Raw genomic sequence first — 53,607 nt, 5'->3', positions numbered from 1 at the left:
GGTGCCGACGCCGACCTGGGGAAGGACGTACAGCGGCGTCTCAGAAGCCATCGTTGAGCCTCCTGCGGGCCAGGACCGCCTCCGCGAGGACCAGGTCCAGCGGGCGGGTGACCTTGAACGCCTCCTCGTGGCCGGGGACCACCACGACCGTCAGACCGAGCTGCTCGACCATGCTCGCGTCGTCGGTGACGTCCTCGGTGACCGTCTCGTGGGCGCGGACGAGGGTGGCCCGGTCGAAGCCCTGCGGGGTCTGGACGGCGCGCAGGCGGGAGCGCACCGGGGTGGCGACGACCGGTTCGGGGTCACCGGGGGTGTCGGCCGGCTCGACCTCCTTGACGGTGTCGGCGAGGGGCAGCGCCGGGACGACGGCCGGGGCACCGTCCCGGACGGCCTCGATGACGGCGTCCACGGTGTCCACCGGGACGAGCGGCCGTGCGGCGTCGTGGACCAGGACGATGTCGTAGTCGGGCGGCAGCGCGTCCAGGCCGAGCCGCACGGAGTCCTGGCGGGTGTCGCCGCCGGGCACGACGAGGAAGTCGGTGCGCTCGGGCAGCGCGTGCACGTCGAGCAGCGACTTGACCTCGGCGGCGCCGTCCGGCGGGGCCACGACGACCACCAGGGAGACGGCACGGGAGGCGGCGAGCGCCCGCACGGCGTGGATCAGCATGGGCGTGCCGCTCAGCGTGCGGAGCGCCTTGGGGGCGCCCGGACCGAGGCGTACGCCACGGCCGGCGGCCGGAATCACCGCGGCCGTGCGGGCGGGCGCGGGCGAGGGACGCGAATCGTCAGACATCGGTTCCTGTCAGGTTTGTGTGCTCGGCCTAGTTGGGTACGGAGACAGCGTGCCGGGCGCGACGCCTTGACCGGACCCTTCCGTGACGCGCCGGTCGAGCGCTGCCCGGGCTCGGCACGAAAAGTACCGGGGGATCCCTCCCCCGAGATGCCGGCCACGGCGACGACGACGACGGGGTCGGCGGCAGTGGGCTCGGCGTCCAGCGATGGGCCCCGGCGTCAGCGGGCTCGGCGGAGCGTCCCTTCCGGACGCGAACATGCCGCAGCGCCCGGCGACGGGAAATACGTCATCGGGCACCGCGGCATTTTCGGTGTTCTTCTCAGTGCACTGAGGCTGGCTTGCGCCGGCGTCAGGACGCGAGAACCTCGTCGAGCAGGGCTTCCGCCTTGTCCTCGTTGGTGTTCTCCGCAAGAGCGAGCTCGCTCACCAGGATCTGGCGGGCCTTGGCGAGCATGCGCTTCTCGCCGGCGGAGAGTCCGCGCTCGCGCTCACGACGCCACAGGTCACGCACGACTTCCGCGACCTTGATGACGTCGCCGGACGCCAGCTTCTCCAGATTTGCCTTGTAGCGACGCGACCAGTTCGTGGGCTCCTCGGCGTACGGCGCGCGCAGCACCTCGAAGACCCGGTCCAGCCCGTCCTGACCGACCACATCACGCACGCCGACGAACTCCGCATTGTCCGCTGGCACACGTACCGTCAGGTCACCCTGGGCGACCTTCAGCACCAAGTAGGTCTTGTCCACGCCTTTGATCTGGCGAGTTTCGATGGCCTCGATCAGCGCGGCCCCGTGATGGGGATAGACCACGGTGTCGCCAACCTTGAACGTCATGTGACAGGTACCCCTTCCGTGGCTATCCAGGGTAACACGGAAACTGCGGTTCCTGAATGGCGTTTTCGCAGGTCAGGGCATATCTCGGGGCTTGACAACAGCGACAGGAACGTGCTTCGGACGGCTCGCGGAAGCAGGTATTCGCAGGTGGGAGCCGCTCTCCGAGGGGGGTGAAACGCGTACGTTACACGCATCCGGAGCCCGCCCCGGACGGCCGAACGTCCACATATGTCCGCTTCCATGTGTGCGACTTCCGCTACTCCGTTCGGCGTCGGCGACCGGATACGCGCCGTTTCCGGAATTGATCACCGGCGGTTCGAGCGGACCCGTGATCAATTTCCGGGACCGCCGCGCATTCCTTCACGGAAAATCCGCGTGCGGAGCGCGACGGCGCTTAAGCGGAGCCCGGACATGGTTATGTGAATGACGGACGAGCAGGAAGAGCAAGGATGAAGTCCGAGTGACCGCCGGGTCGCTCGTGAGTGCCGTGACAGGTGTGATGTCCACGGGCGACGGGGGCCGGGGAGCCGCCGGAACACGTTAGAGGCGGGTCGGGTGCGGCGGCGCGGGAACGGCTCGGTAACCTAAGGCCGCTGACAGACCCTTAGGGCGGCTTTATCACCAGGTGAGCTGCCCGTGTGCGTTCAAGGAGTTGCCGCCGCCGTGAGCAGCAGCCTTCGACGCGGCGCCCTCGCCGCTTCCGCCATCGCGTTCTCGATCGCCTCGCTCGCCGCCTGCGGTGCCGGCAACGACTCCCAGACCCTGGGGATCAAGCCGGACAACGCCGCCACCAGCGTCGGTGACATCAAGATCCAGAACGCCGTCGTCATCACCCAGCCGGACCCCGCCGGGGGAGGACCGGTCGCCGTCTCCGCGACCATCTTCAACAGCGGCGGCAAGGCCCAGACCCTGGACTCGATCGACGTCGAGGGCCTCGGCGCCGCGAAGCTCTCCCCCGCCGAGGGCCAGGACAAGCTGACCGTCCCGGCCGGCGGCTCCGTCGTCATCGGCGGCGAGGGCAACGCCTCCGCCGTCCTGGAGCACCCCGCCGAGGACTCCATCGACGGCAACGCCCAGAAGACCACCTTCACCCTCAGCGAGACCGGCGCGGTGAGCCTGCGGGCCTTCGTCGTCCCGGCCGAGAGCTACTTCTCCAGCTGGGGCCCCAGCGACATCCCGAGCGCCCCGGCGGAGTCCCCCTCCGAGGCCGCCACGGCCTCCGAGTCCCCCGCGGGCGGCACCGAGTCGCCGTCCCCCACCGACTCGGCCTCCGCGAGCGCGACGGCCACCGGCTGAGCCCCGTACCCACGCCGGAAGGGCGGCACCCCCACCGGGGTGCCGCCCTTCGCGTACGGACCGGGCGGTCTACGGCTCGAACTTGTACCCCAGACCCCGGACCGTCACCAGGTACCTGGGCGCGCCCGGGTCGGGCTCGATCTTGGCGCGCAGGCGCTTGACGTGGACGTCGAGGGTCTTGGTGTCGCCGACGTAGTCGGCGCCCCAGACCCGGTCGATGAGCTGCATACGGGTGAGGACGCGACCGGCGTTGCGCAGCAGCATCTCCAGGAGGTCGAACTCCTTGAGCGGGAGGTCGACCTTGGAACCGGACACCGTGACGACGTGACGGTCCACGTCCATCCGGACCGGGCCCGCCTCCAGCGCGGCCGGCGTCACCTCCTCCGGCTCGCCGCGGCGGCGCAGGACGGCGCGGATGCGGGCGACCAGCTCGCGCGAGGAGAAGGGCTTGGTGACGTAGTCGTCGGCTCCTATCTCCAGCCCGACGACCTTGTCGATCTCGCTGTCCTTGGCGGTCACCATGATCACGGGGACGTTGGAGCGGCCGCGCAGCTGACGGCACACCTCCGTACCGGGCAGACCCGGCAGCATCAGGTCGAGGAGGACGAGGTCGGCGCCGTTGCGCTCGAACTCGTCGAGTCCGTCGGGCCCGGTGGTCGCGACAGCGACCTCGAAGCCCTCCTTGCGGAGCATGTACGACAGGGCGTCGGAGAAGGACTCCTCGTCCTCGACGACGAGCACTCGGGTCACGGAAGGACCTCCGGGGCGGAAAGCGTCTGGTACGCGGTCGAATCGGGGGATGAGGCGCGGGACGGGGTGGGGGAAGAGGTGGTGTGGGGGACTTGGCCGCCGCCCTGTCCGTCCTCGTCTTCGAGGTCGTCCAGGTCGTCGAAATCGTCGAGGCCGTCGGGGTCGTCGGGATCCGGGTGCTGCTGCGCCCGGTCGCGGTCCCGGGCGGCGGTCGCCGCCTCCGGCAGCCGCAGCGTGAACGTGGAGCCCTGTCCCTCGGCGCTCCACACCGTGACCTCCCCGCCGTGCGAGGCGGCCACGTGCTTGACGATCGCGAGACCGAGGCCCGTACCGCCCGTCTGGCGGGACCGGGCCGGGTCGACGCGGTAGAAGCGCTCGAAGATGCGCTCCTTGTCCTTGTCGGAGATCCCGATGCCCTGGTCGGTCACCGCGATCTCGATCAGGTCGCCGCCGGGCGCGTTCACCCGGCGGGCGGCTATGCCGACGCGGGTGCGGGCGGGCGAGTAGTTGACGGCGTTCTCGACCAGGTTGCCGAGGGCGGCGGCCAGCTGGCCGCGGTTGCCCCAGACGCGCAGGTCGGCGGTGCCCGCCCGGCGGCCGCCCTCCTGGTCGGGCCCTTCGGGCCCTCCCACGCTCCAGGCCATGGTGATCTGCTTGGTGCCGGCCTGGTGACGGCACCGGTCGACGGCCTCGGCGACCAGTTCGTCGACGCCGACCGGTTCGGCGTCCTCCAGCGGGTCGTCGTTCTGCACCCTCGACAGATCGATGAGCTCCTGGACCAGGTTGGTGAGGCGAGTGGCCTCGATCTGCATCCGGCCGGCGAAACGCTCGACGGCCTCGGGATCCTCGGAGGCGTCCATGACGGCCTCGGAGAGCAGGGAGAGCGCACCGACCGGGGTCTTCAGCTCATGGCTGACGTTCGCCACGAAGTCCCGGCGGACCGCCTCGATCCGGCGGGCCTCGGTGAGGTCCTCGACCAGGAGGAGGACGAGCCGCGAGCCGAGCGGGGCCACCCGCGCGGAGACCGCGAGAGCCTCTCCCCGCCCGGTGCCGCGCCTCGGCAGATCCAGCTCGACCTGGCGTATCTCCCCGTCGCGCCGGGTGTCCCGGGCCATCTTGAGCATCGGTTCCACGGCCAGCTTGCCGCCCCGGACCAGCCCGAGGGCGTACGCCGCCGAACTGGCCTTGACGACGGCGTCCGCCTCGTCGAGCACGACGGCCGAGGAGCGCAGCACCGACAGGACGGTGTCCACGCCCGGCGGAAGCACGGGGTCGGTGTGCAGGGAGGTACGGGTGGGGCGGGCATGGTCGCGTTCGCTCCAGCGGAACGCCAGCATGGCGATGACACCGGTGAGCACCCCGGCGATCGCTGCCGCTGCGGCGACCGCCGCGTTCACGTCCATGCGTCCAGGTTAGGCACGGGATCGGGCCTGACCACAGCCATCGAGGTGCGAGCTCGAACACTCGTCGCCCAGAGTTCACCTTGGAGCCAGTGGTGGTTCATTTGGGGTGACGGAAACCGACGCGTAGCGGGCGGACCGTGGCACCGTGGGGTTCGCAGCGCCGGTTGCATGGCCGGTTCCGGCCCCCGGAACCCCAAGAATGACGTACGAGAGGGAATCCTGATGCGGGACGCGTACCACGAGGAACTGGACTCGATCGGCGACAGCCTGGTGGAGATGGCCCGGCTGGTCGGGTCGGCGATCGGGCGCGCCACGACCGCCATCCTCGACTCCGACCTGAAGCTGGCCGAGAGCGTCATCGAGAACGACCAGAAGGTCGACGAGCTCCAGCACGACCTGGAGGCGAAGGCCATCGCGCTGCTCGCCCGGCAGCAGCCCGTCGCCACCGACCTGCGCATAGTCGTCACGTCGCTGCGCATGTCGGCCGACCTGGAGCGCTCCGGCGACCTCGCCCAGCACGTGGCGAAGCTCGCGCGCCTGCGCTTCCCGGGCCGCGCCGTGCCGCAGGACCTGCACGCCACGATCCTGGAGATGGGCCAGCTCGCGCAGCGCCTGATGGCGAAGGCGGCGGAGTGCATCGTCACCAAGGACGTCGACCTGGCGCTCCAGCTGGAGTCGGACGACGACGCGATGGACCTGCTGCACCGCACGCTGTTCCAGCACCTGATCGACGAGCGCTGGAAGCACGGCATCGAGACGGCGGTCGACGTCACCCTGCTCGGCCGCTACTACGAGCGGTTCGCCGACCACGCGGTGGCCGTGGCCAAGCGCGTGGTGTTCCTGGTGACCGGCGAGCACGCGGACGAGCTGCAGCCGGACATCCAGCCGGAGATCACGCCGGCCGAGGGCGCGTAACTCCTCGGACCGGCGTCGGGGCCGGTGTCGGGGCTGGCGTCCGGGCCGGCACACGGGCTGGAGTCCGGGTCGGCATCCGGGCCGGTGTCCGTGCTGGAGTCCGGGCCGGCACACGGGTCGGAGTCCGGGTCGGCATCCGGGCCGGTGTCCGGGCTGGAGTCCGGGCCGGCACACGGGTCGGAGTCCGGGCTGGCATCCGGGCCGGCATCCGGGCCGGAGTCCGGAGTGCGACCCCGGCCGGATTCGCTCCCCGGGGGTGCGGGCGCCTCCGTGCGCCGTTGATGCGCCCGACACGGCGGGCATGCAATGGGCACAGGCCCTACGCCTCCGGGAGGAACCCATGGCCGAGTCCCCCAGCACTCCCCAGCCCGACCCGACGCAGGAACGCCCGACCGAGCAGCCCGCCGAGATCAGGAACCTGATGCTGATCGGCGCGTGCGGCTGCGGTTCCGGGTGCGGCTGCGGGTGCCAGTCGGGCAGCCCGTGCCAGTGCGGCTGAGCACGCTCGTACGACAGGGGGGCTCCGGTGCCTTCACCGGGGCCCCTCCGTCGTCGTCCGCCCGGTGAGGGGCGGGCCTCGGCTTGCGGGCGGGCCTCGGTAGCGGAGGGGCTGTGCCGGGCGCAGCATGGAGAGGACGGACATCGCAGGGGCGGGCACGAGCACGAAAGGGGGTGGACCCCATGCCCAGGTTCATGGACGTCCACCACGGCATGGAAGGCATCACCCACGAGCAGCTCCAGCAGGCGCACCAGGCCGACCTCGCGATAGAGGCGGACGAGGGCGTGCACTTCGAGGCCGCCTGGGCAGACCCCGAGGCCGGCATCGTCTACTGCCTCTCCGAGGCCCCCTCGCCGGACGCGGTCCAGCGCATCCACGAACGCACCGGCCACCGGGCGGACGAGGTCCATCCGGTCCCGCTGTCGGTCTGAACCGCCCGGCCGGGAGCGGAAACCGGCATCATGGAGGTGGTTTCGGGGAGGGGAACACACCATGGACAGGCCGGCTTCTGATGCTGCGGCGATGATCGCGGAGGCGCGGAAGGCGTTCTTCGCGATGTTCGGATTCCTGGCGCTCGTCTGGCTGGTGCAGCTCGTCAACTTCGCGGACGACTACACGCCGGCCCGCGAGTACGGCGTCGTCTCCGGCGACCTCGGCACCCTGCCCCACATCCTCACCGCGCCCTTCCTGCACTGGAGTTGGGCCCACATCGAGAGCAACTCCGGCCCCCTGTTCATCTTCGGCTTCCTGGCCGCGTACCGCGGGGTGCTCCGCTTCCTCGGGCTCAGCCTGCTGGTGGCGGTGACCAGCGGCCTGGCGGTCTGGTTCTTCGAGGGCGGGAACGTCGAGACGGTCGGCGCGAGCGGCCTGATCTTCGGCTACTTCGGGTACGTCGTCGTCCGCGGCCTCTTCGACCGCCACCTCGTCGACACCCTGATCGGCGTGGTGATGGCGGCGTCCTTCGCCTACATGCTGACGGTGGCCGTGCCCGGCACCCCGGGGGTGAGCTGGCTGGCCCACCTCGGCGGACTGGTGGGCGGGGTGGTGGGCGCCTGGCTGTTCCGGGACCGCCGCAAGCGCCCCGCGGGCACTGAGCCCGCCACCGGGCGCGGCTCCCTCCCGGCCACGACCGCCGACAACCCCCGGGCCGATCTGCACAAGGAACTCGGGGATCTGGGGCTCCTCTAGCGGGCGCCGTCGGAGGTCCGCAAGGACAAGGGCCGCCGCCGGACGTCCGCGAGGACAAGGGGGTCAGCCACACCCTTGTTGCGGGGGCCGGTCGTAGTGATCTCGCGCCGGACTGCTGGCAGTGTCCTGGGCAAGCGAACCGACCGACGCCCAGGGGGAATTCATGTACCGCCGTACCCGCCTCGCCGCCGCCGTCCTGCTCGCCGCGACACTCACCGGGGCGCTGGCCCCCGTCGCCGCGGCGAGCGGCCAACGTGACCCCGTCCAGCGACAGCTGGACCAGCTCGTCGAGCGGGACGAGGTCCCGGGCGCGCTCGCCTACGACGGCCGCCAGACCCGTACCGCCGGCGTCGCGGACCTCGCCTCGGGCCGGCCGATGGTCGACGCGGCGGCCCGGTTCCGGCTGGCCAGTGACACCAAGGCGTTCACCGCGGTGGCCGTGATGCGCCTGGTGGCGGACGGCCGGATACGGCTCGACGACCGCGCGGGCAGGTACGTACCCCAGCTCGCCGGCCGCCCCGTCACCCTCCGCCAGTTGCTCAAGCAGACCAGCGGGCTGCCCGAGTACGCGACGCTCGTCGACTGGAGCAGCCCCGGCACCTCGGAGGACTACCTGGCCCTGGCGCTGGCGCAGCCGCCGGTCTTCACACCCGGCACCGACTGGGGCTACTCCAACACCAACTACCTGGTCCTCGGCATGGTGATCGACAAGGTGTCGGGCGTCGACTTCCGCACCTACGTCGAACGCGTCATCCTGCGTCCCCTGCACCTGGACGACACCTACTGGCCCGCACCCGGCGAACTGACCCTGCGCGGCCCGCACGCCCGCAACTACGGCATCAACCCGGCGCACCCCGAGGCGGGCCGGGTGGACGTGACGGAACTGCCCGGCCACGAGTTCGGTGCGTCGGGCGGCCTCGTCTCCACCCCGCCAGACCTCAACACCTTCTGGAACGCCCTCTTCGAAGGCCGGCTCCTCCCCCACTGGGCCCTGCGCCTCATGACCCGGGACACCACCGACGTCGGCGGCCGCGACACCTACCCACCCGGCAGCCGTTACGGCTACGGCCTCGCCTCCATCCCCCTCACCTGCGGCGGCGTCTACTGGGGCCACGGCGGCGACCTCCCCGGCGACTCGGTCGCGGGCGGCCGGGCGACCGGCGGCCGCGGCACGGTGACCGTCTACACGACGACCTGGGCGGCGGAGGGAAGCAGCCTGCGCCACCTCCAGGGAGCGGTGGACGCGGCGCTCTGCGCGAAGCACCGCTGACACGGACAGCGACAGTCCGCGAGCCCGCCGCGCCGGTCCCTGCGGCGGGAGAGGCGGACCGGGCCGCGGGCGCGCGGATGACAGCCCTGCCCCGGGAGGCGTACGCCGGGACGCGGACGTCGACCGCGTCCGGGGAAGCACGCCGGGACTGCGGATGCCGACCGCGTCCGGGGAAGCACGCCGGGACGCGGATGCCGACCGCGTCCGGGCAAGCACGCGCCGGAACACGGACGACAGCCGCGTCCGGGCAAGCACGCGCCGGAACACGGACGCCGGCCGCGTCCGGGCAAGCCTGCGCCGGGACACGGTGGTCAGGGGCGCCGCCGGCGGGCGTTGAGCCGGGCGGCCTGGCGTGTCAGGTGGTCGCGTTCGGCGAGGTCGGGGGCCTTCCGGGCTGCCTCGGCGTACAGACGTGCCGCCGTCGCCAGATCGCCGTCGCGCTCGTGCAGGTACGCGGCCACCGCGGTGTGGCGGGGCAGCGAGTCGTCCAGCTCCGCGAGCGCCGCCAGGCCGGCGCGCGGCCCGTCGGCCTCGCCGACGGCCACCGCGCGGTTGAGCCGGACGACCGGACTGTCGGTCAGGCGGGCGAGCTCGTCGTACCACTCGACGATCTGCACCCAGTCGGTCTCCTCGGCGGTGGGCGCGTCGGCGTGGAGCGCCGCGATGGCGGCCTGGGCCTGGAACTCGCCCAGCCGGTCGCGGGCGAGGGCCGCCTGCAGGATCCCGACGCCCTCGGCGATCGACTCCGTGTCCCACCGGCCGCGGTCCTGCTCGGCGAGCGGCACCAGGCTGCCGTCGGGCGCGGTCCGGGCGGCGCGCCGGGCGTGGTGGAGCAGCATGAGGGCGAGCAGCCCCGCCACCTCGGGGTGGTCGATCGCCTCCGCGAGCCGCCGGGTGAGCCGGATGGCCTCGACGGCGAGGTCGACATCGCCGGAGTAGCCCTCGTTGAAGACGAGGTAGAGGACGCGGAGCACGGTGGCGACGTCACCGGGCTGGTCGAACCGCACGCCCGAGACGGTGCGCTTGGCCCGGCTGATCCGCTGTGCCATGGTCGCCTCGGGCACCAGGTAGGCCTGGGCGATCTGGCGGGTGGTGAGCCCGCCCACGGCGCGCAGCGTGAGCGCGACCGCGGACGACGGCGTCAGCGACGGGTGGGCGCACAGGAAGTACAGCTGGAGCGTGTCGTCCACGGCGGGGGCCGGCCCGGGCGCCGGTTCCTCCTCGACGAGGTCCTCACGCCGGCGGCGGGCGGCGTCCGCCCGGGTCGCGTCGAGGAACCGGCGCCAGGCCACGGTGATCAGCCAGCCCTTCGGATCGCGCGGCGGGTCGGCGGGCCAGACGCGGACCGCCTCGACCAGCGCGTCCTGCACGGCGTCCTCGGCCGCCGCGAAGTCGGCTCCGCGGCGGACGAGGATGGCGAGCACGCTCGGCGTGAGGCTCCTCAGCAGGGCCTCGTCCATCCCGGAGGTCACTCCGTGATGGTGGGCGGCGCGGTCAGGAACGGGCGCAGCTCGAGCCACTCGTGGATCGGCTTCCCGCCCGCCCCGGGGGCGGCCGACAGTTCCCCGGCCAGCTCGACAGCGCGCTCATGGCTGTCGACGTCGATCACCATCCAGCCGGCGATGAGGTCCTTGGTCTCGGCGAACGGCCCGTCGGTGACCGGCGGCCGCCCCTCGCCGTCGTAGCGGACGAACGTCCCCTCCGGCGCGAGCGCCTGACCGTCGACGAACTCCCCGGTCTTCTCCAGCCGGTCCGCGAAGTCCCGCATGTACTGGACGTGGGCGGAGATCTCCTCCGGCGTCCACTGGTCCATCGGCACGTCGTTCACCGGAGCCGGCGCGCCGCGGTAGTGCTTGAGCAGCAGGTACTTGGCCATGGTGTCTCTCCTCGGTGCTGACACGACCCATTCTGGTCGCGCTCACCCCGGGGACGGAGCAGGCCACGGTTTCTCGACATCGCCGCACGAAGTCCTTTCGACCGGCCTGCGAGCCTTCTCCACCCGAACCGCCCCCACAGGACACACCGTCGTCGCCGTACCAGCCCCCTCGGACGGCTGGTACGGCTGCGGCACGGGCGAGGGTGCCTCCGGCACCACGAGCGCTTGCGTCAGCGCACGTCGACGAAGTCTCCCGCGGACTTCAGCGCCGCCGTCGTGCTGGTGCCGGCGAAGTTCCAGCGCCAGTAGCCGTCGGAGGTGGCCGTGACACTCGCCTTCAGCTTCCCCGTTCCGTCGCTCGTCACGGTCTTGACGGTGGTGTAGGTGGTGCCGGCCTTGGGGCGGAACTGGAGCCGTACGGGCTGCGCGGTGTAGCCCGCGTACGTGTACTTGTCCCAGTTGGCGCGGGCCAGCTTGCCCGTGACGGTGATCGTTTTGCCCTTGGCGACCGGCTCGGGCGTCGCGTCGACGCTGAGCGTCGAGCGCCGCTTCACGGGATGGGTTCCGTAGACGTCGCCGTAGTGGTCACCGTCCTTGGAGTTGAGCTCGACATACACGTCCCAGGGACCCGCGAGCGTGTTGCGGGGGAGGTCGATGCCGCGGTCGAGCTTGACGGAGAGCTTGCAGGTGGACGTCGTGGCGCTGACGGCGGTGCAGTCGGGGACGCCGTGGTAGGACCAGTACTCGCCGTCCTTCTCCCGCTCGATCTGCAGGAACCCGCCGTTCTTGATCCCCGAGTCGTCGGAGGCGGTCACGGAGATGGTGAACGACTCCGTCCGGGACGTGCCGAAGACGATGGACTTGCCGCCGTTCACGGACACCTTTTTGATCACTACATCGGTCTCCGTCGCGTGAGCGGCCGGGACGGCGAGTACGGAGCCGCACAGGGCGAGGGTGCCGGTCAGAACGGCGCTTACGGATGCTGAACGCATGAGATCCCCACATGGTCGGGCCCACCGGCGACCATGGAACCCCCCAGGTCACCGGCGTGGCGGGTGGCGTGAGAATACGACACGACGGCAGCCGGCCCCGCAGCAGCCTGTCCAGGTCTGCCCGCTTGCCCGGAGCCACCGACCGAAGGACAACCCTGGCGGCGTGGCTTTCCCCGTGATTGCCCGCTGGCCACACGAACCGACATCGAGCAGATCCTGAGCAACCAGATCATCCGGGGTCTCAAGACCCTCCGTGATCACCTGGGCTGCTCTCTCCATGAGGCCCTGGATGTCTTTGCCGCCAGGTACGAGGTACTGAGGACGGAGCGTCCAGGCGACTTCGCATGCGGTCATGACGAGTACTGGGCCGGCTTCTGCTCGTGAGGGTGTGCCTGCCGCTGACAGGGTGGCGTCAAGAGCACTCAGCTTGGGAAGCCGCGGAACTATGGGGCTTGTCGAGGCGCCGACCTGGGCGTACGACTGGGCTGCGAGCTGTGGGGGCTGGGCACTGGTGCGGTCACGATCACGGCCTGAGGGCGAAGTGAGGCCCGGCCCAACCGGTGGCAGCCACTACCTCCCGCGCGATGTCCACGACGAGCCGTCCGTCCGTCGCCACTCGCACGGTCTCTTCGGGGGCCCGCTGGTCCAGGAGCCGTGCCTTGCGGACACTCCCCGCCAGCTCCTGTTCCAGCTCCGAGCCGAGTTCTCGTCCCACCAGCCGCTCGCGAGCGGTGGCATCGGAGGCGGTGAGCAGGACTCGTATGATCCCCACCCCGGCCCCCATGGCACGCTCGAACATGCCCGTCGTCTCCGGCAGCACACTCATGGTGTTCGTGTAGATCAGGCGTCGGTAGCCGCGCTGGGCGAAGTTCGCCCACACGGCAGTCAGATTCCTCTCGGTGATCTCCGAACGGTGAGGGTCTCCCTCTGGTGCAGGATGCACCTGCCCCATGAAGTCACCATCAATGATCGCGTGAGCGACCGCCTTGGTGCGCAGCAGCGCCGAAACCTCCCACCCCACCGTCGTCTTACCGACACCGGCTCGTCCTCCGATGAGCAGTACTTCCGCGTGACCCATGGAGGCAGCGTGCCAGCGGGCGACCACCTCACGCGATGCGATATCGATCCGGCCGCCCGGCTCCAGCCCCGCCCACAAGATCACGACCTACGGCTGGAGTACTGGCCAGGAGCACCCGCAAAGCAATGACCGCAGTCTTCGGGGAGTACATCTTCAGGTTCCGCAACCTAGCTTCAGCAAACCAAATCACAGTAACGTCTCCAAAATACAGTGCGCGATTACCGTTCACCCTCCAAGCGCCACCCCCCATCACATGACAGCTTGACCGCCCGACGCAAAGCTAAGTTCAGCGATTCGCGATCCGTGAACTCAAAACTGAACTTTAGATCCGGCATCGTTCCACGCGACGACATTGCTCGGCGGAGTGGAGTCACCGCCCAACAATCAATGGCCAACCAAACCGCCAGCGCAGGCATCCTCCCACGCATCAGGGCAGCGTCTACGCAGATCCGCATCGACGCTTCGGCGGATACGAGGTTCAGCGGTTCGACGGAGACGCGGTTCAACGGTTCAACGGTTCAATGGAAATCCGTTTTTTTCTGCCCGCGAGGCAAGGTAACCCTCACCCCGCGACGCCGGACCGTCACGTAGTCATCGAAGGAAAGCGAGAGGGTGGATAAGAGCGGGCACCCTCCATAGGCTGCGGATTTGTGAATTCCCGCGAGCGGCAAGTAGGGTCCTGGCACCGATATAGCGGAGAGGCCGCCCGGGCGTGGGCGGCCTCTCCTCTCCGTTCGGCACAGTCATTATCCGTAGCATGGGAGAATTCATGAACCGCATGGAGAAGTCCATGGTGCCACGGCGCAGCCTGCGCATCGACCTCGCCCCTCGGGAACTTCCGTTCGGCCTCATCGGAGGCGGCGGGGCGGGGCTGGGTCTGTGGTCCGGGGTCCACCCCGCGATCGCCCTGCCGCTGGCCTTCGTGGTGTCCATCCGCGTGACCGTCCGTCTCGTCTAGCCTGACGGCCACGGCACGGCCCAGCTCCACCAACAAGCCCCCGCCCTGCGAAGAAAGTGCAGGTCGGGGGCTTGTTGGTATGGCCTTACTTCTTCTTGCCCTGGTTCTTGACCGCCTCGATGGCGGCGGCCGCCGCGTCGGGGTCGAGGTAGGTGCCGCCCGGGGTGAGCGGCTTGAAGTCGGCGTCCAGTTCGTAGGAGAGGGGGATGCCCGTCGGGATGTTCAGGCCCGCGATGTCGGCGTCGGAGATGCCGTCGAGGTGCTTGACGAGGGCGCGCAGGCTGTTGCCGTGGGCGGCGACCAGGACCGTGCGGCCGGCCAGGAGGTCGGGGACGATGCCGTCGTACCAGTAGGGGAGCATCCGGATGACGACGTCCTTGAGGCACTCCGTGCGGGGGCGGAGCTCCGGCGGGATCGTGGCGTAGCGCGGGTCGTCCGACTGGGAGAACTCCGTGCCGTCCTCGAGCGGGGGCGGCGGGGTGTCGTAGGAGCGGCGCCAGAGCATGAACTGCTCCTCGCCGAACTCGGCCAGGGTCTGGGCCTTGTCCTTGCCCTGGAGGGCGCCGTAGTGGCGCTCGTTCAGGCGCCAGCTGCGGTGGACGGGGATCCAGTGGCGGTCGGCGGCCTCGAGGGCGAGCTGCGCGGTGCGGATCGCTCGCTTCTGGAGGGAGGTGTGGACCACGTCGGGGAGGAGATCGGCGTCCTTCAGGAGCTCGCCACCGCGGACTGCCTCCTTCTCGCCCTTCTCGTTCAGGTTGACGTCCACCCAGCCGGTGAACAGGTTCTTCGCGTTCCACTCGCTCTCGCCGTGGCGGAGGAGGATCAGCTTGTACGGTGCGTCGGCCATGGCTATGAGCGTAATCCACCGTCCTGATCCCTTGCGCCCCTGCTCGTACCGCGGACGGTTGACGGGATCTGTTAATCGAGTGGCCTCCCCGATCACCCCGCGCGTAAGTTCTGAGTACCGCCCACGCCACTTACCTACGGGGGACTCCGTCATGTCCGTCGCCTCACTCAGACGTGCCGCGCGCGAAACCCTCTCCGGACTGCCCCGCGAGTTCTGGTGGCTGTGGACGAGCACGCTCGTCAACCGGCTCGGCGGCTTCGTCGCCACCTTCATGGCCCTGTACCTGACGCTCGACCGCGGGTACTCCGCCTCCTACGCCGGGCTCGTCGCCTCCCTGCACGGGCTGGGCGGGGTCGTCTCCTCGCTGGGCGGCGGAGTGATGGCGGACCGGATCGGACGGCGGCCCACCCTGCTCCTCGCCCAGACCGCGACGGCCGTGTCGGTCGCCGTCCTCGGGTTCGTCAGCGATCCCCTCGCCATCGCCGGTGTCGCCTTCCTGGTCGGCGCGGCCTCCAACGCCTCCCGGCCCGCCGTGCAGGCGATGATGGCCGACATCGTGCGGCCCGAGGACCGGGTGCGGGCCTTCTCGCTCAACTACTGGGCCATCAACCTCGGTTTCGCCGTCTCCTCCATGGCCGCCGGGTTCATCGCCGAGTTCAGCTACCGCGCCGGGTTCCTGATCGAGGCGGGGATGACCCTGGTGTGCGCCGTCGTCGTCTTCCTCAAGCTGCCCGAGTCGCGGCCCGAGCGGGGGGCCAAGGCCGTGGCGGAGGACTCCGTGGGGCTGGGGACCGTCCTGCGGGACACCCGGTTCATGAGTGTCGTCGGGCTGTCCTTCCTCGTCGCGCTCGTCTTCCAGCAGGGGTCGGTCGGACTGCCGGTGGCGATGGGGGCGGCCGGGTTCACTCCGGCCGAGTACGGCATGGCGATCGCCGTCAACGGCGTCCTCATCGTCGCGCTGCAGATCCCCGTCACCCGGTTCATCGAGCACCGGGACCCGCGACGGCTGCTGGTGATCTCCTCCGTCCTCGCCGGGTACGGTTTCGGGCTCACCGCCTTCGCCGGCTCGGTCGGCGTCTTCGCGCTCACCGTCTGCGTGTGGACCCTCGCCGAGATCGTCAGCGCGCCGACCCAGACCGGTCTGGTCGTCCGCCTCTCCCCCGCCCACGGGCGCGGCCGCTACCAGGGCATGTACACCCTGGCCTGGGCGGTGGCCGCCCTGGTCGCCCCGGTGATGTCCGGGTTCGTCATCGACCGGTACGGGGCGGAGTGGCTGTGGGGGATGTGCGCGGTCGTGGGGACGGTCGCGGGGGCCGGGTACGGCGTGCTGATGCGGCGTCTGCCGGCCGGGGAGCCCGTCGCCGACGGCGCCGACGAGCGTACGTCCGGGGCGAAGGCCGAGGTCGGCGCCGCCTGAGCCCCCTGCCCGGGGCCTCGTCCCCGGGACCTCACGGATGCATCCGCGCCCCCTTCACCACCTTGTCCACCGCGTTCCGCGGCCCGTACACGGCGAGGCCCACCAGGTCCAGTTCCGCCGTCGGTACGGCCCGCACCGCCGCCCGGTTGTCGCGGTCGTTGCCGGTGGCGAAGAGGTCGCCGGTGAACACCGCGCGCGGGAGGGCCCGGGACAGCACGCGCGCGTGGGCTGCGGCGAGCGTCTCCTTCGTGCCCTGGAAGACCAGCACCGGCTGCCGGAACATCGGCAGGCAGACCACGCCGTCGGCGTCCTCGTACGGCTCCCCGATCACCTCGGGGACCACCGTGCCCAGGCCGCTGACCAGGAACGCGGTGACGTTCAGCCGCTGCCAGGGCTCCAGGTCCTCGCGCAGCAGGACGGCGATCTTCGTGTCGAAGCGGACGGGTTCGGCGGATGCGGCGGTGTTCGTGCTCATGCTCATGCGGTGAGACTGCCGTCCGGCCCGCCACCCGGTCTTGTACGTTCTTTGCATGGCCACCCGGCAGGAAGTATCCGCCTGGCGCCCGGCCGTACGGGGCGTCGTCGAGGTCTTCCACGCCCACTTCACCGAGTACGCGTACCCCATGCACGTCCATGACGCGTGGACCCTGCTCATCGTGGACGACGGCGCCGTACGGTACGACCTCGACCGGCACGAGCACGGCACCCCGCACGACACGGTCTCGCTGCTCCCGCCGCACGTGCCGCACAACGGCTCGCCGGTCGATCCGCGCGGCTTCCGCAAGCGGGTGCTGTACCTCGACGCCGGCGTGCTCGGCGAGGAGCTCATCGGGCCCGCCGTCGACGCGCCCGACCTGCGCGATCCCGTCCTGCGGCGGCGGGTGGGCCAGTTGCACTCCGCGCTCGCCCGGCCCGGCGACGAGCTGGAGGCGGACAGCCGGCTGACGCTGATCGGGGAGCGGCTGCGGGACCACCTGCGGCACCCCGCGCAAGCCGCCGTACGGGCCCCGCGCCCCGACCCGGTTCTCGCCAGCCGGCTGCGGGAGCTCCTCGACGCCCACGTCGTCCGGGGCATCGGTCTGCAGGAGGCCGCACGGGTCGTCCAGGCCCATCCCGCGCATCTCGTACGGGCGTTCAGCGGCGCGTACGGCATCGCCCCGCACCAGTACCTCACGGCCCGCCGCGTCGACCGCGCGCGGCGGCTGCTGCTCGACGGACGGCCGCCCGGCGAGGTCGCGGCGGCGGCCGGCTTCTACGACCAGGCCCATCTCACGCGCCACTTCCGCAAGTTGGTGGGTGTGACGCCGGGGCGGTATCGCCGCACGTCCTCCGTCCGCTGAGCTGGAGCGTGCCCTGCTCCCGCGGCGCGGGGTCAGTCGGCGGGACGCTGCGTGAGGTGTGCGAAGGCCTCCAGGTTGCGTGTCGGCTCGCCCCGGGAGACCCGCCACGCGTACTCCTTGCGGATCGCCGAGGCGAACCCCAGCTCGAGGAGGGTGTTGAAGGCGCCGTCCGCCGCCTCCAGGACCTGGCCCAGCAGGCGGTCGGTCTCCTCGGGGGTGACGGCGGCGAGGGGGAGGCGGGCCGTGACGTAGACGTCGCCGAGCTGGTCGACGGCGTAACTCACGCCGTAAAGCTTGAGGTTGCGCTCCAGGAGCCAGCGGTGGACACCGGACTCGTTCTCGTCGGGGTGGCGGATGACGAACGCGTTCAGCGAGAGGGAGTGGCGGCCGACGATCAGGGACACCGTCGTCTTCAGCTTGCGGGTGCCGGGGAGCTGGACCACGTAGGTGCCGGGCCGGGGGCTCTCCCACTCCAGCTCGGCCTCCTTCAGGAAGCCCTCCAGGACCTCTGCCGCCCTCTTCTCCGCGTCACCCATGCTGGGAGCGTACGCGACGGCGGTGGGCCTGGGCCGCGGCCGTGTAGACGTCGGCGGTGGCGGCGGCCGCGGTGTCCCAGCCGAAGGACTGGGCGTGGGCGGCGGCGGCCGCGCCCATGCGGGCGGGCAGTTCCGGGGCGTCGGCGAACCGCGCGAGCACGCGCGCGTACGCCGCCGGGTCGTGGCCCTGGACCAGGAAGCCGGTCTCGCCGTCCTGGACGGCCACCGGAAGACCGCCGACCGCCGCCGCGAGCACTGGGGTGCCCGCCGCCTGGGCCTCTATGGCGACCAGCCCGAAGGACTCGCTGTAGGAGGGGACGACGAGGAGCGACGCGGCCCGGAACCAGTCCGCGAGCTGGTCCTGGCCGACCGGGGGACGGAACCGTACGACGTCCGCGATGCCGAGCCGGGCGGCGAGCTTCTGCAGGCCCTCCGGCTTGGCGAGGCCGCTGCCGCTGGGGCCGCCGACGACTGGCACGACGATCCGCGACCGCAGCTCGGGGCGCTCGTCCAGGAGCACGGCGACCGCGCGGAGCAGCACGTCGGGGGCCTTGAGGGGCTGGATGCGGCCGGCGAAGAGGGGGACCAGGGCGTCCTGGGGGAGGTCCAGGCGGGCGCGGGCGGCGGCGCGGCCGTCGGCGGGCGAGAAGCGCTCGAGGTTGACGCCCGGATGGACCACGGCGACCTTGCCGGGGTCGGCGCTGTAGTGCCGTACGAGTTCGTCGGCCTCCTCCGCCGTGTTGGCGATGAGGCGGTCGGCGGCCTCGACGATCTGGGTCTCGCCGATGACGCGGGCGGCGGGCTCGGGGGTGTCGCCGTCGGCGAGGTTGGCGTTCTTGACCTTGGCCATGGTGTGCATGGCGTGCACCAGGGGGGCGCCCCAGCGCTGGGCGGCGAGCCAGCCGACGTGGCCGGAGAGCCAGTAGTGCGAGTGGACGAGGTCGTAGTAGCCGGGGCGGTGGCCGGCCCAGGCCTGCATCACGCCGTGGGTGAAGGCGCACAGCTGGGCGGGGAGGTCTTCCTTGGCGAGGCCCTCGTAGGGGCCGGCGTCGATGTGGCGGACCAGGACGCCCGGGGCCATCTCCACCTTCGGCGGCAGCGCGGCGGTCGTCGCGCGCGTGAAGATCTCGACCTCGATGTTGATCGCGGCGAGGCGCTGCGCGAGCTCCACGATGTATACGTTCATGCCGCCGGCGTCGCCGGTGCCTGGCTGGTGGAGCGGCGAGGTGTGCACGGAGAGCATCGCGACACGGCGGGGGCGGCGGTGGAGCCTGAGCCGCGGTGGTACCGCCGGAGAGCGACGCCCGAGCCTGCTGGCGTAGTGGCTCACGTGGCGTTCCTCCTTGCTGCGGGCATGCCGGACGGAGGGGGCGGGACGCCCTCCACGGGGCTGGAACGCCGGAGCATGGCATTCCCATTCCGGGCGGGACCGGGCCTGGGGTGATTTTTGCCGGAGCGTTACCGGGATCGCTCAACCGTTCGAGGCCTGGATGCGTCGAGACCGCGGGGCGCCGGTCCTGGTCGTGCGGGGTCCGGCGGCGGCAGGCCCCGGCGAGACCCCGCCCTCCCCGGGCGCCGCCCCGCCCCGGGTGGCACCCCCGGGCTGCGCATACCCTCGTACCCATGTCAGCCCGCGCACCCCGCCCTGTGGGCACTGTCACGCGCGGGACCACCAACCCCAATCGGCTGCGCCGCATGGACCGCTGGATCGCCGCGGTGCACGGCGCCGAGCTGCGGCGGGCCGCCGATCCGGTGGCCGTCGACCTCGGATACGGGGCGGCGCCCTGGACGGCCGTCGAACTGCTGGCCCGGCTGCGTTCCGTCGCGCCACGCACGCGTGTCGTGGGCGTCGAGATCGAGCCCGCGCGGGTCGCGGCCGCCAAGCCCTACGAACGCGACGGGCTCAGCTTCCGGCACGGCGGGTTCGAGATCCCCCTCCCCCGGCGCCCGCACCTGGTGCGCGCCGCCAACGTGCTGCGGCAGTACGACGAGGACCAGGTCGCCGACGTCTGGGAGCGGCTGTGCGCGCGGCTCGCGCCGGCGACGGGGACCTCGGCGGGCGGGCTGCTCGTCGAGGGGACCTGTGACGAGATCGGGCGCCGGCACGTGTGGGTGGCGCTCGGGCCCGAGGGACCGCGCACGGTCACCTTCGCGACCCGGCTGGGCTCCCTGGACCGGCCGTCGGACCTCGCGGAGCGGCTGCCCAAGGCGCTGATCCACCGCAACGTCCCCGGGGAACCGGTGCACAGGTTCCTGCGCGACTTCGACCGCGCCTGGGCAGCCGCCGCGCCCTACGCGTCGTACGGGGCCCGCCAGCGCTGGATCCGCACGGTGCGGGACCTCGCGGCCGACTGGCCGGTGACGGACGGGCCCGTGCGCTGGCGGCAGGGGGAAGTGACGGTGCGGTGGGGGGCGTTGGCGCCGCTTCGGTGACCCTTCGCCTCTCCGCGTCACCCGTTCGTGTCACCGGGGAACGATCTCCGTGAGTCGTTCGTCACATTGACGGCGAGATCATCACACCAGGGGAGTGCCGGGGAGGGAGAAGGGGGAAGGGCTCCATCGGTCGATCGAGGGGCTCCGGCCGCCGGTATCTGTCGGTTCCGTGTCGGGCTCTGTCGTTTTCGGCCGTGACGTGGCACGATCCCCCGGGCACCGTAAGTTACTGACGGGACATCAGTTTGGGGGAAGAAGTATGGGACCGGGCAAGCGCGGCCTGTTCGCGGCGGCGGTGGCGGTCGTCTGCGCGGTGACCGTGCTGGGGGCACCCGGCGCGGCGTTCGCGAGCCCCGCCCCCTCCCCGTCCCCGACGGCGACGACCGACCCGGACCTGACGCTCCCGCCCAGCGAGGACCTGGAGGAGGTCCGCGCGAAGCTGGAGACGCTCTACCACGACGCGGCGGTCGCCACCGACGCGTACAACGCGGCCGAGGAGGCGGCGAAGGAGCAGTCCGCCGAGATCGTCGCCCTGGCCAAGAAGATCGTCGAAGGCCAGGAGAGACTGGCCGAGTTGAAGGACCGCGCCGGAGCCGCCGCCCGCTCCCAGTACCGCACGGGCGGGCTGCCGGACGAGGCCCAGCTGATGCTGAGCGAGGACCCCACCGAGTTCCTCGACGGCGCCGGCCGGGTGCTCCAGGGCCAGCGCGCGACCAAGGGCCTGATCGCCGAAGTGACCCGCACTCAGGAGGACTTGGAGCAGTACTCCAGGGACGCCTCCGCGCAGTGGAAGAAGCTGGAGGCCAACCGCAAGGCCAAGGCGGCGGCCCAGAAGAAGATCGAGAAGCAGATCGCTGCGGCCGAGAAGCTCGAGTCCCAGCTGGAGAAGAAGGAGAAGGAGCGCCTCGCCCAACTCCAGGAACAGGCCGACCAGCAGGCCCAGACCGCCTGGCTGGACACCGGCATCCTCGACGAGATCGACGGCAAGGCGACCGCGCAGGGCAAGAAGGCCATCGAGTACGCCACCGCGCAGATCGGCAAGCCGTACGTGTGGGGCGCCGAGGGTCCGGACTCGTTCGACTGCTCCGGGCTGACCTCCGAGGCCTGGAAGAGCGCCGGCCGGTCGATACCGCGCACCTCGCAGGAGCAGTGGAAGCAGCTCGAGCACGTCGACATCAAGGACATGCGTCCCGGTGACCTGATCATCTACTTCGACGACGCCAGCCATGTCGCGCTCTACGTGGGCGACGGCGCGATCATCCACGCCCCGCGCCCGGGCCGTACGGTCACCCTCGCCGGGGCGGGCACGATGCCGATCCTCGCGGTGGTGCGACCGGACGCGTGAGGCGGGCCGGCCCCCGGCGGCCTGCCGGGCGATCAGCGGGCGAATCGACCGAAAGGGCCTAACTCACAGACGGGGACGCGAAAGCGAGGGTCACGTGACCGCCGCCACGTGACCCACGGCACGTCCACCGGTCCGCCAAATCCCTTGTGGACGTGACGTTCGTCATCCCCGCTCCTGTACCGACCTGCCCAACTGCGACAGGGAACGCGGCATATGACACTGGCCTGAGATCAAACGACGTGCCGTACACCATTCCGTTGCGGCGCCTTCTGCCGCTATGGTCCCCGTCGGTGGGTCGAGGTCCCTCGTCCCCGCCATGCCCTCGGGGGGAGGGAAGGAACCCGACACAATGCCCGCACCCGTACCGCGGCAGAGAGCGATCCCGGCCGTGGAAACCGGTCAGGCGCAGGCCGTGCCCGCTGCAGGCGGCCCCTCCGATGACGTAGCCCCGCCCCGGCGGGAAGCCGCCCGCAAGGACGAGACCGTTCGCAGCGCGGCCACGGCCGACAGCGACACCGCCCACACCACGCTCACCCTGCTGCTGATCGAGGACGACCCCACGGCCGCGCCGATCGTCCCCGACCTGCTCGACTCGGACGGCAAGCCGATCCGGGTCCGCACCGCGCGCAACCTCACCGAGGCCGGGCGGCTGCTCACCGACGACGTGCACTGCATCCTGCTCGACCTGGCGCTGCCCGCGCCGGGCAGGGCCGGCGAGCCCGAGGACGAACTCGCCGTGCTGCGGCACGTCCTGCGGCTCGCGCCCCGGCACGCCGTGCTCGCGCTCACCGCGTCCGGCGACGCCGAGCGCGGCGCCGAGGCCGTACGCGTCGGCGCCCAGGACTATCTCTTCCGGGACGAGCTGGACGGCCGGCTGCTGAGCCGCGCGATCCGCTACGCCGTGGAGAGGAAACGTTCCGACACGGCCGAGCGGCGGCTTGCCGAGGGCAAGCTGCGCGCGCAGGAGAACGCCCGCCTGGAGCGCGGCCTGCTGCCCACGCCCCTCCTGGAGGGCTCCCCGCTGCGGTTCGCCGCCCGCTACCGCCCCGGCCGCTCCCGCGCGCTGCTCGGCGGCGACTTCTACGACACCGTCCGCACCCCGGACGGCACCGTGCACGCCATGATCGGTGACGTCTGCGGGCACGGCCCGGACGAGGCGGCGCTCGGCGTGGAGCTGCGCATCGCCTGGCGGGCGCTGACCCTGGCCGGGCTGTGCGGGGACGAGCTGCTGAACACCCTCCAGCAGGTGCTGGAGCACGAGCGCGACGACGACGAGATCTTCGCGACCCTGTGCACGGTGGACATCGCGCCCGACGGGCGGCGGGCGGGCCTGTGCCTGGCCGGCCACCCCGCCCCGCTGATCGCCCGGCCGGACCGGCCGGCGCGGCTGCTGCCGCAGGAGAACAACGGTCCCGCGCTGGGGCTGCTGCCCGGCGCCCGCTGGCCGCGGATGCAGGTCGAGCTGGGCGCGGAGTGGAGCCTGATGCTCTACACCGACGGTCTGATCGAGGGGCGGATCGGCGAGGGCCGGGAACGGCTCGGACAGGACGGCATGGTGGAGATGATCCGCCGGCAGCTGGCCGAGGGGCTGAGCGGGGAGGAACTGCTGCGGGCCGCGGTGAGCGAGGTGCGGGAGCTCAACGGGGGCGAGCTGACGGACGACGTGGCCGTGGTGCTGCTGGACCGGGTGCCGTAGCGCTCCGCCGGGGGTGCCGTCGTGGAAACCGCGCGTGAGCCTCCGGCAGGGGTCGGGGACCCGGGTCGCCTCGCTGCCCTCCGCCGGCACCGAACCGCCGGAGGCCGCGCGGGCGCCGTTGCGCATGGCGTCGTTGCCAGGTGCGGGTCGTCGAGGCTGGTCGCGCGGTGGCCCGCGCTCCCGGGCAGGGGGCCGCACCCCTGCCGCTTCCGGGCAAGGGGCCGCACCCCCTGCCTCTCAGGGCATGGGTGCTACCGGCCGCCGTTGTAGGGGCCGTAGGGGCCGTCGCTGCTGGAGCCGCCCCTGCGGGTCCGGCCACCGCCCGGCAGGGAGCGCAGGGCGGGACGGACGTCGACCATGTAGACGATGGTCGCGATCAGACCGATGATCGGCAGGAACGACAGGATCGGGAAGATCAGGTTCACCACGAAGGCGAGCCCCAGGATGATCATCCAGAAGGGCTTGGTCTGCTTGTCGGCCGCGCGGTAGCCGTCCTCGCGGCGGACGGCCGCGTCGATCAGAGCGAAGCCGCTGAACACGATCAGGGCCAGGCTCAGCAGCGACATGAACCCTGCGAACCCCTGCATCAGCACTACGTCCACCACCCGACTCGGCACGACCGGTTCGTCCTTACGCGGTCACCGTACCCGCAACCACGCTCTCGTCACCCGTACAACGGGCCGGGCACCGTATGAGTGCCCGGCCCGTGACCGTATGCCGGTATGCGTGTCCGTGTATCTGTCGGGGTCCGCGGCGGCCGCCGCGGCCAGGTCGCCGGCGGGTCTCACTTGGCCGGCGGCGTCGTCTTCTTCGGGGTGGTCTTGCGGGCGGCCGGGGCCTTCTTGGCCTGCGGCACCGTCTTCTTCGCGGGCGCCGGCACGGGCGCGACCCTGGCCTCGGCGGCCGGGGCGGGCTTCGGCGCGGCGGCCGGGGCGGGCTTCGGCTCGGTCTTGACCTCGGCCGGAGCGGTCTTGGGCTCTTCCTTGCCCTCGACCACGATCGCCAGCTCCTCGATCTCCTCGGCGGCCTCGCCACGCCAGGTCTTCACGGCCTGCTCGCCGTGCTCGGCGACCTTCTCGTAGGTCTCACGGGCCTTGACGGCGTACTCGGCGGCGACGCCGACACCGCGCAGTGCGATGTCCTGCGCGGACTCGCCGAGCTTCTTCAGGTCGGCGTCGAGCGTGCTGCCGAGCTTCTTGATGTCGCCGTCGAGGGTGGCGATGAAGTCGTTGACCTTGGTCTGGAAGGTCTCCTGCGCCTCCTTGGCCTTGGCACCGGCCTCCTTGGCACGGGCGGCGGCCTTCTCCTGCACGGCCTTGGGGTCGGTGTTGCGCACGGCCTCGATACGGGCCGGGGCCTCGGCGCGCAGCTGCTCCACCAGGGCCGGCACCTTCTTCGCCTGCTGGAGCGCGAGGTCGGCGGTACCCGCGGCGAAGTAGAGCGGGGTCGGGTCGCTGAAGGTCTTGCGCAGGTCGTCGGTGATGGCCATGGTGTAGGTCCTCCCGGATTCGCGTTCGTCGTGTTCGTCGTCTTCGGCTGAGGGTCGTACGGGTCCGCAGTCGGGCGGCCGGTCCCCTGGTCCGGTCAACTGGCCGTCTGCTGCGGATCGGCGCCGCTCTCGTGCTCCGGGGTCTCCAACGGGCCTTCGCTGAATCCGTTCTCCTTGCGGAAGGACTCGTAGATCTGCAGCAGCGCCTGCTTCTGCGCCTCGGTCAGGGTGGGATCGGCGAGGATGACCGCGCGGGTCTCGACCTCGTCCCGGTCCCGCTCCGCGTCGAGGATCCCGGCCCGCACGTACAGCGTCTCGGCGGAGATACGCAGGGCCTTGGCGACCTGCTGGAGCACCTCCGCGCTCGGCTTGCGCAGGCCGCGCTCGATCTGGCTCAGGTACGGATTGGACACCCCGGCGGCATCGGCGAGCTGCCGCAACGAGAGCTGGGCGTTGCGCCGCTGCTCTCGCAGGTAGTCACCGAGGTTGCCGACGTTGAGCGATGCCATGCCTCCACTGTGCACCCTCGGCGCTAACTATTGCAAGCATCTGCTTGCAACAGTGTTCCGTGTCACCGGGACCGACCCCTTGCCCCCGTTCACAAGGACTCGCCCCGGTGGGAAGTCTCGGCAAGCGCAACCCCCGTCAGCACCTGGTCGAGCACCCGTCTGATCGCGGCGGCCCGGGCGGGCGGAGCTTCTAGGATCTGCGGCATGGCAACTCGACTCGTGCAGATCAACATGAAGGCCCGGGACGACTCCGCGCTCGGCCGGTTCTGGGCGGAGGCACTCGGTTGGGGTGTCGACAGCGAGGGACCCGGTGTGACCAACCTCGAACCCGTGGGCTTCGCCTACCCCGACCCCGCGGCCGTCTGCATCGACATCATCGCCCGCCCGGAACCCAAGACGGTGAAGAACCGGGTGCACCTTGATCTGGCCACCACCTCGACTGCCCATCAGGGGGAGTTGGTCGCGCGCTTGCAGGATCTTGGCGCGACGCTCGCCGACGTGGGTCAGGGCGACGTCCCCTGGACGGTCATGGCCGACCCGGAGGGCAACGAGTTCTGCGTCCTGGAGCCCCGTCCGATCTACCGGGACACCGGGCCGATCGCCGCGGTGGTGGTCGACTGCACCGACCCGCGAGGGATGGCCCGGTTCTGGGGCGAGGCGATGGACTGGACGCTGCACGAGGTCACCGACGAACACGCGACCATGCGTTCGGCCAAAGGCGTCGGGCCCTACCTGGAGTTCCTCCGTACCCCCGACACCAAGAGCGGGTGGAACCGCGTCCACCTCGACGTCTGCCCCTACCCGGGAGACGACCTGGCCGCGGAGGCAGCCCGACTGCGCGCCCTGGGCGCCACCGACCCTGATATCGATCAGTCCGCAATCTCCTGGACGGTTCTGGCCGACCCGGAAGGCAACGAGTTCTGCCTCCTCACGCCTCGCTGACGTCGAGCAGCGACTCCGGCTGGTTTGGGGGCAGCGGCGAAGACCGCGTGGCGTCAGCCCAGAACTCATGACTCAGAACTCAGATCGAGCGAGACGCCGACCGCGCCTCCGTCTCGCTGGATCGGAACCACCGCCGGTCGCAGCCCCGACGTGGTTCACCTTCAGCGGATTTCCGCCGTACCCGTTCCCGCGGCCCGCGCACCGCTAGCGTGGGATCCCGTGATCGTATGGCTCAACGGCACCCACGGCGCGGGCAAGACGACGACCGGTCCACTCGTGCAGCAGCTGATCCCGGACTCACGGGTGTTCGACGCCGAGAAGGTCGGCGAGACGCTCATGGACATCAGGCCCGGGCTGCCCGGGACCGACAACTTCCAGCACTGGCCCCCCTGGAGGCAGCTCGTGGTGGAGACCGCCCGGCGCGTACTCGAGTACACCGGCGGCACTCTGGTGGTGCCCATGACCGTCCTGGTCGAGCAGTACTGGCGCGAGATCAGCGCGGGCCTCGCCCACCACGCCATCCCGGTACGGCACTTCGTCCTCCACGCCGACCAGGACACCCTTCGCGGGCGCATCGAGGGGGACACGGTTCTCGGCCCCTCCCCCTTCCGCCTCCAGTACCTCGAGCCCTACGCCGAGGCGGCCCGCACCTGGCTGCACGACGCGGCCGAGGTCGTCGACACCACGCACCTCACCCCCGCCCAGGCCGCCCTGCGGATCGCGGAGGCCGTCAAGGCGTGAGCCCCGCGAAGCCGGGCGCGGGGTGGCACCGGAGAACGACCCTCCGCCGTGCTCGCGCCGCGCCCCCTCGCGAACCCCGAGCACGGCGGCGGAACACTAGCCCCTGCGGCGGCCCTCCCCGCCGATCCACTCCTCCACCACCGCGAAGTCCCGGTCGGTGAGCCCGTACCGGTGGTCGACGCGGTGCAGGAGGGCTGGCGCGGGGTGCCGGGCGGCCACCCAGGCGCGGTCGGCGGCGGTGATCTCGTCGTCCAGCCAGACGAAGGGCCGCCCCGCGGCCCAGGCGACCAGCGCCGGCGTCTTCCCGTGCGGGCCACCGCCCGGCGTCTCCTCCTCCGGCCACTCCACCACCGGCAGCGAGGGCAGGCCGAGCCAGGGGGCGACGACGTCGTTCGCGTCGTCCAGCCAGGTCGTCGCCCACACCGGCTCGCACCCCAGCGCGAGCAGCCGGGGGCCGAGCGCCGGGTCGAGCCGGGGCAGCAGGGGGTGGGCGGGGGACGGCACGCCGGGCACCCGGAACTCCGGATGGCGGACCCGGCCCCCGAACGGGATCAGGGTGCCGTCGACGTCGAGGAAGAGCAGCATCGGTGGGTCCTTCAGTCCTGGTGGCCGTGGTCCGCGAGGATGCGGTCGATGCGGGCGCGGTGGGCCCGCTCCCAGGTGTCGAGGGACTCGCCTGCCTCCTTGGCCAGTCTGGCGCGGGCCGCCTCCAGGATCTCCGTGCGGCGGGCGGCCGGTACGACCACCACGCCCTCCTCGTCGGCGACGACGACATCGTCGGGATCGACGTCGACGCCCCCGCACCGCACCCGCAGCCCGAGCGGACGGACGGCCGCCTTCGCGCCCGGGATCGGGATGACGCCCCGGGCGTGGACGGGGAAGCCGGCCTCGCGCACCTCGGCGAGGTCCCGGATCAGGCCGTCCAGGACGAAGGCCGCGACCCCCCGCCGCTGCGCCACGGCGCAGACGTTGCCCCCGGCCGGCGCGTGGTCGAGGTCGCCCGACTCGACCACGACGACCGAGCCGGACCCGCACGATGGATCGCGGCGTGCAGCATCAGGTTGTCGCCGGGCGGGCAGCTGACGGTGAAGGCGGGCCCGGCGACGCGCGGCGCCGGGCCCCAGAGCGGACGTATGCCGATGTCCATGACATGGGCGCGGCCCAGCAGATCGGCGAGGGTGGTCGTGGGGATCGCGGCGAAACCGGCGCTGTCGATCGTCATGGCGGGACCGTAGTGGGCCCGTCCGCCGCGTCGGCGGCCGGCCCGTCGCTCACTCGCGCTCCCACGGCAGCTCCCGCGCGTGCACCACCTCCAGGCGGGACACCGCGCGGGTCAGCACCACGTACAGCCGGTTCAGGCCGCGTTGCTCGGCCTCGGCGATCGCGGCCGGCTCCACGGCGACGACGTGGTCGTACTCGAGGCCCTTGACGAGGGTGGCGGCGATGACCGTGACCCGGCCGGTCGGGGCGTCGACACCGGCCGCGGTGAGGGCCTCGCGGATGCGGGAGGTCTCGGCGTCCGGGGTGACCACGCCCACCGAGCCCTCGTGGGTGAGCGCGTCCCGTACGGCGGCGACGACCGCCGGCGCCAGGTCACCGTCCGCGCGGCGGACGCGCAGCTCGCCGTCGCGGCGCAGGGAGCGGGCCGGGGGCACGTCCGCGTCGAGGCGGGCGAGGAGGCGGTCGGCGAGGGCGAGCACCGCGCCGGGGACACGGAAACCCGTGGTCAGCGGGACGATCTCCGCGCCGGGCTTGCCCAGGTGGGTCATCTGCACCCGCCAGGAGCGCGCCGCCCACGGGGTGGTGCCCTGGGCGAGGTCGCCGAGGACCGTGAGCGAGCCGAAGGGAACGCGGCGGGCGACGGCCCGGCACTCCATCGGGGAGAGGTCCTGGGCCTCGTCGACGACGACATGGCCGTAGCCCCCGGGATGCTCGACGAGCCCGGCGATCTCGTCCAGGAGGACGAGGTCGGCCGCCGACCAGCGCGCGGACCTGGGCGAGCGGGGCGGGCGGGACCAGAGCAGGCACCGCTGCTCCGCCGGTTCCAGCAGACCCTCGGCCGCCGCGCCCAGCGCCTGCGGGTCACTCAGCAGCCGGGCCAGCAGTTCCTCCGGCCGCACCTTGGGCCACACCGCGTCCACGCAGGCGCTCACCGCCCGCGCCCGCTCGATCCGGCGCAGCCAGGAGCCCGGGCGCGGACCGGCGCGCCGTTCCGCCTGTGTCTGGATCCGGCGCACGATCCGGCTGCGGACGCGTTCCCGGCCGACCTCGTACGGCGGCTCCTCGGCGAGGACCCCGGTGACGGTCTCCGTCACTTCACGGCCCGCGATCCGCCAGCGGTACGACCCGTCGGGCACGGCCAGGTCCTCGGCGCGGCCGGCCGCCACCCGCCCGTACACGGCCCGGCGCAGCACCTCGGCCATCCGCGCGTCGTGCTTGAGGGCGGCGGCCGGGTCGGTGTCGGTCCCGGTGACCGGGTGGCGGGCGATCTCGTCCTGGAGGGTGGACTGGCGTACGCCGGTCTCGCCGAGGGAGGGCAGGACCTCGGCGATGTAGGAGAGGAAGGTGCGGTTGGGGCCGAGGATCAGCAGACCGCCGCGCCTGATGCGCTGCGGGTGGGTGTAGAGGAGGTAGGCGGCCCGGTGCAGGCCGACGGCGGTCTTGCCGGTGCCGGGGGCGCCCTGCACACAGACCGAGTCGGCGAGTTCGCCGCGTACGAGGTCGTCCTGCTCGGGCTGGATGGTGGCGGCTATGTCGCGCATGGGGCCGACGCGGGGCCGTTCGAGCTCGCGGGCGAGGAGCGCGCCGGGGCCCGTGGCCTCGGCGGCGCCGCCGTCCGCCAGGTACTCGTCCTCCAGGCCGGTCAGGTCGGCGGAGTCGCCGCGGCTGCCGGGCGCCCAGCCGAACCGCCGGCGCACGGCGACGCCCTGGGGGTCACGAGCGCCGGCCTGGTAGAAGGCGCGGGAGACGGGGGCGCGCCAGTCGACGACGAGGGGCGGGGCGGCGGGGTGCTCGCTGATGCGGAGCCGGCCGATGTGCTGCCCGGTCCCCCGTACGAAGTCCAGACGGCCGAAGAACAGCGGGCCTTCGGGGAGTTCGCGCAGGGCCTTGGCGCGGCTGCGCAGTCCGAAGCCGAGGACCTCGGCGTCGGCGCCGGACGCGGAGACGTCCTCACCGGTGACGACCTGGAGGCCGGCGTCCTCCACCATGGCGGCGAGGGCGGCACGGCAGGCGTCGTGGTGGGCGCGTTCGTGGTCGAGGGCGGCGGCGAGGGCTTCCGGGGCTTTCGACTCTTCCGGCTCTTTCGGTGCTTTCGGATCCTTCGCGGCGGGGTCGGCAGACGTCATGGGGGCGAGGATAGCGAAAAAACGTTACCGGGTTACTTTTTTAACTCAGTCACAACCATGCCGGATGTCAGGGTCCGGACTGCTCCCTCCGGCCGGCGGCCAGGCGCGGAAGCCCCGCCTCCAGCGCCGCGAACGCCCGCCCGGCCGCGTCGACCGCCTCCCGCCGTACGTCCTCCACCCGCTCCCCCGCCGAGATCCGCCGCCAGTTCTCCTCGGCGAGGATCCGCCGTACGGCGATGATCTGGCCGGCCGCCAGCCGGGCGTCGAGGCCGCCGCCGAGGGCCTCGGCGAGGGCGTCCTCGGAGCGTTCCAGGTGGGCGTGGAGGCGGGCGACCAGGGACGGGGTGCCGTAGAGGAGGGTGTAGAAGGCACGGACCTGCGGGTGGTCGTTGACACCGGTGATCGGGTCGGCCGCGGCGAGTCCGTCCAGGAAGTGCCGGCGCAGGGCGGCCAGGGGGGCGGTCCCCTCGGCCCGCGCGGCGGCGACCACCCGCGCGGCCTCCCCCTCGTGGTCGGCGATCCGGTACAGGACGAGGTCCTCCTTGGCCGGGAAGTACCGGAAGAGGGTGGGCTTGGAGATCTCCGCGGCCGCCGCGACCTCCGCGACGGACACCGCGTCGAAGCCCCGCTCCAGGAACAGCCGGACGGCGATGTCCGACACGGCCTGGTACATCCGCTGCTTCTTGCGCTCACGCAGCCCGGTCTCGCTCATACGGTGAGCCTACGGCGGGTTCAGGAGGCCGGTGCGGGGGCGGGGGCGGGCGCCGGGGCAGGAGCGGGTGCGGGCGCGGGGTCGCGCCAGGGCGGGGGCGCGGCCAGGGTCCAGAGATTGTCGAGGTGCCGGTTCCAGGTGGCGATCAGGGTCTTGGAGTCCTCGGAGCCCTCCAGGGACCAGACGTTGAGGTCCGTGCGGTAGCCCTTGGGGTCGTAGTACTCGGGGGCCGCGCCGCGCAGCACGGTGCGCGCCATGACGTCGTAGAGGCCGTGCAGCACCAGCTCACGGTTGAAGACGCAGATCTTGTCCCGGGGGATGCCGGGATAGAGGCGGTACTCGCAGCGGGCGTTGATCCGGCCGGCGGCGGTCAGCCGTTCCGCCAGCGTCGACAGCGTCTCGTCGTACTCCTGGCACTTGCGCTCCAGGCGCCTGCGGAACTCGGGGTCGTCGACGGGGAGCCCGGTGTCGCCCACCCTCGACGGGACCGTCATGGCCTGGCCGAAGTCGGGGATGAGGACGCGGATGGTGACATGGCGGGTGGGGCCGGGGTCGTCGAGGAGGCTCTCCAGGCGGTGGTACAGCTCGTTGTAGAGCGTTTCCCCCGTGTAGCCGAGAAACCTTATGTCCACCGTCCGCGCCCGGAACGCCTCGCTCACGAAGAGGCCGAGCTCCCGCGACTTCACCTGCCCCCGGGTCGGCAGCCGCAGTGTGCTGGACAGGTCCTTCACCGCGTCGTAGAGCACGTAGCCCACCAGGCTGAGGAGAGCGCCGCCCAGATACGCCTTGCCCTCCAGGGCGTCCCCGACCGGCTTGACGAACTGCGCGGTCAGGCCGGTGACGAAGATCCCGAGCAGCAGGACCCGGACGACCACCGGCTCGAAGCGCTCCGTGTAGCGCCGGAGCGCGTGCCCCACCCCGCCGTCACCCGTCGTTCCACTCCCCCGCGCGGACATGCCCGTCCCCCTCGCGCCTCACCCCCGCAGGGGGCTGCAAATGTCCCTGGAAATAACGGAGTTCAGTGCATGCCATGGTCCACCTAGGCCAGGGCCCGGGCAAGATACGGGTTCGCCGTGGCCGGCAGGGGAAGACCCAGCGACGCGGTGGCCGCGGCGAGGGTCGCGGCATAGGAGTTCACGGCGCGGCGGACGTTGGGGGCGTCGAGGCTGGATCCGGTGACCAGGCGGTCGAGGTCGATGTAGGCGGAGCGGACGAGCTCGATCCAGCGGTAGACCCGGCTGTCGTGGCTCCAGTTCCTGGTGTACCGCTTCGGCAGCTGCTTCTCCCACCGCCGGAACATCCGGGCCCGGATCTCCGGCCGGGTCGGGGTCAGATGCATGTGCCGGACCAGGTCGTACAGGGGATCGCCGACGATGGCCATCTCCCAGTCGATGATGGTCAGGGCCATGTCGTCGTTGCGGCGCACGAGATTCCACGGGTTGAGGTCGCCGTGCAGCAGGGCCGGTGCCCGCTGACTCACGGTGTGCCGGGACAGGATCTCCCGGAGCCGCCAGTCGTCGGGCAGCCCGAGCGTACGTGCCAGCTGCAGCGATTCCTTGGGCAGGTTGCGGACCAGGTCGACCAGTTGCTCCGACAGCCACCCGTAGAAGTGGACCTCCCCTTCGGCGGGCGCGACCCTCAAGTGGTCCACGTGCGTGAGCTCACACAGCTGGTCGACGAGGGCGTCCGCCTCGTGCAGCCGCAGGCCGTCCACCGGGTGGTCAGGAGGCTCGTCGATCGGGGTGCCGACATACGTGTGGATGGTGAAGGGGTCGTCCGGATAGCTCTTGCCCAGCGCGAACACCTTCGGCGCCGCCACCCGGACACCCGACTCCTGGATGGCCCTGAGGACCACGTGCTCGCTCAGGTAACTCGGCTCTCTCCGCGAGACGTTGCGCAGCTTACGGCGCACGACCACCGGATCGGGAACGCCCGGGACCCAGACCACCGAATTGAGGTGGGCGGTGCCCTTGAACACCCGGTGCGCCGGGGCCGCTCCCTCGGCGAGCAGGGCGTCCCGTACGGCGGACACGGGGAAGTCGGGATGCTCCGGGAAGCGCGGATCCGGCTGCCAGTCGCAGGCCTTCGCGATCCAGTGCCGGCCGCTGACGTCGCCGCGGGACGCCAGCCACCGGAAGAGGGCGCGCTCGATCTCGTCAGCCGTCGGAACGTTTCTGAGCCGCAGCGGCTCCGCCGCCGCGTTCAGCGCCCTGCCCACCTCCACCGTCGCCTCGTCCAGGCTCTTCTGGGTGAACGAGTCCTGCAGCGACCGCGCGGCCCGCATGACGTCCGGGTAGACCGACTGCGCGCGCTCGAAGTCCAGGTAGTGGCGCAGATCCCTGGCCATGCCGTGGACCGCGCCGGGCCGGAACTCCTCCATCGCCTCGACCCACGCGTCGATCACCTCGGGCCGCTGGTGGGCGGGGTACCGCATGCGCACCAGGTGGGTCGCCAGGTCGTGCAGGGGGTCGCCGTAGGTCGCGAGTTCCCAGTCGACGCAGATGAGGGGCGGATCGCCGTCGTACGTCACGATCAGGTTGTCCCGGTGCAGGTCCGCGTGGAGCAGGCTGTACGGGCGCCGGGTCATCGCGGGAACCCGCTCGGCCAGCCCGAGCAGGGCGTTGTCGGAAATGCCCAGCGCGGTGAACAGCCCTCCGAACTCGGCCCAGTTGGGCTTGCGGATCTGCTTGTCGGCGCGGTGGGCCAGGGTCTTCAGGAAGGCCTGGCTGTCGCTGTGGTTGGCGGGCCAGGAGACCGGCAGGGGCGGCAGCGCCGCGCGGCGCACCTGGGTCATCTGGGCCAGCAGCCGGGTCAGCGCCTTCAGGAGCAGCGTGTCGACGGGTTTACCGTTTCCGCAGATGGTGGAGAGCGGCACGCCTTCCACATAGCTGTGGATGGCGTACCCCGGCCGCTTGACCAGGCACTCGGGCGCGTGCGGCAGGGCGCTGCGCACGGCCTTGAGGATCACCGCCTCGTTCTGCCAGGTCCTGATCACCACCGGCAGCGCGTCGAAGCGCGGGACACGCACCGTGACCGAGGTGCCGGGGTCTCGGCCCAGCAGCCGGGCCACGTCCTCCGTCAGCGGCAGCACATAGTTGCGATTGTGGTGGCCGCTGGACGCCTGCGTCGATTCCGCGGCCTCGACGAAGGCTCGCAGGACCGCGTCCTGGGCGGCTCGTTCCCCAAGGTGCCGAGGGGGAACAAGGTGGTCGACCACTGGCCGCTCCGGGAGGTCGCGCAGGAATGGGTAGGGCAAACGGTAAATGCGCCGCACGGCCGCCGTGACGATCAAGTAAGCACAATGGGTGGTGGCCACTCGCTTGCGTCAGGCCGTTCGAGACAGGCTGGTTTCCGCCTCATACGTATGGACGGGAGCTGTTGCTCAAGTGATTGGGGCATGCTAGCGCAGACGTCTGAGCTATTCGGCGAGAAGATTCCAGACCGAGTCGAACCAGGCCTGCCAGGTGTCGACGAAGACGGTGCCGGGTGAGTCCGGGTCCGCGTCCTTCACCTGGTGGGTGAGCGTCGCACCGAGGCCCAGCACGTCGAGGGCGGTGACCTCCTCCCCCGAATCCAGCTCGATCTGGCGCTGGATCACCTCGTAGGGGCCGTGCAGTGCCTCCGCGCCGTTGAAGAGGTAGAGCTTGAAGGCCGGCGTGAGGGGGGCGTACCGGATCTGGACATCCACGGAGGGCACGAGTTTCTCGGTCCTCAGCTCCTTGAGAACGCCGCGCAGCGACTCCGTGTGACGGTCCGTGATGGCCTGCAGCCGGTTCCGCAGCCGGTCGTCGTCCTTGTCGTCCTTGACCCTCGGATAGGGCAGGTTCAGCGCCTTGTCGGGCAGGATCATGCGCAGCCCGATCCGCTCGGGAGCTATGGAGCCACCATGGATCCGCTCGGCCTGCAGCCGGATGTGCGCGTCCAGTGACTCGGACGTCAACGTGTAGACGTCCAGGGTGACTTCGGGCAGCTCGAAGGCCTCGCTGAGCAGGGGGCCGAGCGTCGCCCCGTGCCGCAGTCGGGTGGCCTTGGGGGTGGACGACTGGATCCGCTGGGTCTTCACCACCCGGGACCCGCTGCCCTGGCGGGACTCGATCCAGCCCTCGCTGACCAGCTCCCGCATCACGCGCTGGACGGTGTCCCGGGAGACCCCGAACTCCTCTGCCAGATCACGCTGGGAGGGCAGGAAGGAGCGCAGCGGATACGTCCCGTCGGTCATCCGTGAGCGCAGCACGTCGGCGACCCGCTGGAACTCGCGGCCGCCGGCACCGGCACTCTGCTGCCCCTCCACACCGCGACCGTACCGCCACCCGTCCACCGGCAAACCACCGATCATGCCGCCGTCCGTCCACCGGCCCACCATTGCCGGTCAAGACACCGACAGCTCAAGCCGATTAAGGATCAATCAGGCAGGGGAAACCCACTTCACGTCAACCGGTCCAATTGGACCGAGACTTGCTGGCTTCACCGGAAACGGCAGGGAGGTGGAAGGCCGTGCTCCCGTTATCAGCGCTTCTTGAACTCCTCGGATACTGCGCCGGCTTGACGGTGCAGGCGAAGCTGGGCGCGCTGGGGGTGATGCTGATGCTCACCGTGGCGGTGGGCATACGGGCCCGGCACGACATGCTCGCCGTCGCGGCGGCCTGTGTGCTCGTGGCGTTGATGCTCAGGACTGTTCCCTGACCACCCTCAGCACCGTCTCCAGCGAGTTCACCACCATCGTCGCGCCCGCTCCCCTGAGCAGTTTCTCCTTGCGCTCGTTGCGCGCGTACCCGAGGAAGGGGACGCCCGCCTCGCGGGCGGCGAGGAAGTCGGAGGGGGTGTCGCCGATCATCAGGGCGGTCCCGGGGGCCGAGCCCATCGCGGACAGGGCGCGGTGCAGGCAGTGCGGGTGGGGCTTGAGGAGCGCGAGGTCCTGGGTGCGGCCGTAGACGTGGGGGGCGAAGCAGGAGATGAGGCCCCGGCCGGTGAGGTACTTGGCGACCACGCGCGGGGAGTTGTTGGTGGTGATGGCCAGGCGCAGGCCCACGGCCGTCCAGGTGCGTATCAGGGGGTCGGCCCACGCCGTGGGCATCGCGGAGGACGCGGCCCGCATCTCCTCCTGGGTGAGACGTTCCTCCAGTTCGTCCACCAGGTCGCTGCCGGGGCGCAGGCGGTCCACGGCGCGCAGGACGACGTGCGGGTCCAGCGACTCCCGCTCGGACTCCGTCAGCAGATGGTGCAGGCCCCGCCCTTCGAGCCACTCCACCAGCCCGTCGGCCACGTCCTCCGCCGAGTGCCCGGCGAAGAGCCGGCAGATCGGCCCGTCGAAGTCCCACAGGACGACTCTCGTACGCGCGATCGACTCCCGCAGATCCGCGGTCCCGTTTCCCTTGTCGTTCTCGGTGTCGGCTGCCACCTGTTCAGTCTGCTTCGTATCAGAAGTCACTAGGAGAGTGTCAGGTCCGTCGTGATGGTTTCCCAGAGGGCGTTGAACCACTTCTGGGATTCCTCCACGAACGCGGCGTCGCGCTGACCGGCCGAGGACTCGAAGGAGAAGAGAAGGGACTCGGTGCCCATCACGTCGTACATGTCGAGCGTTCCGCTGTCGGTGGACTCCTCCCGCCGCTCGACCATGTAGTACGCCATCAGCGCCTCGGTGCCGTTGAGCAGGTAGAGCTTGACCGGCGGGGTGAACGGGAGCGCGCGGAAGGTGATGTCGACCTCGATGCCGTGGGAGCGCAGGGTCCGCAGGTTGTGGCGCAGGACATGGCCCTGGGCGTTGCGCATCGCCAGCCAGCGCTGGTGGACGGGGTCGTCGTCGCCCCGGCCGTCGACCGGGACCGGGAAGGCGAGGTTGATGCGCCGGGAGGGCAGCAGGATGCGGACGTCGATCTTCTGGGGGTGGATCTCACCGGCGTGGATCAGCCGCAGCGGCTCGCCCAGGGCCGGGATCAGGCTCTCGGCGGTCAGGCAGGCCGCGTCGATGCGGACGTGCGGGGCGGAGAAGGCCGCGGTGAGGCGGGGGGCCAGGCCGACCATGGTGGGCTGGGGCTCGTCGTGACCGGGGGCGGGCGGCTCGGCGATGCGCGGCGGGCTGCCCTTGCTGACGTTGGTGAGGAGCCCGTCGTCCTGCAGTGCGCGCAGGGCCTGGCGTACGGCACCGCGCTCCACCCCGAACTCGTCGGCGAGCTCGGCCTGGGTGGGGAGGCGGTCGCCGGCCTTGAGGTCACCGACGCGGATGCGTTCCCGCAGGATGTCGGCGATCTCCTGGGGCGACTTCCTGGTGCCGTTCACTGCCACGTTCTCCGCCACGCTCTCCTGGGTCACGACCAAACGCTACAACTTTGATCCATCTAAGGGGAGTTGCTTGGAAGTTGTTTAGAGGTTAGTGCCAAGTGGGGACAACTTAATAAGAGTTGGTTGCCAACTCTACCGAGTTGGCGAACGGTTTGCCTTCCGCTTCACCCCGTCGATCCTCCGAAGGGGGGAACACCATGACTGGCCTCGCACTCGTCTCCGCCGCCATCGTCGTCGGCGTCGAACAGACCATCCAGTGGAAGTACGGCACCGCCGGCGCCGTAGGCCTGCTGCTGCTCAGCATCGGCATCAAGGTCAGGAGCCCTGCCATCAGCTCGGTCGGCGCCGCGGTCCTCGCCCTCGTCGCCACCGGCCCCGCCGTCAGCTCGTGAGCACCAGCTCCGAGCTGATCGTCTCCCAGAGTGCGTCGAACCACCGCTGGGACTGTTCCACGAACGCCGAGTCGCGCGGCCCGGCCCCCTGTTCGAAGGCGAACAGCACCGACCGCGTGCCCTCGGCGTCGTACATCTCCAGGTGTTCCTGGTCGATCGTCTGTTTGCGGCGCCGGACGGTGTAGTACGCGAACAGCGCCTCCGCCCCGTTCAGCAGATAGAGCTTCACGGGCGGGGTGAACGGCAGCGCGCGGAAGGTGACGTCGACCTCGATGCCGTGCGTGGAGCGCAGCGTCAGCAGATTGTGCCGCAACACCTGGCCCTGCGCGTTGCGGTGGGCCAGCCAGTGGCGCTGCAGCCGCTCGGTGGCCGAGGTGTCCACCGGCGTCGGAAACGCCAGATCGATGTTCCGGGAGGGCAGCAGGACCCGGACGTCGATCTTGGCCGGTTTCAGCTGTCCGGCGTGGATCTGCCGCAGCGGTTCGCCGATCGCGGCCGTCAGCGAGACCGCGGTGAGGCACAGGGCGTCGACCTCGACATGCTCGGCCGCGAAGGCCTCGGTGATACGGGGCGGCAGGCCCACCATGGACGGCTGCGGTGTCGCCGCGAGGCCGCTCAGGAGGCCGGCCGGGCCCGCCTGCGGGGCGACGGTCGCCGGGCTTCCCTTGGAGACGTTGGTGAGCAGGTGCTCCGACTGCAGAATGCGCAGCGCCTGGCGTACGGCACCGCGCTCCACCCCGAACTCGTCCGCCAGCTTGGCCTGCGTGGGCATGCGCTCACCCGGCCGCAGCACCCCGGTTCTGATCCGGGTGCGCAGCTCGTCGGCCACCTCGCGGTGCGAACGCTGCGGCCGTTCCGCCCTCCTCCGGTCGTTGACGGAGGCATGTTCCGGCTCCACGACCGAACAGTACAACTTCCCGCCATCTTTAGGCAGTTCAAAGAGAGATGGTTATAGGACGCGTCCAAGCGGACATAAGTACAGTGAAGTTGGCAGCCAACTTCAACAACATGGTCAAACTTCCAGACGGTTGGCCGGTCGGGCTTCCTTCCGGAGGGGAGCCGGGAGCCCGAGCAGTCGGCACCGAGGCACAGCCACAACTGCAGATCGCCGCACAGTCACAACCGAACATCGCGCGCACAGCCACAACCGAACAGCGGCCACACCCGAGCACCGACACAACTGAGGCACCTGAGCACAGCCACAACTGAACAGCTACGGATGAACCGTTCTCGTCGGCCGAGGAAAGGAGCTCAGAACAGGTCCGGGCACCACGGTCGCTCGGACGTACGCAGCAGGGCGTCGGCCTTCCGGGCGGCGCCCGCTCGTTCCTCCCGGAGCCGGCCCAGCGCCGCGAGCCGCGCCGCCGACTGGTCGCCCAGCCAGAGCGAGGCCAGCTCGGCCACGTCCAGGGTGAGGTCGGCACCGCGTGCCGTCGGCGTACAGGAGGCGCCGTCGGGGGTCGCGTCCAGCAGAAAGCGGCCCCCGGCCAGGCCGGCCCGGTCGACGACCTCCAGGACCAGGGCGCCCTCCGTGTCGTACGTACGCGCCTCCAGAGCCCGTACGACGTCCAGGAACCGCACCCACAGCCAGTCCGCCTGTGTGGTGATGCGCGCCGCCCTCGGGTCCGGCAGCAGGAACGGGAGCAGGTCGTCCGGGGAGCGCCAGCCCGACTCCACCCGGGTGATCCAGTCGATGGAGCACAGGTAGTGCCACAGGGCGCGCGCCGCGGCCGGGGTCACCGAGAGCAGCCCCTGCACCGAGGCCGTGTTCAGCGGCTGCTTGGCGTCGGTCCACTTGTGGTCCGCGGTGTACGCGACCAGCCCCTCGACCTCGCCGCCCGCCGAGCGGTACACGGCGTAGAACGGCTCGGTCCAGCTCTCCTCGGGGTGCAGGCGTATCACGCCCGTGTTCATCTCCCACCAGTACTCGTGGCGGCTGACGGCACCGGGCTGGGTGCGGCGCAGCCGCTCGTGCAGCTCGGGGCCGAGCTTGCGGAACTCCTCGCCGTCGATCAGGTCGATACGGCCGCCGGCCAGGGGGACCGGGTGGCGGGGGTCGAAGCCGGCGCGCGGTATGTCGATCGTCCACTCGGTCATCGTCGTGGCCGGACCGAAGCCGTGACGGCCGTAGATGCGGTACTCGGCGGCGGTGAGGGTGGCGACGACGTCCCCGCGGTCCTTCGCGGCCGTCAGGTCGTCCGACATCAGGCGGGTGAGAAGGCCCCGGCGGCGGTGGGTGGGGCTCACGGTGACGTTGGTGATGGCGTCGGCGGGGACGGGGGTGCCGCCCACCGCCGTGAGCTCCTGGGGGAAGGAGCGGAAGGTGGCCACGCAGGTGCCCGCGTCGAAGGCGCCGTAGAGGCGGGAGGCGCCGAGGGTGGCTCGGCGGGCTGCCAGGGCCTCGTCGGTGACGGTGGGGGGACGCAGGAAGCCCGTGTTCTGGGCGCGCATCCAGTCGGGGAGTTCATGGTCGGTGATGGGGCGGACGTCCATGGGGCCACGGTAGGCAGGGGGGCGGGGTGTGTCGCCGGGTTTTTCCCGCCCCCGCCGCCCCCCTGCCCGTCCCGTCCCCGGGCGGCCGCCCCCGGACCCCCGGCCCCCCGCTTCGGCCGCCCTGAACGGGCCTCGTCCTCAAGCGCCGGACGGGCTGATGTCCCCCTGCCCTCCCCCGGGCCCTACACCAGCAGGTCGTCCACCTGGGCCTCGCCCTCGCGATAGCGGCGGGTGATCTCCGCTCCGCAGTCGTCCGCCGTCCGCTGGAGGCGCTGGCGGCGGCGGGAGACCTGCTGTTCGTAGCCGGTCAGGCGGGCCATGGCCACGTGGAGTTCCGGGTCGGTGCGGGCGTCGAGGTCGGAGAGCTCGACGTCGGCGAGCATGTCGGCGGCGAGGCGGCCGTACTCCTCGCTGTGCGGGGTGCCCAGGGTGACGTGGCGGGCCGAGGAACGGTGGCGGGCGGGGCCGTCGGTGAGGATCTCCGGGAGCCGGTCGACCACGGAGGCCGCGCCCGTCGGGGACCGGCGGGCCAGTTCCGCGCGCAGGATGTCGATGCGGCCCTGCAGCAGCCGCCGTACATAGCTGAGGTCGGCCTCGTCGCGCTGGGCGCCCTGCCGCAGGGTGCGCAGCTCGGGCAGGCTCAGCCGGGCCAGGTCGGGCTCGGGCGGCTCCCCGGGCAGCCCGGGGCTGTCGCTGCGCTGGACGGGCGGCCGGTGTGTCTCCAGCCGCCCGGTACTCGGTGTGGTCATGTCCCTCTACCGTCCCCTCGACCGGCGTGTGGTGGAAAGCATCGTGCCACCCCAAGTCGCCGCGATGTGACCGAGTCCCCCCGAACGGCCCAGACGGGGCCTAAAGGATCAAAAATGGGCCCTTCGCGGGTCCGCGCGGGCCACCCGGCATGATGGTCCGCATGCGAGCTGTGGTGCAGAGGGTGGACGGCGCGAGTGTGGTCGTCGACGGGGAGACGGTCGGGGAGATCGCCGGCGAGGGGCTGTGCGTCCTCGTCGGGGTGACCCACGAGGACACCAAGGAGAAGGCGGCCCAGCTCGCCCGCAAACTGTGGTCGGTGCGCATGCTGCACGACGAGAGGTCGTGCAGCGACATCGACGCCCCGCTGCTGGTGATCAGCCAGTTCACGCTGTACGGGGATGCCAGGAAGGGCCGTCGTCCGACCTGGAACGCGGCCGCCCCGGGGCCCGTCGCCGAGCCCCTGGTGGACGAGGTCGTGGCGCAGTTGCGGGCCCTGGGGGCCACCGTGGCGACGGGCAGGTTCGGCGCGCGGATGCGGGTGTCGCTGACGAACGACGGCCCGTTCACGGTGCTGATCGAGGTCTAGGACGTGTCCTAGGGCTCGACCACCGCCTCCTGGGCCGCCGCCGTCGTGCCGGCCATCAGGGGGGCGTCCACCGGGATGTTCCGCTTCACCAGGGCCAGGGCCACCGGCCCCAGTTCGTGATGGCGCACGGACGTCGTGATGAAGCCGATCTTGCGGCCGTCGGGCGCCTCGTCGGCGACCCGGAGTTCGGTGCCGGGGGCCGGGAGGTGGACCTCGCTGCCGTCGAGGTGGAGGAAGACCAGCCGGCGGGGCGGCTTGCCCAGGTTCTGCACGCGGGCGACGGTCTCCTGGCCGCGGTAGCAGCCCTTCTGCAGATGCACCGCCGTACCGATCCAGCCCAGCTCGTGCGGGATGGTGCGGTGGTCGGTCTCGAAGCCGACGCGGGGGCGGTGCTGCTCGACGCGCAGCGCCTCGTACGCCAGGATCCCGGCCGCAGGGCCCGCCTTCTCCGCGTACGACTCCAGGTCGGCGCGCGGGAGGAAGAGGTCGCGGCCGTACGGGGTCTCGCGGACGACGACGTCCTGCGGCACCTCGGCGATGGAGCCGGCGGGCAGATGGACGACGGCGGTGTCGGCGGTGCGGTCGGCGACCTCGACCCGGTAGAAGAACTTCATCGACTCCAGGTACGCGATCAGCGCGTCCTGGGTGCCGGGCTCGACGTGCGCCCACACCGTCGCACCGTCGTCGACCAGGTAGAGCGCGTGCTCGATGTGCCCGTGGGCGGAGAGGATCAGGGCCTCGGTGGCCTGGCCGGGCGGGAGATCGCTGACGTGCTGGGTGAGGAGGAGGTGCAGCCAGCTCAGGCGGTCCTCACCGCTGACGGTGACGACGCCGCGGTGCGAGAGGTCGACGAAGCCGGTGCCCTCGGCGAGGGCGCGCTGCTCGCGGAACAGGTCGCCGTAGTGGGCGGCGACGCCTTCGTCCACGCCCTCGGCGGGGACGGCGCCGGGCAGGGACAGCAGGGGGCTCTTCATGGACGTAAGCCTACGACTCGGTAATTGAACTCTTGGCCGTCGAATCCTTGAGCGCGCAGTCCTTGCAGCGGCCGAAGATCGCGAAGTGCTTCATGTCGGTCTCGAAACCGAAGGTCTGCCGGAGCTTGGCCGTGAACTCGGCGGCCACCTTGACGTCCGCCTCGATGACGTTCTGGCAGTCCCGGCAGACCAGGTGGATGTGGTGGTGCCGGTCGGCGAGGTGGTAGGTCGGCGCGCCGTGGCCCAGATGCGCGTGGCTGACCAGGCCGAGTTCCTCCAGCAGCTCCAGCGTCCGGTAGACCGTCGAAATGTTGACCCCCGACGCCGTCTTCCTCACTTCCACGAGGATGTCGTCGGGGGTCGCGTGCTCCAGGGTGTCCACGGCTTCGAGGACAAGCTGGCGCTGCGGCGTCAGCCGGTAGCCGCGCTGCCTGAGGTCGCTCTTCCAGTCGGTGCTCACCACACCGACGAGTCTAGAACTACTTGCGGAGGCCTACTTGAAGAAGGCGATGCCGTCGTCCGGGAGGTCGTCGGGGAGGGCCTTGGCCCAGCGCTCGACCTCTTCCGGGGTGACGACCTTCTTCAGGTGGGCCGACATGTAGGGGCGCAGCCCGACCTCGGGGGTCTGCTTCTCGCCGACCCACATCAGGTCGCTCTTGACGTAGCCGTAGAGCCGCTTGCCGCCGGTGTAGGGGCGGGAGGAGGCCGTGCGGGCCACCGCGTCCGTGACCAGGTCGATCTGCGGCTTCTTGTCGGCCAGCTCGCCGTACCAGATCTCGATGACGCCGTCGTCGCGGGTCATCGTGATCTCGACCTTGCGGGTGCCGTGGATCCGCCAGAAGCCGGACTCGGACTCCAGGGGCCGGACCTTGTTGCCGTCGTTGTCCAGCACCCAGGTGCGGGAGTGGTACTCCAGGAAGTCCCGGCCGTCGTGGCTGAAGGTGACCTCCTGCCCGAAGTTGCACTTCTCCGAGCCCGGGAAGTCGTGCACGCCCGCGCCCGCCCAGGTGCCCAGCAGGAAGGCGAGGGGGACGAGGTCCTTGTGGAGGTCGGACGGGATCTCGATCATGGTTGGCAGTTCCTGGAGTGGTCGGTCAGCGCTGGCCCTGGTACAGCTTCTTCACGGTCAGGGCAGCGAAGGCGAGGACACCGACGCAGACCAGGACCAGCAGGGTTTCGAAGAAGATCTCCACGGGGTGCTCCTCGGATGAGCGGAGTTGGTTCCGTACGTACACAAGGCCGGCCCCCAGCTTACGCGGCCGGGGACCGGCCCTCCGAGTGAGGTAGGGCTCTCAGCCGAGCAGCTGGCTCTGCAGCAGCACGGTCTGCTGGAAGGGGACGTCCGCGGCCTCTCCCTTGCGGGACTGCACCACCAGGCCCACCACGTCCCCGCAGACGACGTAGGCCTGCCGGACCTGCTCGGGGCCGTACGGCTTCGCCTCGTCGTAGGCGAAGCGGCGCACGCCCTCCAGCGCGGCGGCGCTCGGGAAGCCCTCGTCGTACTCCGTCCCTGACGCGCCTCGCAGCGCGTGCACCGGGGAGTCGTACTCGGTGAAGTCCTCGAAGATCTCGTCGGCGACCTCGCCCGTGTCGAACTGGAGCAGGTAGACGCCGGTGCGGGTGCCGTCCGGGGTGGTCCAGCCGCGGGCGGCGATGTGCCGCAGGCCGTAGTCGGTCAGCGCCTGGCCGACCTCCGTACGGTCCTTCGCCGACCCGTACACCGCCAGAAAGTCCTTCCGGGCGAGCCAGCCGTCGTCGCCGCGCAGCGCCTTGTCCTCCGTCGCTCCCTCGGGCGCCGGGAGCAGCAGTCCGCGCAGGTCCGCGTAGTGGGCGCCGGCGGGGTTGTCCGCCGCGAGCGGCCCGGGGCGGCCGGTGGGCAGCGGCGGCCGGGTCAGCTCCGGGTACGCCCAGCGCCCGTCCGACTCGGTGGCGAGACCCGGCACGTCCGTCCGCTCCATCCGCGTGATCCCCACGGCCGTACCGGCACCGAGCGCGCCGAAGACGGTGACCACGGCGGCCCAGCGCGCAACGGCACGGAGGGCACGGCGGTCCTTCCTGACGGCGGGCGCCGCCGGGGCGTCCGGGGCGAGGGGACCCAAGGCGAGGGGGTCCGAGGTGACGGAGTCCGACGTGACGGAGTCCGACGTGACGGAGTCCGACGTGACGGAGTCCGACGTGACGGGCGCCGAGGTGACGGGCGCCGAGGTGACGGGCGCCGAGGTGACGGGCGCCGAGGTGACGGGCGCCGAGGTGACGGGCGCCGAGGTGACGGGGTCCGAGGTGACGGGCGCCGAAGCCGGTTCGGCCGCCGGTGGCTGGGACTCTGCCGAGCCCTCGGCACCGGCCTGGGCCTCGATCCGCGGCTCGGTCCTGGCCCGGGTCTCGGTCTCGGTCCGGGGCCCGGTCTCGGTCTCGGTCCGGGGCCCGGTCTCGGTGTGGGTCTCGGTCTGCTCGGTCATACGGCCTGCCCCGGGTCGTCGATGCGGTCGAGTTGGGCGGCCAGGAAGGTGGCCATGCCCTTGGTGTCCAGCGGGCTCGGGCCGCTGGCGCTGACGCTGACCAGCACGTCTCCGACGTATGCCGAGCAGAACAGGCCGTCCAGGTCCTGCTTGTCCTCGCCCTTGGGCGTCAGGAAGCACCGCGCGTCCTTGTGGCCCTTGATCGTCGGCCCCTTGCGGAAGACGTCGGTGGCCGCGAAGAAGGAGTTGTAGGACGTCGACAGCCGACGTACGGCATCGCGGTTCGCCATCCGTGTCAGCGTGACCTCGGCCGTGAAATGGGCCGTCTCGTCGAACCGGTAGCCGTCGATGACCAGGTAGCTGCGCATCGCCATGCCCTTGATGCGCTGCTTGTCGACCTCCTTCTCCAGAGCCTTGCGCGTGGAACGAGGCAGGTCCCGCAACGGCTCCTTGCGCAGGGCGTTGGCCCGCTGCTCGTCGAACTCGGCGTCGGAGCCGTGCTCCCCGAGGTCGGGGCCGCGTTCGTAGCCGGCGGTGCCGAACGGCAGGAAGAGCGCGCTCAGCGAGCCGGCCTTCGGTTCGTTCCCGGCCTTGTCCTTGGCGGCCTTCGGCTGCCCCCAGACCGGCTTGCCCGGGTCGCGGTCGGCGTCCCGCACGGTCACGACGGTGTAGCCGACACCGGCGACGAGCGCGGCGGCCAGCAGCGCGGCTCCGGCGACGGCGGCGATACGACCACGCCGCACCGGCTTGTTCTCGGCGGCCTCGGGGACGTCGCCGGCCTCGGCGGAGTCCGTGCTCACCGGGTTCTCGGTCACAGCTTCCCCATCTGCTGCCGGGCCAGGTCCATGATCTTGGCCTTGGGAATCGGCTTGCTGTCGAAGATCCAGATCTCCATGTAGATGTCCCCGCGCCAGGCGTGCGCCTCGGCCGTGTACAGCGGGAGGTAGCCGGCCTTGCGCTCGGGGGTGTCGTGGACGAAGACCGTCCCGTTGCCCTCTCCCGTGCCGGGAAGGGGCCAGCTGCGGGTGTCGTCCTCGTCCATGGCCCAGTGGTAGCCGTTCTCGGCCCACTCGGCGGCCGCCAGCTTGTCCTCCTGCCGGAACTGCACCAGGACCGACTCGGCGAGGTATGTCTCGCCCACCTTCCACGAGGTCACGGCCGCCCGGCGGAACTCGTCACTGGCGAGATCGCTGAAGGTGTCGGACGGTCCGAGGTAGCGGTCCGCGTACTCCGCGAGACCGAGCCAGCCGTCGGTGCCCAGCTCGGCGTCGGTGTCCTTCGCCCCCTTGGGCCGTTCCACGAGCAGCTTCCGCAGGTCGCCGTCCGTCTTCACCCGGCGGTCCTGGGCGGCCGACAGCGGCTCGGCCTCACCCTTGGCCTGGCCGATCACGGGCTGGGACAGGGGCGGCAGCTTCGTCGGCTCGCGGTCGGCCTGGATCAGGTAGCCCGCGCAGGCGCCCGCCACGACACCGAGCACCGCGGCGGTGGCGATCAGCCGGGCCGTACGGCCCCGGCGGCGCGGGCGCGGCTCCACGGGCGGATCGGGTACTTCCAAGACATCCCCCACAAACGGTGAAGCACGCATTCCCTATGCGTGCTTCACAGCAGACTCACCGGTCTCACCGGGGGTTGTACATCGGTTTGATCACGCTCGGGCACGTCGCTGCAACTACGCTGCCCACATGGCGAAGAAGCTCGTGATCAAGGTGACCGCGGGGGCCGATGCCCCCGAGCGGTGCTCGCAGGCGTTCACGGTCGCGGCGGTGGCCGTGGCCAGCGGTGTCGACGTCTCCCTGTGGCTGACCGGGGAGTCCGCATGGTTCGCGCTGCCGGGCCGGGCCGCCGGGTTCGAGCTGCCGCACGCCGCCCCGCTGCCCGACCTGCTCGACTCGATCCTGGCCGGCGGCCGCCTCACCCTGTGCACGCAGTGCGCGGCCCGCCGGGACATCACGGAGAAGGACGTCATGGAGGGCGTACGGATCGCGGGCGCGCAGGTCTTCGTGCAGGAGGCACTCGGGGACGAGACGCAGGCGCTCGTCTACTGACGGCGCTTCCTGCCGTCGAGTTCGTCCCACCACTCGTCGGACTTCGGGTCGCCGGACGGGTCGTCCCACCAGCGGTCCTCGGGGCCGCGGCGGTTGGCGACCATGGCGGCGAGCGGAGGGATCACCATCGCGACCACGCACATCCCGACGGCCACCGGCACCGACCAGATGCGGACGACTCCCCAGGCCAGGACGAACAGCCCGATGCAGGTGCCCATCATGGCGAAGTAGATGTGACGCCGGCGTGCGTACATGTCTCCAGCGTAGGTCCGGGAACGGCGGAGGGCCGTACCCCGGGGGTGAACCCTTGGGGTACGGCCCTGCGCCGTGAGGCGTCCGTCACAGCCGCCCGAGCCGGTCGGTCCTCAGACCGCGATCGCGACCTCCGCGAGGCCGCCCTTCTGCGCGACGACCGTACGGTCGGCGGTGCCGCCGGGGACGAGGGCGCGGACGGTCCAGGTGCCCTCGGCCGCGTAGAAACGGAACTGTCCGGTGGCGGAGGTCGGGACCTCCGCGGTGAACTCGCCGGTCGAGTCCAGCAGCCGGACGTATCCGGTCACCGGCTCGCCGTCGCGGGTCACCTGGCCCTGGATCGTGGTCTCACCGGGCTTGATCGTCGAGGCGTCCGGGCCGCCGGCCTTCGCTCCACACATGTCTTTCTCCAGAAGGGGTCTGACCGGAAGGAAGGCCGGTCGGGATGAGGGTGGGTTCTCGGGGTCTGCCGCGCTGCGGCTTACTTGTTGGCGCCGAGCTCGATCGGCACGCCGACCAGGGAGCCGTACTCGGTCCAGGAGCCGTCGTAGTTCTTGACGTTCTCGACACCGAGCAGCTCGTGCAGGACGAACCAGGTCAGGGCCGAGCGCTCGCCGATACGGCAGTAGGCGATGGTGTCCTTCGCCAGGTCCACCTGCTCGTCGGCGTAGAGGGCCTTGAGGTCCTCGTCCGACTTGAAGGTGCCGTCGTCGTTGGCGTTCTTCGACCACGGGATGTTGCGGGCGCTCGGGACGTGGCCCGGACGCTGCGACTGCTCCTGCGGAAGGTGGGCCGGCGCGAGCAGCTTGCCGCTGAACTCGTCGGGCGAGCGGACGTCGACCAGGTTCTGCGAGCCGATGGCCGCCACCACGTCGTCACGGAAGGCGCGGATGGAGGTGTCCTGCGGCTTGGCCTTGTAGTCGGTCGCCGGGCGCTCGGGGACCTCGTTGCCGTCGACCAGCTCGCGGGCGTCCAGCTCCCACTTCTTGCGGCCGCCGTCGAGGAGCTTGACGTTCTCGTGGCCGTACAGCTTGAAGTACCAGTAGGCGTAGGACGCGAACCAGTTGTTGTTGCCGCCGTAGAGGATCACCAGGGTGTCGTTGGCGATGCCCTTCGCCGACAGGAGCTTCTCGAAGCCCTCCTGGTCGATGAAGTCACGGCGGACCGGGTCCTGGAGGTCCTTGGTCCAGTCGATCCGGATCGCGTTCTTGATGTGGTTCTTCTCGTAGGCCGAGGTGTCCTCGTCCACCTCGACGACGGCGATGTTCTCGTCGTCCAGGTGGTCCTGCAGCCAGTCGGCGTCGACCAGGACGTCGCTGCGGCTCATGCTCGTTCTCCTCCGGGGCAGTTGCGGCGGGGGTGTGCAAGAAAAAAAGAGGGGGTGCGCGGCCGGGTCTCGCCGGCGGCCGGCGCACGGATGCCCTCGGATCGAGGGCGCCGGGAGGCGCGGAAGGCCGGCGGCGCTTCCGCTTCAGACGGTGCGACAGAGCATGGCGGCGACGCGGCACAGGTCGACTGCCCGCCGCTTCGTGAGATCCGCCTGTCGCTGCATCATGCGGTCGATCGTAGGGACGGACAGGCGGGCGTGTCACCAACGAGCCGCATAGTGAGACGCGATCGTCCGCATCCTGGGACGAAGATGCGCCCGGGCCACCCCCGCAAGGGCTCCGGGCACATGTATCCGCCGTCACATCTGCGGTACGGACGGCGGCGTCTCGCCTGTCGGACACCGTCCGTCCGGCGCCGGGGGTACTACCCGGCCAGCCGCACGTTCGAACCCTTCACCGTGATCTCGACACCGTTCTTCTCCGCCTGGACCCCGGCGAGTTGGATGCCGCCCGGCAGGCCCTCGATCTTCTGCTCGAAGTCGGTGATGGAGCGCACCTCGTTCTCGGCGGCCTCGACCCCGCCGAAGCTGGGGATCGAGTCGGCGTGCACCCGGACGGTGTCCCCGTCGACGGTGACGGTGCTGAGGACGTGGACGGGCTGCTGCAGGACGCTCACCTTGACCGCGACCTTGATCTTGCCGTTGCCGCCGTCGGAGAGGCCGACGACCTTGGCGGTGACGCCCAGCGGCAGCTGGGTCTCCTCGTTCTTGGCGGTCTTCAGCAGCTCGTCGTAGGCGACGGTCGCCGTCCCGGTGGCCGTGGTGGCGGTGGCGGAGCTGTAGTCGCCGGAGAACTCGACGCCCTTCATGTCGGCCTCGAGGTCGTCGATGCGGATGGTGCCGCCCTCGGTGCCGGTGTCCGCCTCGTAGTCCGCGATGCCCACCTCGACGTCGTCCAGCGAGCCGCCGACGACCTGGGTGAGGAAGGGAAAGCCCTTGATGGACACGTCCGGGGTGGTGGCCAGCCCCTCGGTGGTCCTGAGCTTGTCCGCGGCCTCGTTCTCGGCGAAGTTGACCGCAAGACGGTCCGCGAGGACGAAGAGACCGCCCAGGATCACCACGACGATCAGCAGTATTCGAAGCGCGCGCATTGCCGTTGCTCCCCCGGATGGCCTGGTCGATGGCTGACGACCCACCGTAACCCTGGGGAGAGGGGCCGCCCGGCGATTGTCGATCAGCTGTGACAGACCCCGGCCCCCGTCCGGGCGGCGGGCGGGGCCGGTCCGGCGGCGGTCCTGCCCCTTATCCCAGCGCCCGGCCCAGCACGTACACCGCCGGAGCGGCGGCCGCCAGCGGCAGGGCCACGCCCGCCGTGAAGTGGACGAAGCGGGAGGGGTAGTCGTAGCTCGCGACCCGGTGGCCGATCAGCGCGCACACCGCCGCGCCCGCGCCGAGCAGCGCGCCCCGCGCGCCCATCCCGGTCATCCCGCCGACCGCGATGCCCGCGCCCGCCGCGGCGAGCAGCGACACGACGGCCGAGGCGGGCGTCGGCAGCGGCAGCGCGCGGGCCAGGACGGCCACCGCGACGGCCGCGGCGCCCACGGACACCGCGTCCGGCTCCGCGCCGAGGTGACCGGTGGCGAGGATCGCCAGCGCCGAGGAGGCGACGGTCGCCATCAGGCCGTACATCCGCTCGTCCGGGTCGGCGTGCGAGCGCAGCTGGAGCACCAGACAGAGCAGCACCCACACGCCGAGGGTGCCGAGGATCGCGGCGGGCGCGTGTTCACGGCCGGCCACGAGGAGCGCCACGTCCGAGACCAGCGCGCCGAGGAAGGCGAGCGCGATGCCCTGCCGGGCCGGCCACATGCCGTTCAGCCGGAACCATCCCGCGGCCGTCACGGCCTGCAGGACGACGAGCGGGACCAGCAGGGCGTACGAGCCGACGGCCGCCGCACCCGACAGGAGCAGGCCGAGGAGCGCGGTGAGCGCGGCAGGCTGGATCCCCGGCTCGATGATCGGCGAGCGGCCCTCCATACGGGCCCGCTGGGCATCGGTGACCCGGGCGTTGCCGGCCAGCGTGGCGGGTCCGTACTCGGGTCCTGCAGCACCCTGCACCGCCCCACCCCCGGCTCCGCTCCCGCCCACGCCCGCGCTCCCGCCTCGGGCGGTCGTCCCGCTGGGGCGGGACGGGTGGGCAAGGCCTGCAGCACCGGGCGCCGGGTAGGCGGGGTCTGCGGCGGGCCCGCCGGCACCGGGCGCCGGGTAGGCGGGATCCGCGGCGGGCGCGGCCGTACCGGGTGCCGCGTATCCGCCGCCGTACCCCGGGCCGTACCCCGCGTCGTACCCCGGCTGCGGATACCCGCCGTCGGCCCCCTGGGGCGGCAGATACGAGGTCTCGGCCGGATCGGCCGCGCCGACCGGCGGCTGGACGCTGGTCTCCCAGGTCTGGCCCTGCCACTGCTGGGTGTACTGGAGGTGCGCCTGCGGGTCGTCGTACCCCTGCTGCTGCCCGGGCCAGCCCTGCTGGTCGTACCCCGGATACTGCTGATACGGCTGCTGGTCGCTCATCCTCACCCTCCTGCGAACGGCGGGAGCACCTCGACCGTGCCGCCGTCGGCCAGCCGTACCGTCTCATGTTCACGGGTGCCCACGGGGTCACCGTCCACCAGGAACGAGCATCGCCGCAGGACACGCACGAGTTCGCCGGGGTGTCGCGCACGCGCGGCGTCGAGGGCGTCGGCGAGGGTGTCCGCGTCGAACGGCTCCTCGGCGATCCCCGCCGCGGCCTTGGCGGCCGCCCAGTAGCGCACCGTGACCTTTGGCATCGCATTCCTTTTCGGATCGGTTCGTGTTCGGTTCGTCAACAGGGTTCAGGCTAGCCCGCCCGCGCGGCCGCCCAGTCCCCGATCCGGGCCAGCAGGCCGTCGCCGGCCGCGTGCTCGGCGTGGCCCATGCCGGGCTCCAGCCAGAGTTCGCCGTGGTCACCGGCGGCCGCGGCGAGCATCCGGGGGTGGTCGAGGGGGAAGTAGCCGTCGCGGTCGCCGTGCACGATCAGCAGCGGAGTGGGCGCGATCCTCGGCACCGCCTCCGACGGGGAGAGCGGTACGGGATCCCAGTCGCGGTGGTGGATGCGGGTGCGGAAGCCGTAGCGGCCGACCAGCCGGCCCTCGGGGCGGGTGATCAGCCAGTGCAGCCGGCGCATGGGGGCGGTGCCCCGGTAGTACCAGCGGGCGGGCGCGCTCACGGACACCACGGCGTCCACGCCCCGGTGGAGGGCCGCGTGCCGGAGCACGACCGAGCCGCCCATCGAGAAGCCGACCGTCACCACCCGCGGGTGCCCGAGCGACCGCGCCCACCGCACGGCCGCGTCCAGGTCCAGGACCTCCCGGTCGCCGACCGTCGACCGCCCGCCGGAGCGCCCGTGCCCCCGGAAGGAGAACGTGACCACGGCCCCGTGCCGGGCGAACGCGTCCGCCACCCGGCGCACGTGCGGGCGGTCGACGTCGCCCGTGAACCCGTGCGCGATCACGAACACGGGGTGAACGGCGGATGGCGGCGAACTGTTGTATACGACCGCACCCGGGTCGTATACGGAATCGATGGAAATCCCGTCGGCGGTGGGCAGAAACGTCCGCAATGGTGTGCGGGTGCCCGTCTCGCAGTTCGGACGAACGGTGGAACGCGCCCCATGACCTGCCCGACTGTTGCTCATGTGGGCTATTCTGCTGGGCAGAGGACTCGGGCAGCGTAGCCCCCGGGTCCTTTTGTGCTTTCGGAAGCGTTGTATACGAAGCGGGAAACTCCTGGTGACCGCGGGTGTACGGGGCCTTCGGGATCGCAGAGCAGACCGCAGACCGCTGTGCAGTCGTGCAGTGCAGTGCCGCAGTGCCGCAAACGTCCTCGCAGGGACCGAGGAGGAACCAGACGTATGAGTTCTCTGCTGCTCCTGACCAATGCCCTCCAGCCGTCGACAGAGGTGCTTCCGGCCCTCGGCCTGTTGCTGCACAACGTGCGCGTGGCACCGGCGGAGGGCCCCGCCCTCGTCGACACACCCGGCGCCGACGTCATCCTGATCGACGGCCGCCGTGACCTTCCGCAAGTCCGCAGCCTGTGTCAGCTGCTGCGCTCCACCGGCCCCGGCTGTCCGCTCATCCTCGTCGTCACGGAGGGCGGTCTCGCCGCCGTCACCGCCGACTGGGGCATCGACGACGTCCTGCTGGACACGGCGGGCCCCGCCGAGGTGGAGGCCCGTCTCCGCCTGGCCATGGGCCGCCAGCAGATCGTCGCCGACGACTCCCCGATGGAGATCCGCAACGGCGACCTGTCGGTCGACGAGGCGACGTACAGCGCGAAACTGAAGGGCCGGGTCCTCGACCTCACCTTCAAGGAGTTCGAGCTGCTGAAGTACCTGGCCCAGCATCCGGGACGGGTGTTCACGCGCGCACAGCTCCTGCAGGAGGTCTGGGGCTACGACTACTTCGGCGGCACCCGTACCGTCGACGTGCACGTACGGCGTCTGCGCGCCAAGCTCGGCCCGGAGCACGAGTCGCTGATCGGGACCGTCCGGAACGTCGGTTATCGATTCGTTACCCCTGAGAAGGCGGACCGCGGGGGCGAGGACGCGAAGGCCAAGGCCGAGCGGTCAAAGCCGGACGAGACGGACAACGCGGCACCCGTGGGTGCCGAAGAGGTCCCGGCGGAGGCGTAGTACTCGCGGGTACCCCTCGGTTACCCGCCGGTACCGGCCCGGATCCGCTCGGCGGAGGCGTTGCTTCCGCACAGGGAAGGTGACGTACGCCCTGCCCAGGGCGGGTCCATCCGCGTAGACTCCGCGCGTGGCCAAGGT

Annotated in this window: 61 protein-coding genes and 1 pseudogene (2 of these 62 cut by a window edge); 20 read left to right on the top strand and 42 right to left on the bottom strand. The window is 71.3% G+C overall.

Annotated elements, in window-relative coordinates:
• From ispF to ACFY30_RS07980, 3 genes are all read right to left on the bottom strand, one after another.
• Positions 1-51, bottom strand: the 5' portion of a protein-coding gene (ispF, locus tag ACFY30_RS07990; protein ID WP_390844305.1) for a 2-C-methyl-D-erythritol 2,4-cyclodiphosphate synthase. The gene continues 450 nt to the left of window position 1, outside the view; only the first 51 of its 501 coding nucleotides appear in the window; its start codon is at positions 49-51; its stop codon lies off the left edge, out of view.
• A complete protein-coding gene (gene ispD / locus ACFY30_RS07985; RefSeq protein ID WP_390844303.1) occupies positions 41-793 on the bottom strand; it encodes a 2-C-methyl-D-erythritol 4-phosphate cytidylyltransferase in 753 nt (250 codons plus the stop codon). Before ispD ends, ispF begins: the two co-directional genes overlap by 11 nt.
• Before the next feature lie 349 nt (positions 794-1,142).
• Complete coding sequence (locus ACFY30_RS07980; RefSeq protein ID WP_003953493.1) at positions 1,143-1,625, bottom strand: CarD family transcriptional regulator; 483 nt, start codon at positions 1,623-1,625, stop codon at positions 1,143-1,145.
• A gap of 663 nt (positions 1,626-2,288) precedes the next feature.
• Between ACFY30_RS07980 and ACFY30_RS07975 the strand changes: the two genes are divergently transcribed.
• Positions 2,289-2,921: a DUF461 domain-containing protein gene (locus ACFY30_RS07975; protein WP_390844302.1), complete on the top strand. Its 633-nt coding sequence runs from the start codon at positions 2,289-2,291 to the stop codon at positions 2,919-2,921.
• Positions 2,922-2,990: 69 nt separating this feature from the next.
• On the opposite strand, the gene ACFY30_RS07970 is transcribed toward ACFY30_RS07975, so the two are convergent.
• A complete protein-coding gene (locus ACFY30_RS07970) occupies positions 2,991-3,671 on the bottom strand; it encodes a response regulator transcription factor (RefSeq protein ID WP_015659563.1) in 681 nt (226 codons plus the stop codon).
• On the bottom strand, positions 3,668-5,074 hold the full coding sequence (locus tag ACFY30_RS07965; RefSeq protein WP_390844301.1) for a sensor histidine kinase: 1,407 nt from the start codon (positions 5,072-5,074) through the stop codon (positions 3,668-3,670). The genes ACFY30_RS07970 and ACFY30_RS07965 overlap by 4 nt, the downstream gene beginning before the upstream one ends.
• 222 nt (positions 5,075-5,296) lie before the next feature.
• On the opposite strand from ACFY30_RS07965, the gene phoU reads away from it, so the two are divergent.
• From phoU to ACFY30_RS07940, 5 genes are all read left to right on the top strand, one after another.
• Complete coding sequence (gene phoU / locus ACFY30_RS07960) at positions 5,297-5,989, top strand: phosphate signaling complex protein PhoU (RefSeq protein ID WP_390844300.1); 693 nt, start codon at positions 5,297-5,299, stop codon at positions 5,987-5,989.
• 340 nt (positions 5,990-6,329) lie between these two features.
• Positions 6,330-6,488, top strand: coding sequence for a hypothetical protein (locus ACFY30_RS07955; RefSeq protein WP_166663508.1), 159 nt, complete (start codon positions 6,330-6,332; stop codon positions 6,486-6,488).
• Between the two features lie 182 nt (positions 6,489-6,670).
• On the top strand, positions 6,671-6,919 hold the full coding sequence (locus tag ACFY30_RS07950; RefSeq protein WP_390660515.1) for an SCO4226 family nickel-binding protein: 249 nt from the start codon (positions 6,671-6,673) through the stop codon (positions 6,917-6,919).
• Between the two features lie 91 nt (positions 6,920-7,010).
• A complete protein-coding gene (locus ACFY30_RS07945) occupies positions 7,011-7,676 on the top strand; it encodes a rhomboid family intramembrane serine protease (RefSeq protein WP_390844299.1) in 666 nt (221 codons plus the stop codon).
• Positions 7,677-7,839: 163 nt separating this feature from the next.
• Positions 7,840-8,946, top strand: coding sequence for a serine hydrolase domain-containing protein (locus ACFY30_RS07940; protein WP_390844297.1), 1,107 nt, complete (start codon positions 7,840-7,842; stop codon positions 8,944-8,946).
• Positions 8,947-9,257: 311 nt separating this feature from the next.
• On the opposite strand, the gene ACFY30_RS07935 is transcribed toward ACFY30_RS07940, so the two are convergent.
• The 4 genes from ACFY30_RS07935 to ACFY30_RS07920 form a co-directional block, all read right to left on the bottom strand.
• A complete protein-coding gene (locus ACFY30_RS07935; protein WP_390844720.1) occupies positions 9,258-10,406 on the bottom strand; it encodes an RNA polymerase sigma factor in 1,149 nt (382 codons plus the stop codon).
• A gap of 8 nt (positions 10,407-10,414) precedes the next feature.
• The gene (locus tag ACFY30_RS07930; RefSeq protein ID WP_390844296.1) at positions 10,415-10,822 is read right to left on the bottom strand and encodes a YciI family protein; all 408 of its coding nucleotides are present in this window, start codon (positions 10,820-10,822) and stop codon (positions 10,415-10,417) included.
• A 230-nt stretch (positions 10,823-11,052) separates the two neighbouring features.
• Positions 11,053-11,814 carry a hypothetical protein gene (locus ACFY30_RS07925; protein WP_390844295.1) on the bottom strand — a complete coding sequence of 254 codons (762 nt, stop codon included), beginning with the start codon at positions 11,812-11,814 and terminating at the stop codon, positions 11,053-11,055.
• A 523-nt stretch (positions 11,815-12,337) separates the two neighbouring features.
• Positions 12,338-12,892 carry an AAA family ATPase gene (locus ACFY30_RS07920; protein ID WP_390844719.1) on the bottom strand — a complete coding sequence of 185 codons (555 nt, stop codon included), beginning with the start codon at positions 12,890-12,892 and terminating at the stop codon, positions 12,338-12,340.
• Positions 12,893-13,649: 757 nt separating this feature from the next.
• On the opposite strand from ACFY30_RS07920, the gene ACFY30_RS07915 reads away from it, so the two are divergent.
• Positions 13,650-13,850 carry a hypothetical protein gene (locus tag ACFY30_RS07915; protein ID WP_390844294.1) on the top strand — a complete coding sequence of 67 codons (201 nt, stop codon included), beginning with the start codon at positions 13,650-13,652 and terminating at the stop codon, positions 13,848-13,850.
• An 85-nt stretch (positions 13,851-13,935) separates the two neighbouring features.
• Here ACFY30_RS07915 and ACFY30_RS07910 read toward each other — a convergent pair whose 3' ends face one another.
• On the bottom strand, positions 13,936-14,697 hold the full coding sequence (locus tag ACFY30_RS07910) for a phosphoglyceromutase (protein WP_390660522.1): 762 nt from the start codon (positions 14,695-14,697) through the stop codon (positions 13,936-13,938).
• A gap of 151 nt (positions 14,698-14,848) precedes the next feature.
• On the opposite strand from ACFY30_RS07910, the gene ACFY30_RS07905 reads away from it, so the two are divergent.
• Entirely contained in the window at positions 14,849-16,114 is a 1,266-nt protein-coding gene (locus ACFY30_RS07905; RefSeq protein ID WP_390844293.1) for an MDR family MFS transporter, read from the top strand.
• 31 nt (positions 16,115-16,145) lie between these two features.
• Here ACFY30_RS07905 and ACFY30_RS07900 read toward each other — a convergent pair whose 3' ends face one another.
• Positions 16,146-16,589: a DUF2000 family protein gene (locus tag ACFY30_RS07900; protein WP_390844718.1), complete on the bottom strand. Its 444-nt coding sequence runs from the start codon at positions 16,587-16,589 to the stop codon at positions 16,146-16,148.
• Between the two features lie 55 nt (positions 16,590-16,644).
• Between ACFY30_RS07900 and ACFY30_RS07895 the strand changes: the two genes are divergently transcribed.
• Positions 16,645-17,454 carry an AraC family transcriptional regulator gene (locus ACFY30_RS07895; protein ID WP_390844292.1) on the top strand — a complete coding sequence of 270 codons (810 nt, stop codon included), beginning with the start codon at positions 16,645-16,647 and terminating at the stop codon, positions 17,452-17,454.
• A 32-nt stretch (positions 17,455-17,486) separates the two neighbouring features.
• On the opposite strand, the gene ACFY30_RS07890 is transcribed toward ACFY30_RS07895, so the two are convergent.
• Together ACFY30_RS07890 and mshA are read right to left on the bottom strand one after the other, a co-directional pair.
• On the bottom strand, positions 17,487-17,990 hold the full coding sequence (locus ACFY30_RS07890) for a YbjN domain-containing protein (protein ID WP_390660526.1): 504 nt from the start codon (positions 17,988-17,990) through the stop codon (positions 17,487-17,489).
• Positions 17,983-19,320: a D-inositol-3-phosphate glycosyltransferase gene (gene mshA / locus ACFY30_RS07885; protein WP_390844290.1), complete on the bottom strand. Its 1,338-nt coding sequence runs from the start codon at positions 19,318-19,320 to the stop codon at positions 17,983-17,985. Before mshA ends, ACFY30_RS07890 begins: the two co-directional genes overlap by 8 nt.
• A gap of 293 nt (positions 19,321-19,613) precedes the next feature.
• Between mshA and ACFY30_RS07880 the strand changes: the two genes are divergently transcribed.
• The 3 genes from ACFY30_RS07880 (at position 19,614) to ACFY30_RS07870 (ending at position 23,464) form a co-directional block, all read left to right on the top strand.
• Complete coding sequence (locus ACFY30_RS07880; RefSeq protein ID WP_390844289.1) at positions 19,614-20,423, top strand: class I SAM-dependent methyltransferase; 810 nt, start codon at positions 19,614-19,616, stop codon at positions 20,421-20,423.
• A gap of 259 nt (positions 20,424-20,682) precedes the next feature.
• On the top strand, positions 20,683-21,768 hold the full coding sequence (locus tag ACFY30_RS07875) for an NlpC/P60 family protein (RefSeq protein WP_390844288.1): 1,086 nt from the start codon (positions 20,683-20,685) through the stop codon (positions 21,766-21,768).
• Positions 21,769-22,117: 349 nt separating this feature from the next.
• Entirely contained in the window at positions 22,118-23,464 is a 1,347-nt protein-coding gene (locus ACFY30_RS07870; protein WP_390844287.1) for a PP2C family protein-serine/threonine phosphatase, read from the top strand.
• A gap of 251 nt (positions 23,465-23,715) precedes the next feature.
• Here the strand turns inward: ACFY30_RS07870 and ACFY30_RS07865 are convergent, their stop codons facing one another.
• The 3 genes from ACFY30_RS07865 to ACFY30_RS07855 all read right to left on the bottom strand — a co-directional run bounded on the left by ACFY30_RS07865 (position 23,716) and on the right by ACFY30_RS07855 (position 25,462).
• Positions 23,716-24,051 (bottom strand): DUF2516 family protein, encoded by a 336-nt coding sequence (locus ACFY30_RS07865; protein ID WP_390660627.1) that lies wholly within the window; start codon positions 24,049-24,051, stop codon positions 23,716-23,718.
• Positions 24,052-24,248: 197 nt separating this feature from the next.
• On the bottom strand, positions 24,249-24,953 hold the full coding sequence (locus tag ACFY30_RS07860) for a hypothetical protein (protein WP_390844286.1): 705 nt from the start codon (positions 24,951-24,953) through the stop codon (positions 24,249-24,251).
• Between the two features lie 95 nt (positions 24,954-25,048).
• The gene (locus tag ACFY30_RS07855; protein WP_390844285.1) at positions 25,049-25,462 is read right to left on the bottom strand and encodes a helix-turn-helix domain-containing protein; all 414 of its coding nucleotides are present in this window, start codon (positions 25,460-25,462) and stop codon (positions 25,049-25,051) included.
• 204 nt (positions 25,463-25,666) lie between these two features.
• On the opposite strand from ACFY30_RS07855, the gene ACFY30_RS07850 reads away from it, so the two are divergent.
• The gene (locus ACFY30_RS07850) at positions 25,667-26,404 is read left to right on the top strand and encodes a VOC family protein (RefSeq protein WP_390844284.1); all 738 of its coding nucleotides are present in this window, start codon (positions 25,667-25,669) and stop codon (positions 26,402-26,404) included.
• Positions 26,405-26,623: 219 nt separating this feature from the next.
• The gene (locus tag ACFY30_RS07845) at positions 26,624-27,145 is read left to right on the top strand and encodes an ATP-binding protein (protein WP_390844283.1); all 522 of its coding nucleotides are present in this window, start codon (positions 26,624-26,626) and stop codon (positions 27,143-27,145) included.
• A 96-nt stretch (positions 27,146-27,241) separates the two neighbouring features.
• Here ACFY30_RS07845 and ACFY30_RS07840 read toward each other — a convergent pair whose 3' ends face one another.
• From ACFY30_RS07840 to ACFY30_RS07810, 7 genes and pseudogenes are all read right to left on the bottom strand, one after another.
• Positions 27,242-27,730 (bottom strand): HAD domain-containing protein, encoded by a 489-nt coding sequence (locus tag ACFY30_RS07840; protein ID WP_390844282.1) that lies wholly within the window; start codon positions 27,728-27,730, stop codon positions 27,242-27,244.
• Between the two features lie 11 nt (positions 27,731-27,741).
• A pseudogene (locus ACFY30_RS07835) lies at positions 27,742-28,367 on the bottom strand (RraA family protein).
• A gap of 49 nt (positions 28,368-28,416) precedes the next feature.
• The gene (locus ACFY30_RS07830; RefSeq protein WP_390844281.1) at positions 28,417-30,492 is read right to left on the bottom strand and encodes a HelD family protein; all 2,076 of its coding nucleotides are present in this window, start codon (positions 30,490-30,492) and stop codon (positions 28,417-28,419) included.
• Between the two features lie 67 nt (positions 30,493-30,559).
• On the bottom strand, positions 30,560-31,204 hold the full coding sequence (locus ACFY30_RS07825) for a TetR/AcrR family transcriptional regulator (RefSeq protein ID WP_390844280.1): 645 nt from the start codon (positions 31,202-31,204) through the stop codon (positions 30,560-30,562).
• 20 nt (positions 31,205-31,224) lie between these two features.
• Complete coding sequence (locus ACFY30_RS07820; RefSeq protein WP_390844279.1) at positions 31,225-32,160, bottom strand: hypothetical protein; 936 nt, start codon at positions 32,158-32,160, stop codon at positions 31,225-31,227.
• Positions 32,161-32,243: 83 nt separating this feature from the next.
• Positions 32,244-34,421, bottom strand: coding sequence for a phosphotransferase (locus ACFY30_RS07815; RefSeq protein ID WP_390844278.1), 2,178 nt, complete (start codon positions 34,419-34,421; stop codon positions 32,244-32,246).
• 201 nt (positions 34,422-34,622) lie between these two features.
• Positions 34,623-35,495, bottom strand: coding sequence for a winged helix-turn-helix domain-containing protein (locus ACFY30_RS07810; RefSeq protein ID WP_390844277.1), 873 nt, complete (start codon positions 35,493-35,495; stop codon positions 34,623-34,625).
• Positions 35,496-35,746: 251 nt separating this feature from the next.
• Between ACFY30_RS07810 and ACFY30_RS07805 the strand changes: the two genes are divergently transcribed.
• On the top strand, positions 35,747-35,887 hold the full coding sequence (locus ACFY30_RS07805) for a hypothetical protein (protein WP_390844276.1): 141 nt from the start codon (positions 35,747-35,749) through the stop codon (positions 35,885-35,887).
• Here the strand turns inward: ACFY30_RS07805 and ACFY30_RS07800 are convergent.
• Both ACFY30_RS07800 and ACFY30_RS07795 read right to left on the bottom strand, forming a co-directional pair.
• Positions 35,871-36,602, bottom strand: coding sequence for an HAD family hydrolase (locus tag ACFY30_RS07800; RefSeq protein ID WP_390844275.1), 732 nt, complete (start codon positions 36,600-36,602; stop codon positions 35,871-35,873). The two genes, ACFY30_RS07805 and ACFY30_RS07800, sit on opposite strands and share 17 nt — an antisense overlap.
• 29 nt (positions 36,603-36,631) lie before the next feature.
• A complete protein-coding gene (locus ACFY30_RS07795) occupies positions 36,632-37,519 on the bottom strand; it encodes a winged helix-turn-helix domain-containing protein (RefSeq protein WP_390660541.1) in 888 nt (295 codons plus the stop codon).
• Positions 37,520-37,680: 161 nt separating this feature from the next.
• Between ACFY30_RS07795 and ACFY30_RS07790 the strand changes: the two genes are divergently transcribed.
• A complete protein-coding gene (locus ACFY30_RS07790; protein ID WP_390660542.1) occupies positions 37,681-37,875 on the top strand; it encodes a hypothetical protein in 195 nt (64 codons plus the stop codon).
• Here the strand turns inward: ACFY30_RS07790 and ACFY30_RS07785 are convergent.
• The 3 genes from ACFY30_RS07785 to ACFY30_RS07775 all read right to left on the bottom strand — a co-directional run bounded on the left by ACFY30_RS07785 (position 37,865) and on the right by ACFY30_RS07775 (position 41,117).
• Positions 37,865-38,773 carry a GntR family transcriptional regulator gene (locus ACFY30_RS07785; protein WP_390844274.1) on the bottom strand — a complete coding sequence of 303 codons (909 nt, stop codon included), beginning with the start codon at positions 38,771-38,773 and terminating at the stop codon, positions 37,865-37,867. The genes ACFY30_RS07790 and ACFY30_RS07785 overlap by 11 nt on opposite strands.
• A 353-nt stretch (positions 38,774-39,126) precedes the next feature.
• Complete coding sequence (locus ACFY30_RS07780; protein ID WP_390844273.1) at positions 39,127-40,368, bottom strand: GNAT family N-acetyltransferase; 1,242 nt, start codon at positions 40,366-40,368, stop codon at positions 39,127-39,129.
• Positions 40,369-40,550: 182 nt separating this feature from the next.
• Positions 40,551-41,117 (bottom strand): aerial mycelium formation protein, encoded by a 567-nt coding sequence (locus ACFY30_RS07775; protein WP_390844272.1) that lies wholly within the window; start codon positions 41,115-41,117, stop codon positions 40,551-40,553.
• A gap of 161 nt (positions 41,118-41,278) precedes the next feature.
• Here ACFY30_RS07775 and dtd point away from each other — a divergent pair, with 161 nt between their 5' ends.
• Complete coding sequence (gene dtd / locus ACFY30_RS07770) at positions 41,279-41,704, top strand: D-aminoacyl-tRNA deacylase (protein ID WP_390844271.1); 426 nt, start codon at positions 41,279-41,281, stop codon at positions 41,702-41,704.
• Positions 41,705-41,712: 8 nt separating this feature from the next.
• On the opposite strand, the gene ACFY30_RS07765 is transcribed toward dtd, so the two are convergent.
• From ACFY30_RS07765 to ACFY30_RS07740, 6 genes are all read right to left on the bottom strand, one after another.
• Positions 41,713-42,678 (bottom strand): YgfZ/GcvT domain-containing protein, encoded by a 966-nt coding sequence (locus ACFY30_RS07765; RefSeq protein WP_390844270.1) that lies wholly within the window; start codon positions 42,676-42,678, stop codon positions 41,713-41,715.
• 10 nt (positions 42,679-42,688) lie between these two features.
• A complete protein-coding gene (locus ACFY30_RS07760; RefSeq protein ID WP_390660548.1) occupies positions 42,689-43,141 on the bottom strand; it encodes a Fur family transcriptional regulator in 453 nt (150 codons plus the stop codon).
• 30 nt (positions 43,142-43,171) lie between these two features.
• Entirely contained in the window at positions 43,172-43,747 is a 576-nt protein-coding gene (locus tag ACFY30_RS07755) for an FABP family protein (RefSeq protein WP_390660549.1), read from the bottom strand.
• 223 nt (positions 43,748-43,970) lie between these two features.
• The gene (locus ACFY30_RS07750) at positions 43,971-44,777 is read right to left on the bottom strand and encodes a hypothetical protein (protein ID WP_390844716.1); all 807 of its coding nucleotides are present in this window, start codon (positions 44,775-44,777) and stop codon (positions 43,971-43,973) included.
• A 356-nt stretch (positions 44,778-45,133) separates the two neighbouring features.
• Positions 45,134-45,952, bottom strand: coding sequence for a hypothetical protein (locus ACFY30_RS07745; protein WP_390844269.1), 819 nt, complete (start codon positions 45,950-45,952; stop codon positions 45,134-45,136).
• A complete protein-coding gene (locus ACFY30_RS07740) occupies positions 45,949-46,692 on the bottom strand; it encodes a hypothetical protein (RefSeq protein WP_390844268.1) in 744 nt (247 codons plus the stop codon). Before ACFY30_RS07740 ends, ACFY30_RS07745 begins: the two co-directional genes overlap by 4 nt.
• Positions 46,693-46,819: 127 nt before the next feature.
• Between ACFY30_RS07740 and ACFY30_RS07735 the strand changes: the two genes are divergently transcribed.
• Positions 46,820-47,182: a DsrE family protein gene (locus tag ACFY30_RS07735; RefSeq protein WP_390844267.1), complete on the top strand. Its 363-nt coding sequence runs from the start codon at positions 46,820-46,822 to the stop codon at positions 47,180-47,182.
• On the opposite strand, the gene ACFY30_RS07730 is transcribed toward ACFY30_RS07735, so the two are convergent.
• The 8 genes from ACFY30_RS07730 to ACFY30_RS07695 all read right to left on the bottom strand — a co-directional run bounded on the left by ACFY30_RS07730 (position 47,176) and on the right by ACFY30_RS07695 (position 52,473).
• On the bottom strand, positions 47,176-47,436 hold the full coding sequence (locus tag ACFY30_RS07730; protein WP_390844266.1) for a DUF3099 domain-containing protein: 261 nt from the start codon (positions 47,434-47,436) through the stop codon (positions 47,176-47,178). The genes ACFY30_RS07735 and ACFY30_RS07730 overlap by 7 nt on opposite strands.
• Before the next feature lie 111 nt (positions 47,437-47,547).
• The gene (locus ACFY30_RS07725; protein WP_009189358.1) at positions 47,548-47,835 is read right to left on the bottom strand and encodes a DUF1416 domain-containing protein; all 288 of its coding nucleotides are present in this window, start codon (positions 47,833-47,835) and stop codon (positions 47,548-47,550) included.
• 80 nt (positions 47,836-47,915) lie between these two features.
• Complete coding sequence (locus ACFY30_RS07720) at positions 47,916-48,761, bottom strand: sulfurtransferase (RefSeq protein ID WP_390844265.1); 846 nt, start codon at positions 48,759-48,761, stop codon at positions 47,916-47,918.
• A gap of 144 nt (positions 48,762-48,905) precedes the next feature.
• Positions 48,906-48,986, bottom strand: coding sequence for a putative leader peptide (locus ACFY30_RS07715; RefSeq protein ID WP_359274367.1), 81 nt, complete (start codon positions 48,984-48,986; stop codon positions 48,906-48,908).
• Positions 48,987-49,186: 200 nt separating this feature from the next.
• Positions 49,187-49,912 carry a DUF2993 domain-containing protein gene (locus ACFY30_RS07710; RefSeq protein WP_390844263.1) on the bottom strand — a complete coding sequence of 242 codons (726 nt, stop codon included), beginning with the start codon at positions 49,910-49,912 and terminating at the stop codon, positions 49,187-49,189.
• 151 nt (positions 49,913-50,063) lie between these two features.
• Entirely contained in the window at positions 50,064-51,329 is a 1,266-nt protein-coding gene (locus ACFY30_RS07705) for a hypothetical protein (RefSeq protein WP_390844262.1), read from the bottom strand.
• A 2-nt stretch (positions 51,330-51,331) separates the two neighbouring features.
• On the bottom strand, positions 51,332-51,586 hold the full coding sequence (locus ACFY30_RS07700; RefSeq protein ID WP_390844261.1) for a MoaD/ThiS family protein: 255 nt from the start codon (positions 51,584-51,586) through the stop codon (positions 51,332-51,334).
• A gap of 50 nt (positions 51,587-51,636) precedes the next feature.
• Complete coding sequence (locus tag ACFY30_RS07695) at positions 51,637-52,473, bottom strand: alpha/beta hydrolase (protein WP_390844260.1); 837 nt, start codon at positions 52,471-52,473, stop codon at positions 51,637-51,639.
• Between the two features lie 216 nt (positions 52,474-52,689).
• On the opposite strand from ACFY30_RS07695, the gene ACFY30_RS07690 reads away from it, so the two are divergent.
• Complete coding sequence (locus ACFY30_RS07690; protein WP_390844259.1) at positions 52,690-53,469, top strand: response regulator transcription factor; 780 nt, start codon at positions 52,690-52,692, stop codon at positions 53,467-53,469.
• Positions 53,470-53,596: 127 nt separating this feature from the next.
• Positions 53,597-53,607, top strand: partial view of a LacI family DNA-binding transcriptional regulator gene (locus ACFY30_RS07685; RefSeq protein WP_390660560.1) — the start only. It continues 1,012 nt past the right edge of the window; only the first 11 of its 1,023 coding nucleotides appear in the window; its start codon is at positions 53,597-53,599; its stop codon lies beyond the right edge, outside the window.

The sequence above is a fragment of the Streptomyces sp. NPDC000345 genome (assembly GCF_042898825.1).
Classification (GTDB): domain Bacteria; phylum Actinomycetota; class Actinomycetes; order Streptomycetales; family Streptomycetaceae; genus Streptomyces.
Note: the sequence above shows the minus strand (reverse complement) of the source record. Positions and strands in the feature narration are given on the sequence as shown.

What these genes read in the sequence shown, in the direction of transcription:
- ACFY30_RS07840 (WP_390844282.1), bottom strand. Translation starts at nt 27,730, where the DNA reads ATGCTGCTCTTCCTCGACGTCGACGGCACCCTGATCCCGTTCGGGGGC.
- ACFY30_RS07905 (WP_390844293.1), top strand. Translation starts at nt 14,849, where the DNA reads ATGTCCGTCGCCTCACTCAGACGTGCCGCGCGCGAAACCCTCTCCGGA.
- ACFY30_RS07940 (WP_390844297.1), top strand. Translation starts at nt 7,840, where the DNA reads ATGTACCGCCGTACCCGCCTCGCCGCCGCCGTCCTGCTCGCCGCGACA.
- ACFY30_RS07830 (WP_390844281.1), bottom strand. Translation starts at nt 30,492, where the DNA reads ATGACGTCTGCCGACCCCGCCGCGAAGGATCCGAAAGCACCGAAAGAG.
- ACFY30_RS07790 (WP_390660542.1), top strand. Translation starts at nt 37,681, where the DNA reads ATGACTGGCCTCGCACTCGTCTCCGCCGCCATCGTCGTCGGCGTCGAA.
- ACFY30_RS07695 (WP_390844260.1), bottom strand. Translation starts at nt 52,473, where the DNA reads ATGAGCAACAGTCGGGCAGGTCATGGGGCGCGTTCCACCGTTCGTCCG.
- ACFY30_RS07915 (WP_390844294.1), top strand. Translation starts at nt 13,650, where the DNA reads ATGGGAGAATTCATGAACCGCATGGAGAAGTCCATGGTGCCACGGCGC.
- ACFY30_RS07705 (WP_390844262.1), bottom strand. Translation starts at nt 51,329, where the DNA reads ATGAGCGACCAGCAGCCGTATCAGCAGTATCCGGGGTACGACCAGCAG.
- ACFY30_RS07780 (WP_390844273.1), bottom strand. Translation starts at nt 40,368, where the DNA reads ATGGACGTCCGCCCCATCACCGACCATGAACTCCCCGACTGGATGCGC.
- ACFY30_RS07950 (WP_390660515.1), top strand. Translation starts at nt 6,671, where the DNA reads ATGCCCAGGTTCATGGACGTCCACCACGGCATGGAAGGCATCACCCAC.
- ACFY30_RS07895 (WP_390844292.1), top strand. Translation starts at nt 16,645, where the DNA reads ATGGCCACCCGGCAGGAAGTATCCGCCTGGCGCCCGGCCGTACGGGGC.
- ACFY30_RS07920 (WP_390844719.1), bottom strand. Translation starts at nt 12,892, where the DNA reads ATGGGTCACGCGGAAGTACTGCTCATCGGAGGACGAGCCGGTGTCGGT.
- ACFY30_RS07820 (WP_390844279.1), bottom strand. Translation starts at nt 32,160, where the DNA reads ATGTCCGCGCGGGGGAGTGGAACGACGGGTGACGGCGGGGTGGGGCAC.
- ACFY30_RS07855 (WP_390844285.1), bottom strand. Translation starts at nt 25,462, where the DNA reads ATGGCATCGCTCAACGTCGGCAACCTCGGTGACTACCTGCGAGAGCAG.
- ACFY30_RS07850 (WP_390844284.1), top strand. Translation starts at nt 25,667, where the DNA reads ATGGCAACTCGACTCGTGCAGATCAACATGAAGGCCCGGGACGACTCC.
- ACFY30_RS07925 (WP_390844295.1), bottom strand. Translation starts at nt 11,814, where the DNA reads ATGCGTTCAGCATCCGTAAGCGCCGTTCTGACCGGCACCCTCGCCCTG.
- ACFY30_RS07860 (WP_390844286.1), bottom strand. Translation starts at nt 24,953, where the DNA reads ATGGCCATCACCGACGACCTGCGCAAGACCTTCAGCGACCCGACCCCG.
- ispD (WP_390844303.1), bottom strand. Translation starts at nt 793, where the DNA reads ATGTCTGACGATTCGCGTCCCTCGCCCGCGCCCGCCCGCACGGCCGCG.
- ACFY30_RS07900 (WP_390844718.1), bottom strand. Translation starts at nt 16,589, where the DNA reads ATGAGCACGAACACCGCCGCATCCGCCGAACCCGTCCGCTTCGACACG.
- ACFY30_RS07880 (WP_390844289.1), top strand. Translation starts at nt 19,614, where the DNA reads ATGTCAGCCCGCGCACCCCGCCCTGTGGGCACTGTCACGCGCGGGACC.
- ACFY30_RS07735 (WP_390844267.1), top strand. Translation starts at nt 46,820, where the DNA reads ATGGCGAAGAAGCTCGTGATCAAGGTGACCGCGGGGGCCGATGCCCCC.
- ACFY30_RS07720 (WP_390844265.1), bottom strand. Translation starts at nt 48,761, where the DNA reads ATGAGCCGCAGCGACGTCCTGGTCGACGCCGACTGGCTGCAGGACCAC.
- ACFY30_RS07755 (WP_390660549.1), bottom strand. Translation starts at nt 43,747, where the DNA reads ATGATCGAGATCCCGTCCGACCTCCACAAGGACCTCGTCCCCCTCGCC.
- ACFY30_RS07775 (WP_390844272.1), bottom strand. Translation starts at nt 41,117, where the DNA reads ATGACCACACCGAGTACCGGGCGGCTGGAGACACACCGGCCGCCCGTC.
- dtd (WP_390844271.1), top strand. Translation starts at nt 41,279, where the DNA reads ATGCGAGCTGTGGTGCAGAGGGTGGACGGCGCGAGTGTGGTCGTCGAC.
- ACFY30_RS07715 (WP_359274367.1), bottom strand. Translation starts at nt 48,986, where the DNA reads ATGCAGCGACAGGCGGATCTCACGAAGCGGCGGGCAGTCGACCTGTGC.
- ACFY30_RS07875 (WP_390844288.1), top strand. Translation starts at nt 20,683, where the DNA reads ATGGGACCGGGCAAGCGCGGCCTGTTCGCGGCGGCGGTGGCGGTCGTC.
- ACFY30_RS07955 (WP_166663508.1), top strand. Translation starts at nt 6,330, where the DNA reads ATGGCCGAGTCCCCCAGCACTCCCCAGCCCGACCCGACGCAGGAACGC.
- ACFY30_RS07710 (WP_390844263.1), bottom strand. Translation starts at nt 49,912, where the DNA reads ATGCGCGCGCTTCGAATACTGCTGATCGTCGTGGTGATCCTGGGCGGT.
- ACFY30_RS07930 (WP_390844296.1), bottom strand. Translation starts at nt 10,822, where the DNA reads ATGGCCAAGTACCTGCTGCTCAAGCACTACCGCGGCGCGCCGGCTCCG.
- ACFY30_RS07980 (WP_003953493.1), bottom strand. Translation starts at nt 1,625, where the DNA reads ATGACGTTCAAGGTTGGCGACACCGTGGTCTATCCCCATCACGGGGCC.
- ACFY30_RS07690 (WP_390844259.1), top strand. Translation starts at nt 52,690, where the DNA reads ATGAGTTCTCTGCTGCTCCTGACCAATGCCCTCCAGCCGTCGACAGAG.
- ACFY30_RS07765 (WP_390844270.1), bottom strand. Translation starts at nt 42,678, where the DNA reads ATGAAGAGCCCCCTGCTGTCCCTGCCCGGCGCCGTCCCCGCCGAGGGC.
- ACFY30_RS07870 (WP_390844287.1), top strand. Translation starts at nt 22,118, where the DNA reads ATGCCCGCACCCGTACCGCGGCAGAGAGCGATCCCGGCCGTGGAAACC.
- ACFY30_RS07945 (WP_390844299.1), top strand. Translation starts at nt 7,011, where the DNA reads ATGATCGCGGAGGCGCGGAAGGCGTTCTTCGCGATGTTCGGATTCCTG.
- ACFY30_RS07865 (WP_390660627.1), bottom strand. Translation starts at nt 24,051, where the DNA reads ATGCAGGGGTTCGCAGGGTTCATGTCGCTGCTGAGCCTGGCCCTGATC.
- ACFY30_RS07965 (WP_390844301.1), bottom strand. Translation starts at nt 5,074, where the DNA reads ATGGACGTGAACGCGGCGGTCGCCGCAGCGGCAGCGATCGCCGGGGTG.
- ACFY30_RS07730 (WP_390844266.1), bottom strand. Translation starts at nt 47,436, where the DNA reads ATGTACGCACGCCGGCGTCACATCTACTTCGCCATGATGGGCACCTGC.
- ACFY30_RS07890 (WP_390660526.1), bottom strand. Translation starts at nt 17,990, where the DNA reads ATGGGTGACGCGGAGAAGAGGGCGGCAGAGGTCCTGGAGGGCTTCCTG.
- ACFY30_RS07700 (WP_390844261.1), bottom strand. Translation starts at nt 51,586, where the DNA reads ATGCCAAAGGTCACGGTGCGCTACTGGGCGGCCGCCAAGGCCGCGGCG.
- phoU (WP_390844300.1), top strand. Translation starts at nt 5,297, where the DNA reads ATGCGGGACGCGTACCACGAGGAACTGGACTCGATCGGCGACAGCCTG.
- ACFY30_RS07935 (WP_390844720.1), bottom strand. Translation starts at nt 10,406, where the DNA reads ATGGACGAGGCCCTGCTGAGGAGCCTCACGCCGAGCGTGCTCGCCATC.
- ACFY30_RS07725 (WP_009189358.1), bottom strand. Translation starts at nt 47,835, where the DNA reads ATGTGTGGAGCGAAGGCCGGCGGCCCGGACGCCTCGACGATCAAGCCC.
- ACFY30_RS07910 (WP_390660522.1), bottom strand. Translation starts at nt 14,697, where the DNA reads ATGGCCGACGCACCGTACAAGCTGATCCTCCTCCGCCACGGCGAGAGC.
- ACFY30_RS07825 (WP_390844280.1), bottom strand. Translation starts at nt 31,204, where the DNA reads ATGAGCGAGACCGGGCTGCGTGAGCGCAAGAAGCAGCGGATGTACCAG.